Origin of the sequence: Streptomyces uncialis (assembly GCF_036250755.1) — a bacterium.
Lineage (GTDB): Bacteria > Actinomycetota > Actinomycetes > Streptomycetales > Streptomycetaceae > Streptomyces > Streptomyces uncialis.
Window position 1 is genome coordinate 7771374 of the sequence record NZ_CP109583.1, and the last position, 57671, is coordinate 7829044.

The following is a 57671-nucleotide window of genomic DNA, read 5'->3' on the forward strand; positions in this document are numbered from 1 at the left end:
TCAACTGAGGAGAGGCGGTGCGCGATGGAGCGTCCCACACCGGGCGGCCTCGTGATCGACACAGCACGCGAACGCATGGGCCAGGTCATGGACACCGTGGATGGCCGAATCCACCTCCGCCCTTTGGGCGGAGGCCGGGAGTGGACCGTCGACCCGGGTCACGTACGGCCCGCGACGGAGGCGGAAGTGCTGGCGGCGAAGGTCGCACTCGTCAACGCGCGGTCCACGGGGGCGGTCCGATGGCCCGCTCCGTGTTCCGGTACGTCCGGTGGCGGCTCGTCACGGTTCCGCCGTCGCCCGAGGTGCGGGCTGTCTGTTCGCCGTGCGGCGCGCGCTCCGCAGCCGTCGACCGGGAGGACCGGACCGAGGCGGAGGAATGGGCCATGGACCATACGGGCCACCATCCGTCGCACACCGCGTACAACGGGGTCGCCACGTCGGTGTGGCGGATGATCCCCGTGGACGGGACGGGACGGGACGGGACGGGACGGGACGGGACGGGACGGTCGAGGACGCGGAGCCGCCGGAGGAGTCGGAGGAGTCGGACGGCGTCCTTGACGACGTGTGCGGGGCGCTGACGTATCTGCCGGACGAGATGCTGGTGTCGCACCGGCACATCACCGGACGGGAACTGTCGAACCTCGTCGTGCTGTGCGCCCGTGAGCCGGGGCACGACCCCCGGGACGGGCACCTCGGGACCGTTCTCGACCACGGGACCCACTACTGGTCCTGAGTCCCCCAGGTCACACGGCCGTTGACCCGCCGTGGACGTACCGGAGGCGGGAACTCGTCCGAGCGTGTCGTGGGGGCGGCGTCGCGGCTCTAGGCTGGCGCCGGTGCCGCGGGGCCGGGGGCTGTCCCCAGCACGGGGGAACGGTCCGGTGCGGCGCCGGGGGAGGGGAGGCGTCGTGCCCGGCACGCACGCGAGGAAGCACGGGAAGCCGAGGGGCCGGACATACCGGCGGCCGGGGGGCGGGGTACCCGGACGGGGCCGGAACGTGATGGTGGTGGCCGCCTCGGTGGTCGCCCTGCTCGGCACGGTCGCCGGGACGCTGGAGGCGCTGGACGACGACGGCCGGCGCCCCCGGGAGGAGGCGAGGCCGGTGGTCACCGACGTACCCGCCCCGCTGCCGCCGCCCGTCCGGACGTCCGGGCCGCCGACCCCCACGCCCACCCCCTCACCCTCCGCGTCGCCCTCCCCGTCCGCGAGCACCGGCTCACCGACCCCGGCGCCCGCGCCGACCCGCACCACGGCCCCGGCCCCGCCGCCGACCCGCCCTGCCCCGTCCCGTACGACGGCCGCGCCCACGACCCGGGCCCAGCCCTCGTCCGCCGGGCTCTACCGGCACCCCGGGTCCCAGGTGCTCGACTGGGTGCGGGCCAACCCCGGTGACCCCCGCGCCGCCGTGATCCGGGACCGGATCGCGGACCGGCCCGCCGCCGTGTGGTTCGCGGACTACACCCCGGAGAACATCACCGCCCGGGTCCGTGACGTCACCTCCGGCGGGGCCGCGAACGGCCAGGTCCCGGTGCTCGTCCCGTACACCGTCCCGGACCGGGACTGCGGCGGCGCCTCCCAGGGCGGGGCGCCGGACCTGGCCGCGTACGACGGGTGGATCGATCTGTTCGCCGCCGGACTCGGTGACGACGAGGTCGTCGTCGTGCTGGAGCCCGACTCGATCGCCCTGGCCGAATGCCTGTCCGGCAACGACAGGGACCGCCGCTACCGGTCGCTGGCCCGCGCCGGACGGGTGCTCAAGGCCGCCAACCCGAACGCCCGGGTCTACTTCGACGCCGGGCACTCCGCCTGGCACGCGCCCGCGACGATCGCGGAACGGCTGCGCGCGGTGGGCGCGGGTGCCGCGGACGCGTCGGACGGCGTCTTCACCAATGTGTCCAACTTCCACCGCACCGCCGACGAGGTGGCGTTCGCCCGCCAGGTCCTGGACGCCCTCGGCGGGGCCCCCGGACTCGGCGCCGTCGTCGACACCAGCCGCAACGGCAACGGCGCGCCGCCGGACGGGGCGTGGTGCGACCCGGGGGGCCGCGAACTGGGCGCTCCGCCCACCCTGACCACCGGTCAGGCCCGGATCGACGCGTTCCTGTGGGTCAAGCTCCCCGGCGAGTCCGACGGCTGCCGGGGCCGCCCGGGGACGTTCGTCCCCGGCTACGCCTACGACCTGGCCACGGGCGGCTCCTGACGCCGGGGGACCACGGGGGCGTGACGGCTACTTCCCGGTGCCGCTCTCCCCGTCCTTCGGACCGCCGCCGGGCGGGGTGTCGTACGCGGACGTGCCCGAGTCCAGCAACGGCTCCTGGGTCTTGAGATGGGCGGGGGCCAGCGCGCGCAGCACGTGGTAGCCGGTGATCACGACGATGGTGCCCAGCGCGATACCGCTCAGGGAGAAGGTGTCGGTGAACTCCAGGGTGACGTTGCCGACGCCGATGATGATGCCGGCCGCGGCGGGCACCAGATTCAGCGGATTGCGCAGATCGACCCCCGCGTTGATCCAGATCTGCGCGCCGAGCAGCCCGATCATCCCGTAGAGGATCACGGTGATCCCGCCGAGCACCCCGCCGGGGATCGCGGCCACCACCGCGCCGAACTTGGGGCAGAGCCCGAACAGCAGCGCGAAGGCGGCCGCCGCCCAGTACGCGGCCGTCGAGTAGACCCGGGTCGCGGCCATCACCCCGATGTTCTCGGAGTACGTGGTGTTGGGCGGCCCGCCGACCGCGGTGGACAGCATCGACGCGGCGCCGTCGGCCGAGATCGCGGTACCCAGCTTGTCGTCCAGCGGGTCACCGGTCATCTCGCCGACCGCCTTCACATGGCCCGCGTTCTCCGCGACCAGCGCGATGACGACAGGAAGCGCGACCAGGATCGCGGACCACTCGAACGACGGGCCGTGGAAGGACGGCAGCCCGACCCAGTCCGCCGGGCCCACCGCCGACAGGTCCAGCCGCCAGTGGTCGACCACCTTGCCTGAGCCGTCGTTGGAGTGGATACGCCCGAAGACCAGGTCGAACAGCCAGGAGACGGCGTACCCGAAGATCAGCCCGAGGAAGATCGCGATCCGTGACCAGAAGCCCCGCAGACACACCACGGCCAGGCCCGTGAACAGCATCGTCAGCAGGGCCGTCCACTGGTCCTGCGGCCAGTACGTGGCGGCCGTGACCGGTGCGAGGTTGAAGCCGATCAGCATGACGACCGCGCCCGTCACGATCGGCGGCATCGCCGCGTGGATGATCCGCGCCCCGAACCGCTGCACCGCGACGCCGACCAGGAACAGCGCCACGCCGACCACGAACACCGCGCCGGTCACCGTCGCGCTGGTACCGCCCTGCGCCCGGATCACCGCGGCGACGCCCACGAAGGACAGCGAACAGCCCAGATAGCTGGGCACCCGGCCCTTGGTGGCGAGCAGGAAGATGGCCGTCGCGACCCCGGACATCATGATCGCGAGGTTGGGGTCCAGACCCATCAGCACGGGTGCGACGAACGACGCCCCGAACATCGCCACCACATGCTGCGCGCCCAGACCGAACGTCCGCGGCCACGAAAGCCGCTCGTCCGGCCGGACGACGGCGCCCGGGGCGGGGGTCCGTCCGTCACCGTGCAGCTTCCAGCGCACACCGAGATCCATGGAAGAGGTCACTTTCTGTACGCCGGGGATGATCGTGGACATGTTAAGCGTCCGCCGATCGCTCCCCGTCGGACGGCACCGGCCAGGTCAGAACCGGTGCGGCCGGGTAGCGGGCCGGGTGCGGACGGGTACGGTCCGGCTCGGATGTCCGGCGAGCCCGGCACCCTCCGCCGCGCACCCTCCGCCGCCCGCGCACCCTGGGCCGCCCGCGACGGACGCCCTCGCCCGTACCCTCGCCCGAGGCCCCGCCCGTGGCCTCGCTCTCACCCGGGGACCCGCCCGCGCCCCGCTCTCACCCGCGCCCCGTCGCCGTCCCCGTCCCCGTCCGCCGGAACGAGCGCTTCAGGCCCGCGGGTCGGGAACCGCCGTCTCCGCGGGGGTGATCCCCGCGGGGGCCGTGGTCCGTTCCGCCGACCGCAGCACCCCCGCGAAGGCGATCAGCCCGAACGCCAGCACCGTCACCACCCCGAACGACACCACCAGGCTCGTCAGATCCGCGAGCGTCCCGATCGCCGACGGCGCGATGAGCCCCGAGGTGTAGGTGACGGTCGCGACCCCCGCGATGGCCTGACTCGCGTTCGGGCCGCTGCGCCCGGCCGCCGCGAACGCCAGCGGCACGACGACCGCGACCCCGAGGCCCAGCAGCGCGAACCCGCTCATGACCACCGCCGCGTTGTTCCCCGTCACGACCAGCAGCCCGCCGAGGGTGGCGAGCGCGCCGCTCACCCGTACCGTGCGTACCGCGCCGAACCGGTCCACGATCCGGTCGCCCGCGATCCGCGCCACCGCCATCGTCAGGGTGAAGCCCGTGGTCGACGCCGCCGCGAGACCGGCCGAGGAGCCGAGCACGTCCCGCAGGTACACCGCCGACCAGTCGAGGCTCGCGCCCTCCGCGAACACCGCGCAGAAGCCGACCATGCCGATCAGCAGCGCCGAACGCGGCGGCAGCGAGAACCGCGGCGGCGGCTCCTCGTCCGCCCGCGCCCGCAGATCCAGTACGTGGCGGCAGGCGAGCAGCCCGAGCGCGGTCAGCACCAGGGCGGCCAGGGCGTGATGGATACGTGCGTCGGTGCCCAGATGGGCGGCGAGGGTGCCGCCCGCCGAGCCGACCAGGGCGCCCACGCTCCACCAGCCGTGCAGCCCGGACATGATCGACTTGCCGAGCCGGTTCTCGATGTCGATGCCCAGCGCGTTCATCGCCACGTCCGACATCCCCGCGCTGGCCCCGTAGACCAGGAGCGCGGCGCACAGCGTCAGCAGGTTCGGCGCGAGCGCGGGCAGTACCAGCGCCAGGGTCCACAGGGCCAGCAGCCCGCGCAGCGCGGCCCGCGCGCCGAACCGGTGGCTGATCCGGCCCGCGAGCGGCATCGCCAGTGCCGCGCCGATCGCCGGGAAGGCGAGCGCCACCCCCAACTGGCCCGCGCTCACGGACGCGTGGTCCGCGATCCACGGCACCCGGGTGGCGAACGAACCCGTCACCGCGCCGTGCACACAGAACACCGCCGCCACGGCGAACCTCGCCCGGCGCACCTCCGTGATGTCGTGCGTCTTCCCGCTCCCCGTGCTGCCCATCAGGTACCGCCCTCCCGCTCTCCCCGGCCTGCCGGCCCTGGTTTCCCGTACCCGGACCGGTCCAGGAGGAACGGCCGCCGCGTAAACTATCAGGAACCCTGCCTGATAAATAGACCCCGGGTCGCAGGCCGGGGATCGCACGGATCTGGAAGGATCGCCGCATGCCCGCATCCCCGAGTACGGCCCGCGCCATCAACGACCGGCTCGCGCTGCGGCTGCTCCAGAGCGAGGGCCCGCTGACCGCGGCCCAGCTCAAACAGCTCACCGGACTGTCCCGGCCGAGCGTCTCCGACCTCGTCGAACGACTCCAGGACAGCGGTCTGATCACCGTCGTCGGGGAGGCCGGCGCCGAGCGGCGCGGCCCCAACGCCCGGCTCTACGGGATCGTCGCCGAGTACGCGTACCTGGGCGCGCTCGACGTGCGCACCCACAGCGTCGCCGTCGTCGTCGCCGATCTGCTCGGGCGGGTCCGCGCCGAGGCGGCGGCACCCGTCCCCGCCGGGACGGCCACCGAGGAGGCCGTGGACCGGGCCGTCGCCCTGGTCGAGCGGGCCGTCCGCAGGGCCGGGGCCCCGGCCCTGCACAGCGTCGGCATCGGCGCGCCCGGTCTGATCGATCCGGTGACCGGGGTGCTGCGCGGTGCCTCGGGACTGCCCGCCTGGCACCGGGGACTGATGGCCGCCCTCCAGGAACGCGTGCCCGCCTCGGTCCTCGTGGAGAACGAGACCAATCTCGCGGCCCTCGCCGAACAGCGCGCCGGAGCGGCCCGGGACCGCGACACCTTCGTCCTGCTCTGGCTGGACCACGGCGTGGGCGCGGCCGTCGTCCTGGACGGCGTCCTGCGCCGGGGAGCCTCCGGTGGCACCGGCGAGATCGGTTTCCTGCCGGTGCCGGGCACCGGCGGTCTGCCCTCCGCCACCTCCTGCGACGGCGGGTTCCACACCCTCGCCGGGTCGGCGGCCGTCGTCGCGCTCGCCGCCCGCCACGGGCTGACGGCCGAGCCGCAGCCGCACGAGCCGCCCGCCGCCGCCGTGGTCCGCGCGGCGGTGGCCGCGGCGGCCACGGACGCGGGTGCCCCGGACGCGGACGCGTTCCTGGACGAACTCGCCGGACGGATCGCGCTCGCCGCCGCGTCCGTCACCGCCGTCCTCGACCCCGGCTGCGTGGTGCTCGGCGGCGAGGTCGGCCATGCCGGGGGAGCCGGACTCGCCGCCCGGGTCGGCGCCCGCCTCGCCGCGATGTCACCCCTGCCCACCGAGGTGAGAGCGGGGGAGCTGGGCGGCTCGGGTGTGCTGCGGGGCGCCCTGTTCACCGCCCGGGACGCCGCTCAGGACGAGCTGTTCTCCCCGCCCGCCCCCTTCGACGGCCCGCGGACGCTGGTCAGGAAATCCGCGAACGTCACCCGCCCGACCGCGCGTTCCGGGGCCAGATGAGCACCTGAGCGCAGCGCCCCCACCAGCTTCCCCGGCAGCCGTACCGGCACGATCCGCCGCCGTCGCCCACCGGCCGCCTGATACGCCGCCGCCAGCTCCCGGAACTCCAGCACCTGCGGCCCGCCCAGGTCGGGCACCCGCCCGGCGGGCTCCCCGGCCGCCAGCTGAGCCAGCCGGTCCGCGACCTCCCGCACCTCGACCGGCTGGTCCGCGACACCCGCCGGCACGAACATCACCGGCGGCCTGGCGAGCGCCGTCAGCAGGGTCAGCACCAGATCGTGGAACTGGGTCGCGCGCAGCACGGTCCAGCCGAGCCCCGACGACGCGATCCGCCCCTCCACCGCGTGCTTCGCGCGGTAGTACCCGAACGGCACCCGGTCGACGCCGACGATCGAGATGTACACCAGATGCCGCACCCCGGCCCGGCGGGCCGCCTCGATCAGGTTCCACGCCGCCGCCTCGTCCCCGCGCCGCCCGCTCGCGCAGTGCACGACCACCTCCACCCCGGTGACCGCGTCGTCCAGCGGCCCGGTGCCCTTGACCAGGTCGACCGCGTACGGCTGCGAGGACCGGCTCAGCACCCGGACCTCGTGCCCCGCGCCCCGCAGCCGCTCCACCACCAGCCTGCCGAGCGTGCCCGTCCCCCCGGTCACCAGCATCGTCGTCATCGTCCGTCCGCCCTTCGCCACCCGGTGCCGGTGCCCCGGCCGGGACACCGCTCACCACGGAGAACCGGCGGGCCCCCGCTTTTGTGACAACCCCCCGCCACGGCGCACCCGATCGGCCCCGCACGGCCGCTTGCCGGTCCCCGGTTCGGTGCCCGGCGCCGGACGGATGAGCCTGCCGGGGTTCGGCACCGTGTACGGGCTCGTGACCCGGCCCTGGGGGCATCCGCCGCCGTCCGGCAACCGGGCACTGCTGTACCCGCCTCCCGGGCGGCGCGCGCTGGTCACCGGCCGGGCGTGCCCAGAGGTCGCGACGTGGATCGGCAGGGGCTCAGGGGCCGTCTTCAGCAGGCCCTGGACCCGGCGGCGGGCAAGGGCCGAGAGTCCGCCGCCGGGCGTTCCGCCGGACGCGGGACGCGCCCTCGGGCAGGACTCCCCTCGGGGGTCACGCAGACAGTAGGGAGCCCGCCGCGACCCCGTCAATAGGTATGTACCTGCTCCAAGCCAGTTGTCCGGAAGCGGAGTTGATGCCCGGGACGGGTGCCGTACGCCCCTCTGCGCCGCCCTGTGAGCCAGCACACAACAGCTCGCCCGCATGGCCGCGCGGCGACCGTGGCAAACTGGTTGGGTACCAGTAGCAGCGCACTCCGGGGTCGGTGAAAGTCCGAACCGGCGGTTACAGTCCGCGACCCGGCCACGTCCAGTGGCCGGTTGACCAGGTGAAATTCCTGGACCGACGGTTAAAGTCCGGATGGGAGGCAGTGCGCGGCGGGCAGGCATGCACCAGTGTGCGCCGCCGTCGGTTCCGTTCCCTGTGGGGACGGTCCGCGAGCAGGCGTTCCCGGTGTGTTCCCGTCCGTGTCCACTGTCCTCGTGACAGGCCCCGGAGTCCGTGCCCCAAGAGGCAGGAGCATCCGGTGGCCACCCCAGCCGAAACAGCCGCCATGCGGCACGCGATCGCGCTCGCCGCGCGCGCACTCGGCGCCACGAGCCCCAATCCCGTCGTCGGCTGTGTACTCCTCGACGCCCGGGGCGAGGTCGTCGGCGAGGGCCACCACCAGCGCGCGGGCGGACCGCACGCCGAGATCCACGCCCTGCGCGCCGCCGGGGAACGCGCCCGGGGCGCCACCGCCGTCGTCACCCTCGAACCCTGCGACCACACCGGCCGCACCGGCCCCTGCTCACAGGCCCTCGTCGCCGCCGGGGTCACCCGCGTGGTCTACGCCGTCGGCGACCCAGACCCGGCCGCCACCGGCGGCGGCGCGACCCTCCGCGCGGCCGGTGTCGACGTCGAGACGGGCGTCCTCGCCGCCGAGGCCGCCGCCGGGAACGCCGCCTGGCTCACCTCCGTACGCCGTGGCCGCCCCCATGTGACCTGGAAGTACGCCGCCACCCTCGACGGCCGCACCGCCGCCGCCGACGGCACCAGCCGCTGGATCAGCTCCGCCGAGTCCCGCGCCGACGTCCACCGGCTGCGCGCCGAGTCCGACGCCGTGGTCGTCGGCTCCGGCACCGCCCGCGCCGACGACCCGCATCTCGCGGTCCGCGGCGTCGAGGGCGCCGTCCAGCCGCTGCGGGTCGTCGTCGACACCTCCGCCACCGCCGTACGGCCGGGCGCCCGGGTCCTGGACGACGCCGCGCCCACCCTCGTCGCCATCGCCGAGGACGCCCCCGCCCCCGCCTACCCCCACCGCCCGGCCGACCCCGGCGCACGGCCCGGGACCGTACGGCTGCCGCGCGCCCCCGGCGGCGGGCTCGCCGTCCCCGCGCTGCTCGCCGAGCTGCACGCCCGGGGCGTGCGGTCCGTGCTGCTGGAGGGCGGGGCGGCCCTCGCCGGGGCCTTCGTCGCCGCCGGGGCGGTGGACCGTGTCATCGGCTATCTGGCGCCCGTCCTGCTCGGCGCCGGACCGGCCGCCCTGGACGGCGCAGGAATCACCACCCTCCCCGAAGCGTTGCGGCTCGACATGACGGAGGCAGTCCGTATCGGAGCCGACCTCCGGATCACCGCGGTCCCCCGGACCGGGTCCGGGTCCGGGACCGCGGGCCGTCCCACCTCCACGAAGGAGATCTGAGTGTTCACCGGAATCGTCGAAGAGCTGGGACACGTCACCGCGATCGAGGAGCTCGGTGACGCCTCCCGCTTCCGGCTGCGTGGCGCCGTCGTCACCCAGGACGCCGGGCACGGCGACTCCATCGCGGTGAACGGGGTCTGTCTGACCGTCGTGGAGCTCACCGGTGACGAGTTCACCGCCGACGTGATGGCGGAGACCCTGAGCCGCTCCAGCCTCGGCGACCTGACCGTCGGCTCCCGGGTCAACCTGGAACGGCCCACCGCCGTCGGCGACCGGCTCGGCGGCCACATCGTGCAGGGCCATGTCGACGGCACCGGCCGGATCATCGCCCGCGAGCCCTCGGAGCACTGGGAGATCGTCACCGTCTCCCTCCCGGACACCCTCTCCCGCTACGTCGTGGAGAAGGGCTCCATCACCGTCGACGGAGTGAGCCTCACCGTCGTCGACGCGGGCACCGACCGCTTCACCATCAGCCTCATCCCCACCACCCTCGCCCTGACCACGCTCGGCCTCAAGCAGCCCGGCGACCCGGTCAACCTGGAGGTCGACGTGATCGCCAAGTACGTCGAGCGGCTGCTCGGCGCCCGAGGGGGTGCCGGATGAGCGCGCTCGACTGGCTCCAGAGCGAGGCGTTCGCCGTCCTCGGCCAGCGCGTCATCTGGTCCGACATGATCGGCAACACCATCGGGCTGATCGCCCTCGCGCTCGGCTGGCGCCGCTCCATCTGGACCTGGCCCGCCCAGCTGGTGTCCGGGGTGATCCTGGTCGCCGCCTACGCCTCCGCCGAACTCGCGGGCGGTGTCGGCAAGCAGCTCCTTGTCATCGGGGTCGCCGTCTGGGGCTGGCGCCAGTGGACCAACGGACGGCAGCAGGCCCAGGACGGCTCCATCGCCGTGCGCTTCGCCACCTGGCGCGAACGCGGACTGCTGCTCGGCGGCACCGTTCTCGGCACCGCCGCCGTAGGACTGCTCTTCACCGCCGTGCCCAGCCTGTCGTGGAACCCGTGGCCCGACGCGTACATCTTCGTCGGCACCCTCGCCGCGATGGTCGCCCAGGCCCGCGGTCTGATCGAGTTCTGGTTCGCCTGGCTCCTCGTCGACCTCGTCGGCGTCCCCCTGGCGTTCAGCAGCGGCCTCGCCTTCTCGGGCCTCGTCTACGTCATCTATCTCGCCCTCGTCCTGTGGGGCATGCGCGACTGGTGGCTGCGCTCCCGCGCGGCGACGCCGCCCACCCTGAATGGAGCCCCCGCATGACGACCCGCCCGGCCCCCGGTGTCACCCCGGACCAGGACCCGACCGGCCTTCCGCCGTCCCCCTGGCCCACGGACCCCGGGGCCGACGACGCCCCGCGTCCCCTCCTCGACCCCGTCGAGCGGGCCATCCGTGACATCGCGGCCGGCCGTCCGGTCGTCGTCGTGGACGACGAGGACCGCGAGAACGAGGGCGACCTCGTCATGGCCGCCGAGAAGGCGACCCCCGAGATCGTCGCCTTCATGATGAGCGAGTGCCGCGGTCTGATCTGCGCGCCCATGGAAGGCCCCGAGCTCGACCGCCTCCAGCTCCCGCAGATGGTCGACCACAACACCGAGTCCCTGCGGACCGCGTTCACCGTCTCCGTCGACGCGAGCGCCGCCCACGGCGTCACCACCGGCATCTCCGCCGCCGACCGCGCCACCACCCTGCGGCTGCTCGCCGAGGGCACCACCACGGCCGGCGACCTCGTCCGCCCCGGTCATGTCTTCCCGCTGCGCGCCCGCCCCGGCGGAGTGCTCACCCGTAACGGCCACACCGAGGCCGCCGTCGACCTCGCCCGGCTCGCCGGACTGCGGCCCGCCGGAGCCATCGTCGAGATCGCGGGCGAGGACGGCCGGATGCTGCGGCTGCCCGAACTCGTCCCCTTCGCCCGCAAGCACGGCCTCACGATCATCTCCATCGAGGACCTGATCGCCTACCGCCGTGCCGCCCAGGAACCCGCCGTCCGCCGCGAGGCCCGGGTACGGCTGCCCACCGAGTACGGCGAGTTCACCGCGTACGGCTACCGCTCCACCACCGACGGCGTCGAACATGTCGCCCTCGTCCACGGCGACCTCGGCGACGGCGAGGACATCCTGGTCCGCGTCCACTCCGAGTGCCTCACCGGTGACGTCTTCCACTCGCTGCGCTGCGACTGCGGCCCCCAGCTCCAGGCGTCCCTGGCCCGGGTCGCCGCCGAGGGCCGCGGCGTCGTCGTCTATCTGCGCGGCCACGAGGGCCGCGGCATCGGTCTGATGTCCAAACTGCGCGCCTACGAACTCCAGGAGCGCGGCCACGACACCCTCGACGCCAACCTCGAACTCGGACTGCCCGCCGACGCCCGCGACTACGGCGCGGGCGCCCGCATCCTGAAGGACCTCGGCGTCCGCGGTCTGCGGCTGCTCACCAACAACCCCGAGAAGACCGACGCCCTGGTCCGCCACGGCCTCACCGTCCACGGCCGGGAACCGATGCCCGTCACCGCCGGGGAGCACAACCTGCGCTATCTGCGCACCAAGCGCGACCGCATGGGCCACGACCTGCCAGGGCTGGACACCCCCGTCACCACCGCCTGCGGCAACCAGTGACCCCGGCGGTCACCCGCACCACCGCACCACCGGCCCCCGGACCCACCCGGCCGGCCGTCCGCAACCCAGCACCAGGAGCAGCACGTGAGCGGCAAGGGCGCACCCGAACTGACCGTGAAGAACTGCGGGGACCTGCGGGTCGCCGTGATCGCGGCCCAGTGGCACGACAAGGTCATGGACGGGCTGGTCGACGGCGCCCTGCGCGCCCTGCGTGAACTCGGCATCGACGAGCCGACCCTGCTGCGGGTGCCCGGCAGCTTCGAACTGCCCGTCGTCGCCAAGGTCCTCGCGGGCCGCGGCTACGACGCGATCGTCGCCCTCGGCGTCGTCATCCGCGGCGGCACCCCCCACTTCGAGTACGTGTGCCAGGGCGTCACCCAGGGCCTCACCCAGGTCGCCGTCGACTCCGGGGTCCCCATCGGCTTCGGCGTCCTGACCTGCGACACCGAGGAGCAGGCACTCGACCGCGCGGGGATCGAGGGCTCCCGCGAGGACAAGGGACACGAGGCGGTCACCGCCGCCGTCGCGACGGCCACCACCCTGCGTACCGTCGCCGAACCCTGGCGGTGACCCTGCCGGGCCGGGGGCACCCCCCGGTCCCGTAGAATGTTCCGCACCATGTCCAAGAAGACGTTCGAGGAGCTCTTCACGGAGCTCCAGCAGAAGGCCGCCCACGGCGACCCCGCCACCTCACGCACCGCCGAACTGGTCGACAAGGGCGTCCACGCCATCGGCAAGAAGGTCGTCGAGGAGGCCGCCGAGGTGTGGATGGCAGCCGAGTACGAGGGCAAGGAAGCCGCCGCCGAGGAGATCTCGCAGCTGCTGTACCACGTCCAGGTGATGATGGTCGCGCGCGGGATCTCCCTCGACGACGTGTACGCCCATCTGTAGAGCGCACGCCGCGACCGCGCCTGCGCTCCACCACCCCGCGCACCACCGCCCGCGACCCCGCGGCCGGTGGTGACCGGCCCTTTCGCCGGGCCCCGTACCCGCACGTCCGCGCCTTTCGGATTCACCCGCACGCGATCATCCGCGTGCCTCACGCGAAGGAACTGGCCTCATGCTGCGCATCGCCGTCCCCAACAAGGGTTCACTGTCCGGACCTGCGTCGGCGATGCTCCATGAGGCCGGCTACCAGCAGCGGCGCGAGTCCAAGGAACTCGTCATCGTCGACCCGGACAACGAGGTCGAGTTCTTCTATCTGCGCCCCCGGGACATCGCGATCTACGTCTCCTCCGGGCGGCTCGACATCGGGATCACCGGCCGCGATCTGCTGATCGACTCCGGCGCCGACGCCGAGGAGATCCTGCCGCTCGGCTTCGCCCGCTCCACCTTCCGCTTCGCCGGCAAGCCCGGCACCGCGAGCGCCATCGAGGACCTCTCCGGACTCACCGTCGCCACCTCCTACGAGGGCATCGTCGCCAAGCACCTCGCGGACCACGGGGTCGACGCGTCCGTCGTCCACCTCGACGGCGCCGTCGAGACCGCGATCGAACTCGGGGTCGCCCAGGTCATCGCCGATGTCGTGGAGACCGGCACCTCGCTGCGCAACGCGGGCCTGGAGGTCTTCGGCGAGCCGATCATGACCTCCGAGGCCATCGTGATCCGCCGCACCGGGGCCGCCGCCGACGAGGCCAAGGCGGGCCAGTTCCTCCGCCGCCTCCAGGGCGTCCTGGTGGCCCGCACCTACGTGATGATGGACTACGACTGCCGCGCCGAACACCTGGAGCAGGCCGTCGCCCTCACCCCCGGTCTGGAGTCCCCGACCGTGTCGCCGCTGCACAACGAGGGCTGGGTCGCCGTCCGCGCGATGGTCCCCGCCAAGGAAGCCCAGCGGATCATGGACGACCTCTACGACATCGGGGCGCGGGCCATCCTCACCACGGCCATCCACGCCTGCCGTCTCTGAGAGGCCCCACACCATGTCCGACACCCCGGCGCCCGGCACCCCCTCCCCGGCCGCACAGGGCACGCCCCCGCCGCCCGCGCTCCCGGTGACCTTCCGGCCCTCCCTCGTCCGGATCATCCTGATCACCGCGGGCGTGGCGATCCTCGTCCTGCTCACGGTGATCTCGTTCGTTCTGCCGCAGCTGAGCCCGGGGGAGCGCAGCAGCTTCATCTTCACCGGAGCGCTCTGCCTCGCCGGACTGGTCCTGCTCGGCCGGCCGAAGATCGTCGCCGACGACACCGGCCTCACCGTCGTCAACGTCGCCTCCTCCCGGCGGCTGGAGTGGGCACAGATCCTCCAGGTCAATCTGCGCCCCGGTGACCCCTGGGTCTTCCTCGACCTCAGTGACGGCACCAGCCTCGCCGCGATGGGCATCCAGCCCGGCGTCTCCCGGGAACGCGCCATCACGGACGCCCGCGCCCTGCGCGCCCTCGTCCAGACGCACGGCACCGCCGCGCGAGGCTGACAAGGTCTACGCAGGGTGACCGGACCGTGACTACGCTGTGGGCGGGGTGCCCCTTCCGGGACCCCGCCCCCGCGCCGGCCCGCCCGGACCGCGCCGGGGCTCCCCCCACCCGAGGAGTGACCCCCTCCGGCGATGGACGGACCGTCCTGTAGTACCTGCGCCACCCCCTCCCCGGACCCGGACCCGCTCCGTGTCCCCGCGGAGGCGGTGGCATGAACGTCCCGCTGCTGCTCCTCGGAGCCGCGTTCCTGCTGATCCTCGCCAACGGCTTCTTCGTCGCCGCCGAGTTCGGCCTTGTCACCGTCGACCGCCCCGACGCCGAACGGGCCGCCGCCGCCGGTGACCGCCGCGCCCGTACCGTCGTGCGGTCCCTGGGGGAGCTGTCCTTCCAGCTCTCCGGCACCCAGCTCGGCATCACCCTCACCTCGCTGGTCGTCGGCATGCTCGCCGAACCCGCGCTCGCCCGGCTGCTCACCGCACCGCTCACCGCGCTCGGGCTGTCCGGCCCCGCCGTCTCCGGGATCTCCGTCGTCGTCGGGATGCTTCTCGCCACCGTCACCCAGATGGTGATCGGGGAACTCGTCCCCAAGAACTGGGCGGTCTCCCGGCCCCTCCAGGTCGCCCGGTTCGCCGCCGGCCCCCAGCACGCGTTCGCCCGGCTCTTCCGCCCGGTGATCGCCGCGCTGAACGCCGTCGCCAACCGGCTCGTCCGGCTCGTCGGTGTCGAGCCCGCCGAAGTGCTCGCCTCCGCCCGCACCCCCGGTGAGCTGGTCTTCCTCGCCCGGCACTCCGCCCGCGCCGGCGCCCTCGAACAGGACACGGCCGAGCTCTTCGTCCGCTCGGTCGCGCTCGGCTCCCTCACCGCGCAGCACATCATGACGCCCCGGGTCCATGTCAGCGCGCTGCATGTGACCGCGACCGCCGAGGACGTCGTCAATCTGACCCGGGCCACCGGACTCTCCCGGTTCCCCGTCTACCGCGACCGTATCGACGAGATCGCCGGTGTGGTCCAGCTGAAGGACGCCCTCGCGCTGTCCGCCGCCGACCGGCTGCGCACCCCCGTCGGCCGGATCGCCGGACCGCCCCTGCTGGTCCCTGGCACCGCCGGGGTCCAGTCGCTGCTGGAGATCCTGCGCGACGGCCGGTCGCTGGCGGTCGTCGTGGACGAGTACGGGGGCACCGCCGGGGTCGTCACCCTGGAGGACATCGTCGAGGAACTCGTCGGAGAGGTCCGCGACGAGCACGACGGCCCCCCGCCGCCCCGGCTCACCGCCGCCGCCCCCGACGAGGGCCGCCCCGCGTGGGACGCCGACGGCCGCTGCCGGGTGGGCGCCCTGCGCCCGATCGGGCTCGACGCCCCCGACGGCCCCTACGAGACGGTCGCCGGACTGGTCGCCGGGCTGCTCGGCCGGGTCCCCGTACCGGGCGACCACGCCGAACTCCCCGGCTGGCGGCTGTCGGTGCGCCAGGTCACCCGCAACCGGGCGGACCGGGTACGCCTCATCCGTATACCGGCAGTTCCGGACCACCCGGCGGCCCAGGACCTCCCGACCGCCCGGGACCGCCGCGCGCGCGTGGCCGCCGGACGCCCGGCGACCGCGACCGGCACCGCCGCGTGGACCCCGGAGGCGGCCCGATGAGCCTGCTGCATCTGCTCTTCGCCGCACTGCTGGTCCTCGCCAACGGCTTCTTCGTGGGCGCCGAGTTCGCACTGGTGTCGGTCCGCCGCAGCCAGATCGAGCCGCTGCGTACCGCGCGGGCCCGCCAGGTCCTGTACGGGCTCGCGCATCTGCCGGAGATACTGGCCGCCGCCCAACTCGGCATCACCGTCTGCTCGCTGACCCTCGGCGCGATCGCCGAACCCACCGTCGCCCGGCTGCTGGAACCCGTCTTCGCCGGGGCCCGGGTCCCCGAGGGCCTGGTCCATCCGCTCGGCTACGCCATCGCGCTGGCCCTCGTGGTCGTCCTCCATCTCGTCATCGGGGAGATGGTGCCGAAGAACCTGGCGCTCGCGGACCCCGAACGGACCGCGCTGCGGCTCGGTCCCGCCCTGGTCGCCTTCGCCCGGCTGTGCGGACCGGTGACCGGTGCGCTCGGGGTGTGCGCCCGGCTGGTCCTCGCCGTCTTCCGGGTCGAGCCCCGGGACGAGATCGAGGCGGTCTTCACCAGCGAGCAACTGGGACGGCTGGTCGGTGACGCGGGCCGCGCCGGACTGCTCGGCCCCCGGGAACGCCAACGCCTCGGGGACGCGCTGTCGCTGGGCTCCCGCCCGGTGACCGACGTCCTGCTGCGCCGGTCCTCGCTGGTCACGGTCGGTCCGCGGGTCACCCCCGCGCGGATCGTGGAGCTGACCGGGCGGACCGGCTACTCCCGCTTCCCGGTCTGCGCCGGGGACGGTCCCCTCCTGGGCTACGTCCATGTGAAGGACGTCCTGGACCTGATGGGACCGGCGGAGAGGGAACGGCCCCTGCCCCGGCGGCTGTGGCGTCCGATGACGACCCTGCCGGCCGGACTGCCGCTGGACGAGGCACTCGCCGCGCTGAGACGCGCGTCCGCGCATCTCGCGGAGGTGGCGGACGCGTCGGGCCGGGCGCTGGGGGTGATCGCCCTGGAGGACGTCCTCGCCCTCCTGGTCGGCGAGTCCCGGGACCCGGCACACCTCCGCGGCGGTTGACACCCTCCCCGGTGGCCGGTGGCCGGTGGCCGGTGGCCGGTGGCCCGGATGCCGGGGCCCGGGACCTCGGGGCCCCGGATGCCGACACGGGACCGGTGCCGTCGCTTCCGGTTCTGGCCCGGCTGTCGGCCCGGTCCCCGGTCCCCGCTCCGCCGCCCCCGGCCTAGGTGGCGCGGGGGTCGGTGGGGCTGCGGCCCGACAGCACCTCGCCGTACGCCTGCATCAGATCCGGCAGCCGCAGGGTCGCCAGATCGTCCCGGCCCGGCGTACTCGTGTAGCCGGACAACCGCAGATCCCGGTACGCACAGCTCTTCTCGTACAGCGTCCGCAGGAACCGGCCGTTGCCCAGTTCGTCGATCCACCCCTGGTCCACCACATGGCCGCTGATCGAGCGCAGCTCGTCCACGGCCTCCTCGTCCCACGCGTCCCCGTTCTCCGCGGCGAGCACCTCACCGATCGCGGTGAGTTCGAGCGGCCGGTACGACGGGAAGTCCACCCGCGTGGTGAAACGTGACGACAGTCCGGGGTTGGCGGCGAGCAGCCGGTCCATGCCCTCGGGATAGCCCGCGAGGATCACCACCAGATGGTCGCGATTGTCCTCGGCGCGCTTCAGCAGCACCTGGAGGGCCTCGTCCCCGTACGCGTCCCCCTTGCCGTACCCCGAGTTGGACAGCGCGTACGCCTCGTCCAGGAACAGCACCCCGCCGATGGCGGAGTCGATCAGCTCGTTCGCCTTCACCGCCGTCTGGCCCAGATACTCGCCGACCAGGTCCGCGCGCTGCGCCTCGACCAGATGGTCACCGCCGAGCAGCCCGAGGGCGTAGAAGACCCGGCCCAGTATTCGGGCGACCGTCGTCTTGCCGGTGCCGGAGGGGCCGGAGAAGACGAAGTGCCGCTTCGGGGGCTGCACGGGCAGGCCCTGACCCGCCCGCAGCCGCGCCATGTTGAGCTGTGCGGACAGCGCCTTGACCTGGCGTTTCACCGGCTCCAGCCCGACCATCCGCTCCAGCTCCGCGAGCGCGTCGGCGAGCAGCGCCGGATCGGCGGTCACCGGGGGGCCGGCCGGTCCGGCCGGCTGCCGGTGCTGCGTGGGACCGGCTGCCTTCTCACGGACGATGTCCCCCGGACCGGGCGCCCCGCCACCCGGCGGCGCCGGTTCGCTGACCTTGAGGTCACGTCCCTCGGCGTCGAACAGCGGGTCCACCCCGTCCGTGGCGTCCGGCCCGAAACCGGGCAGCGCCACCGCGCCGAGGTCCATCGCCTCGTCGTACCCGTCGCCCTCGGAGATCGCGGCCAGCCGGGCGGAGGTGTCCATGAACGCGGGATCGACCCGGTGCACCGCCCGGTACAGGGGGAGCGCCGCCGCGCTGCGCCCGGTGCCCTCGTGCGCGCGGGCCAGCCAGTACCGCAGTTCCTTGCGCTGCGGCTGTTCGCTGCGACATCGCATCAAGGCCGCCGCCAGCAGGGGTTCCGCGTGGCCGAACATCTCCAGCCGGACGCGGGCCATACCGCCGAAGAGCCCCGCCTCGATCCCCAGCAGCTGGTCCTCCAGCAGCGAGTCCGTGTGGCGGACCAGCTGCTCCCAGTCCTTGACGAGATAGGAACGGCAGGCGTGCAGGAAGCGGACCTGGGGGTCGGTGTCCACGGGCGGCAGCCCCGCCAACGCCCGGTCCAGTTCGGGGACATGGCGTCCGTCGAGCCAGTGCGACGCGTGCGCGAGCAGCAGATCGCGGGGCCGTTCCAGGACCGGCTGGACCCACCAGCCGAGCCAGTACCAGGAGTTGAGGGTCCGCCGGTGGCGGGAGCGCTGTTCACCGAAGCGGTCGCGGTGCTGGTACATACGCAGCAGCGCGGTCGTGGTGTCCACCCGCAGCGCGTGCAGCCCCAGCCAGCCGTCGGACATGCCGGGGTCCATCCGCACGGAGGCCCGGAACTCCTCCTCCGCCTGCGGATACGCGCCCATGGTGTAGGCGTCCACCCCGCGCAGCCAGGCGAGATCCGCCGGGGCCGGTGTGCCCTGGGTGCCGAAGTCCATCACGTCCCCCACAAGCCCTGCCCCCGATGGTGTGCCCTGCCGCTGCTCGTCGGTTCAGTCCGTGTTCTCCCCCCGTCCCGCCCCTCGGAACCGCATAGCCGGGCACGGGAGTTGACGCGGTGCGGTGAGCAGTGTCCGTTGGCCGCACCGCACGCATCGTACCCGCGCGATCAGGCTGGGCCTACGGGTGCCCGCAATGCCGGTTCCGCGAAGTCCGGTATCCGGCACGGGGACCGAACGGATACCCGACGGTGACCGAGGGTGAGCGGGCGACGCCGTACCGGGACGGACCGAAGGGGCGAAGCGGGGCGTGACGGGCAGAACGAGGCCCCCGGTCACGGGGGAACAACCGGGGGCCTCGCGACTGCGGGCGGCCCGAAAGGCCGCACATTGAGAACGTAGGACGTGTACGGCCCACTGGTCAAGCGGAGTTGAAGCACTGACGAAAACCACTTTCCGGGCGCTTCTCAGCCTCCCTGCCGGACTTCACCCTCGGTCACGGAACGGGCGATTCCCGGCGTCCCACGCGGCGCGGCGGGCCCAGGGGACACCACGTACCCCTTCTGTCCCTGCTGGATCAGCTGGGTGGCGTAGGGGCGCGAAGGGTCCTGTGCGAAGTGCCGTCGCTCGGCCGCTACCCACCCGCGCCAGAACGCGCGCTGGGCGGGACCGTCCCGCAGCCGTCCCCGTTCCCAGGCCGCGTCCGGCTCGAACTCCATCCACAGCACCCGGGCCAGATACGGGCGCAGCGCCAGCCGTCCCGCGCCGACCCCCTCGACCAGCACCACCGGGGCCGGGGGCAGCAGCCGCGGCGGACCGAACTCGCGGGCGGTCCAGTCGTACGGTGTGTAGCGCGCGGGCCGCCCGTCCCGCAGCGGTGCCACGACCTGGCTCAGCAGCCGGTCCGTCCAGCCGAAGAGTTCCTCGTGGGTGGCGATGTCGTCCAGGTGCAGCACGGGAGCACCGCCCAGCGCGGCGGCGAGGGCGGCGGCGAAGGTCGTCTTGCCCGAGCCCGCGTGGCCGTCGACCGCGATCAGCCGGACCGGCCCGCAGGACGGCGGCAGCAGGGCGAGTTCCCCGGCAAGCCCCGGCGGCGGGGCGGCTGGGGCGGCTGGGGCGTGCGGTGCGGGCGGGGTGGTTCCGGTCACCCTTCCCAGGGTAGGGGGCCGCCCCCGGGCCTCACGTGCGGCTGGTCGGGGGCGAAGTCGCGCGCGGCTCGTGCGGCGGTCCGGGCGGGGTCTCCCGTGCGGCTCGTACGGCTGGTCCGGGCGGGGGCCGGTGGGCGTGGCGGGGGCGGAGGTGCTGGCCGGGGCCGGTCCGGCGGACATAGTGTCCCCACGGCGGACCGGCGGATGCCGGTCGCCATCGCCCCGCCCGCCGCTCCACCGCGGGCCCGCCGACCGGGAGCAGCCGTCCATGACCGGATCAGCGGGGACCTCCCGCCGCGCACTGCTGACGGCCGTCTGCTCGGCGGCCGTCGCCGTCACCGCGGGCGGCTCGGCGGGTCCCGCCAGCGGCTCCGCCCTCCCGTCGGGCCGGGCCGGCGGCCGGGGGGTCGCCAATCACGCCTGGGCCTCGTACGCCGACTGGGAACAGGGCGCCGCCGAGGGCACCCGTACCGTCGCCGGGGCCCGCCCGTATCTGGCGATCGCCGCCGCGGCGGGCCGCGTCCAGCGTGCCGACCCGGTCTCCGGGCGGTCGGTGACCTGGGAACACGCGGTGTGGACCGGCCCCGAGCAGCCGCTCGCCGTGCCCTCGACGGAGGCCGTCGTCTCCTGGAACGCGCACACCCCGGCCGGGACCTGGCTGCGGACCGAGGTACGCGGCACCTACTCCGACGGCACCCGGACCCCCTGGTACTCGCTCGGCGACTGGGCCTCGGGCGACCAGGACATCCGGCGGGCCTCGGCCGACGGCCAGGGCGACGGCCGCAGCGCGGTCCTGACCGACACCCTCGCGATCGGTGATCCCGCCTCGGGACTGCGGCTGACCGCCTGCCGCGCGCGGCTCACCCTGCACCGGCGGGCCGGTACGGCGCTCACCCCGAGGGTGCACCGGCTGCATCTGATGGGCTCCGACATCCCGGACCGTTTCACCGTGCCCGCCTCCGTCCCGGTGACCGCGCGGGAACTCGCGGTGCCCCGCTACTCGCAGAACACCCACATCGGTCAGTACCCGGAGTACGACAACGGGGGCGAGGCCTGGTGCAGCCCCACGTCCTCGCAGATGGTGGTCGAGTACTGGGGGCACCGCCCGGCGCCGGAGGACCTGGCCTGGGTGGATCCCGCGTACGCCGATCCGCAGGTGTGCCACGCGGCGCGCGCCACGTACGACCACACGTACCGGGGCTGCGGGAACTGGCCGTTCAACGCGGCCTACGCGGCGAGTCACCCCGGTCTCCAGGCGGTCGTCACCCGGCTGGCCACGCTCACCGAGCTGGAGGGCCTGGTCGCGGCCGGGCTCCCGGTGATCACCTCGCAGTCCTTCCGGGCCGAGGAGCTGACCGGCGCCGGGTACGGCACCGCCGGGCATCTGATGACGGTCGTCGGCTTCACCGCGGACGGCGATGTGATCGCCAACGACCCGTCCTCCCCGTCGAACGCCGAGGTCCGCCGGGTCTACCGCCGACGCGAATGGGAGAACGTCTGGCTGCGGACCCGGCGGTACAACGCGGCGGGCAAGGCCGTCGGCGGTTCCGGCGGGGTGTGCTACCTGTACTTCCCGGCCGAACCGGACGAGCGGCAGCGCCGGGCCCTGGCCGCCGCCGGGATCGGCTGAGCCGACGCCCGCGCGGTCACCGGATGGCCGGCCGGACCACCCAGTCCGGGTGCCCCGGCATCGGCGGAGTCTTCGGCCCGTACGCCCACGGCCGCAGGAACGCGTCCATGTCCCGCCCGGTCACCTCGGAGGCCAGCGCGAAGTACTCGCGGCTCCCGGTCACCTTGCCCTGGTAGCGCTTGGCCCACTCCTTCTCGATCTTCCGGAACATCCGGTCACCGACCTCCTGGCGCAGCGCGTAGAAGACCAGCGCGGAGCCGTCGTAGCGCATCCGCTTGAAGAGGTTCGGTTCGGTCGGCTCGGTGGGCGCGCCGAAGTCGCGCCGCCACTGGTCGTGCTGCTCGTACGCCGTCCTCATCGACGCCTCCAGCGAGGTCCCGCCGTGCTCCTCGGAGTACAGCCGCTCGTAGAAGCGGGCGTGCCCCTCGCTCAGCCACAGATCGGACCACTCGCGGATGCCGTTGCTGTTTCCCAGCCACTGATGCGCCAGTTCGTGCACCAGATTGCGCTCGGCGTCGACCTGGTTCCCGAGCAGATCGGCCTTGGGCACCAGGGACAGGGTCTGGGTCTCCAGGGCGACCCCGAGACCGGTGTCACCGACGAGGATTCCGTACCGGTCGAACGGATAGGGGCCGAGGCGCTCCTCCAGCCAGGCCAGATGCGTGGGCGTCAGGGCCCGGTAGCGCTCGGTGGGCGCGACCAGCGCGTCGGGGACCACGTCCCGGATCGGCAGCCCGCGCGGCCCCTCGCTCTCCACGAAGGTGAACCGGCCGATCGCGAGCTGGACGAGCTGCGCGGCGACCGGCTGCCCGGAGTCGTAGGTCCACCGGACCCGGCCGTCGGGCCGCTCGGCGCGTTCGGTGAGCCGGCCGCCCGCGACGGCGTGGATCCCCGGCGGGGTGGTGATCCGGAAGGTGACGGGCGCGCGGCGGCTCGGGTGGTCGTCGGCGGGGAAGAGCATGCGGGCGCCGTTGGGCTGCGGGTACACCACCGTGCCGTCCGGGGTGGGGATCCAGCCGTAGTCCTCGATGGCGTCGGTCCGGTGGCGTATCTGGGTCGGGTCGGCGGTCCAGTGGACCACCACCGTGAAGCGGCTGCCCTTGTCGAGGGGGCGGGCCGGGGTGATGACCAGCTCGTCGCCGTCGCGGGTGGTCCGGGCCTCGGCGCCGTCCACCGTGACCGAGCGCAGCGTGTTCCCGGCGAAGTCGAGGTTGAAGCGGGACAGGGCCTGGGTGGTGCGGGCGGTGATCGTGGCGCTCGCCGGGAACGCGGTCCGCGGGGCCTGCCAGTCGAAGTCCAGGGAGTAGCGGCTGATCCGGTAGCCGCCGTTCCCGTCGAGCGGGAACAGCGGATCGCCCGCTCCCGGGGCGCCCGGCGTGGGAGCCGTCGCCGGGGGCGCTGCCTGGGGCGAGGTCGGACGGCCCGCGGGGTCGGCCTGGGCGGCGGGCCCGGCCAGGGCCGCCAGCGCGGTGATCGCGGTGGCCAGGGCGAGCCGGGGTCGGCGGCGGGACGTGTGGTGCGAGCTCATCGGGATCCCCTCCGTGCACGCTGTCGTCGGTGGTCGCGGGAACGGCGGCGCCCGGTGGTCGGCCGGGCCGGTCCATCCCCCTGGGAGGAGGACGACCGGCGCGTGGAGATCGTTGGCCCGGGAACCGGCCAGGTACCACCCGTGGGAGTGAACCGGCGCCCACGCGCGCCGGTCGCACGCCCCCGGGCGCCCGACGCGCCCCGCGCGCCCTCCGGCACCGGGGCCCGGCGGGGACGTGACCGGCGTCCTATCGCGATCCCCGGTGCGGGTGGCACAGTGGCGCGACCATTCGGGGACATTTCCCTCCGCTCGACGAAGCGAGACCCCATGAACGCGACCGCATTCCAGACCCGCCGCGCCGCCGCCCGCACGGGTGGCCCGCGCACCGACGGCCCCCGCGTCCTCGAACACGTCCTCGGCTGGACCCTGGTCGTGGTGATCGCGATGCTCGTCACCCGCCTCGGCCTGATGTGAGCCGGGCCCGGTCCCTCCGGGCCGGGCGCCGTGACCGATGCGGCCGGGCCGGGTGGGACGGATGCCGTCGCGTGGGACCGATGTGGCCGGTGCTGTCCGGTGTGGCGGGGGGAGGTCTCCCGGACGCCCGTTGCGGAGCGTTCCGTTCTGCCATACTGCCGGTGTTTCGTCGCCAGCCAGCAGACAAAGGCCCCATTTGGATACCAGCCAGCAGCAGGGCGTCAGCGGTTCCCGGTCTCCCGACCCCGAGCGGCCCCGCCCGCGCGGCACGGCCCGTTCCCACGCCCGCCGGGCCGAACTCATCGAGATCGGGCGGAAGTTGTTCGCCGACACGTCCTACGACGCCCTGTCGATGGACGACATCGCACGTCAGGCCCATGTCGCCAAGGGGCTGATCTACTACTACTTCACGTCCAAGCGCGGCTATTACCTGGCCATCGTGGAGGACGCCGTCGCCGAGCTGGTCTCCCGGGCGGCGAGCGGCACCGAACTGCCGGGCCGGGCCCGTGTCGAGCGGACCATCGACGGCTATCTGCGCTACGCGGAGCAGAACCAGGCCGCGTACCGCACCATCGTCAGCGGCGGGGTCGGCTTCGACGCCGAGGTGCAGGCGATCCGGGACGGGGTGCGCGAGGCGATCGTCGACACCATCGCGGAGGGCGCCTACGGCCGCCGGGACATCCCGCGGCTCGCCCGGCTCGCGATCCTGGGCTGGCAGTGGAGCGTGGAGGGCGTCACCCTCGACTGGATCGGCCGGGACGGACCGCCCCGCGACACCGTCCGTGAACTGCTGGTCAGACTGCTCGGCAGCACCCTGCGCACCATCGAGGAGCTGGAACCGTCCTGCCCGGCGCCCCCGCGCGTGCGGCCCGCGTAGGTTCCACGTACCGGAGCGGTCCACGTACCGGAGAAGTCCACGCACACGGTGGAGGGGCGGGACCCGCGACCGGGTCCCGCCCCTCCACCGTTGTGATGCTGGTTCGTGCGCCGGGGCCGCCGCCCCGGGTTCCGCGAAGGCTAGTTGATCGCCTTGATCAGCTCACCGTTCGCGGTGTCACCGCTCAGGTCCCAGATGAACGTGCCGGCGAGAGCCTGCTCGTTCTTGTAGGCCATCTTGGTGGCGAGGGTGGCGGGGGTGTCGTAACTCCACCACTCGTTGCCGCACTTGGCGTACGCGGTGCCGCCGACCGTACCGGTGGCCGGGCACTTCGTCTTGAGCACCTTGTAGTCGTCGATGCCCTGCTCGTACGTGCCCGGGGCCGGGCCGGTGGCGGTGCCGCCGGGCGCGGACTGGGTGACGCCGGTCCAGCCGCGGCCGTAGAAGCCGACGCCCAGGAGCAGCTTGTTCGACGGGATGCCGAGGTTCTTCAGCTTCTTGATCGTCGCGTCCGAGTGGAACTCGGCCTTCGGGATGCCCGGGTAGCTCTTCAGCGGCGAGTGCGGGGCGGTCGGGCCCTTGGCGGACCAGGTGCCGAAGTAGTCGTACGTCATCGGGTTGTACCAGTCGACGTACTGCGCGGCGCCCGCGTAGTCGGCGGCGTCGATCTTGCCGCCCGCCGACGCGTCGGCCGGGATCGCGGAGGAGATCAGCTTGGTGGAGCCGAACTTGGCGCGCAGCGCCTGCATCAGGTTCCGGTACGCGGCGTGTCCGCTGGTGTCACAGCCGGCACCGCAGGCGTTGGGGTACTCCCAGTCGATGTCGATCCCGTCGAAGACCCCTGTCCAGCGCGGGTCGTTGAGCAGGTCGTAGCAGGACTGGGCGAACGCGGCCGGGTTCTGCGCGGCCTGGGTGAACCCGGCGGACCAGGTCCAGCCGCCGAAGGACCACAGCACCTTGAGGTTCGGGTTCTTCGCCTTCAGCTTCTTGAGCTGGTTGAAGTTGCCGCGCAGCGGCTGGTCCCAGGTGTCGGCGACGCCGTCCACGGAACCGGCGGCGGGGTACGCCTTGTCCGTCGCGGCGTACGCGTCACCCATGGTGCAGCGGCCGCCCTGGACATTGCCGAATCCGTAGTTGATGTGGGTCAGCTTCGCGGCGGAGCCGGACGTCTGGATGTTCTTGACGTGGTAGTTCCGGCCGTACACGCCCCATTCGGGGAAGTAGCCGATGACCTTCGAGCCCGCCGCGGCCTGGGTCGTGGCGGTGGTGTCCTCGGCGCTCGCGCTGGCGCCGGTCGTGGCCCCGGCGAGCAGTCCGGCGCCGAGCACGGCGCAGCAGACGGTGGAGACGAGCGCCCGGAAGCGGCCTCGGGGACGGTGTGGTGCGGACATGCGGTGGTCACCTCGTGGGGGAGGAGAACGGTGGGGGGCAAGCCGTGGAGGCCGCGCGGAGCACCACAATGGCCTTGTGGGACAACGCGGTTGTTCCTCTTGGCATGAACGCGTGGGGCGTTCGCAGGGAACAGTAGGAGGACTAGACCAGTGGGGTCAATGGTGCGGACCAATTTCCGTGGTGGTGCCAGGTGATCGCGCACCCGTGACGAACTGCCTCCGATCGGGCATACTCGACGCGCCACAGTCGCTGGTCAGCGCCCCTCCGTGATCCGGAAGGGCACCATCGGCCGGGCAGTGCCGTATCTCCGGGGACGGACCGTGCGCCTGGCGCCGGAACGATGCCGCGGACCCACCGGAGGCGCCGCCACACCCTAGTGCGGTCGTCCCCGATCAGCCCGACAGGGAGGACCGCAGATGCCCGACCACGCCCCGCAGCCCGTGGACCGGATCGCCCCCACGGACGAGGCCCGGGAGCTGTTCGCGCTCGTCCGCGAACTCGCCCGGCGTGAGATCGCCCCGACGGCGGCCGACGAGGAGGAGGCGGGCCGCTTCCCCCGTGAGGTCTTCACCCTGCTCTCCCGGTCAGGACTGCTCGCACTGCCCTACGACTCCGCGTACGGCGGCGGTGACCAGCCCTACGAGGTCTATCTCCAGGTCCTGGAGGAACTCGCCGCCGTCCGGCTGACCGTCGGTCTCGGGGCCAGCGTCCACACCCTCGCCTGTCACGCCCTCGCGGGCTTCGGGACCAAGGAGCAGCGCGCCGAACTGCTGCCCGCGATGCTGGGCGGGGGCCTGCTGGGCGCCTACTGCCTCTCGGAGCCCGCCGCGGGCTCGGACGCGGCCTCCCTGCGGACCAAGGCCGTGCGGGACGGTGACGACTGGGTGCTCACCGGCACCAAGGCGTGGATCACCCATGGCGGGATCGCCGACTTCTACACCGTGCTCGCCCGCTCCGGCGGTCCGGGCGCCCGGGGCATCACCGCGTATCTGGTGCCCGGGGACGCGCCGGGCCTGAGCGCCGCGGTGCCCGAGCGGAAGATGGGGATGAAGGGCTCCCCGACCGCGCAGGTCCACTTCGACGGGGTCCGGGTCCCCGACTCCCGCCGTCTCGGCGAGGAGGGCCAGGGCTTCACGATCGCCCTCGCCGCCCTGGACTCCGGCCGGCTCGGCATCGCCGCCTGCGCGATCGGGGTGGCCCAGGCGGCGCTGGACGGGGCGGTGGAGTACGCCACCGGACGGCGCCAGTTCGGCCGTCCCGTCGCCGACTTCCAGGGACTGCGCTTCCTGCTCGCGGACATGGCGACCCAGATCGCGGCGGGCCGGGCGCTCTACCTCGCGGCGGCCCGGCTGCGTGACGCGGGGCTGCCGTTCGCCAAGGAGGCCGCGATGGCCAAACTGATGTGCACCGACACCGCGATGAAGGTCACCACCGACGCGGTCCAGGTGCTCGGCGGCTACGGCTACACCGCCGACTTCCCCGTGGAGCGGTACATGCGGGAGGCGAAGGTCCTCCAGATCGTCGAGGGCACCAACCAGATCCAGCGGATGGTCATCGCCCGGCACCTGGCGGGCCCGGAGAGCCGCTGAGCGCCGCTGCTCCACCACCGGCGGCCGGATACGGCCCCCGGAACACCCCGGCGTGCCGCGGAACGCCCCTACCGGCCACCGACACGCTCCGAGGAACACCCGCACCGGCCGCCGACGCGGCGCCCGGAACCCCGCACCCACCACCGAAGCCGTCCGCGGAGCCCTTCACCGGCCGCCGCCGCGCGGTGCCCCCGCGGCCCCCGTCCCGCCGAACTCACCGGGCCGCACCAGCGGGGCCGTCAGCCGGTCCCACTCCGGGTCCGGGTGGCCGGGCAGCGCCCGTCCCCGCTCCGTCCACTGGGCCAGCAGCTCGCGGTAGAGGGGCGGATCGGGCCGGGGCGACGGCTCCGGCTCCGGGGCCGGTCCCGGCGGCGCGGGCGTGGCGCGCACCGGATACGGGTGCCGTGGCGGGGGGCCGGACTGCTCGGGTCCCCGCTGCCGGGGCGCCGACAGCGGAACCGATTCTTCGGGCGCGGAGAACAGGACGCGGCGCAGCCTGCCCGGACCGGGAAGGGTCGAGGTCATACCCGGCGAACGCGGCGACCCCCGCGCGGGTCACCCTCGGGCCCGGGTGCGCGTGAGTTCGATCCCCGTGAACGGACACACGCCCTCCTGCCGGAACGGGACGACTTTCCCCCGGTCTGTCGATCCGGGCACTCTCCGTTCGACGTAGAGGCAGAGGCGGGAGATTCCCGCCCTTTCGTGGAGGAGCCTTTCCATGCCCCGATTCCTGACCCTGATCCAGCTCGACGAGACCGCCGCCGCCGCACCCCGCTCACCCGCCTTCGCGGAGCGGATGGGCACGCTGTTCGAAGAGATCTCCAAGGCGGGCGTGATGCTCGACACCGCCGGTCTCGCCCCGACCGCCGAGGGCGTGCGGGTCGTCTGGTCCGGCGGTGGACTCACCGACACCGAAGGCCCCTTCGGCGGCGGCGACGCCATCCTCGGCTACTCGATGATTCAGGCCAGGGACCGGGCCGAGGCCGTCGAGTGGGTCCGGCGGTTCCTCGCGGCCCATGACGACCACCTCACGATCACCGCGGAGGTCCGTGAGGTCCGGGAGTTCGACGGCGCCTGAGCGCGGCCTTCACCCCGGGTTCCGCCGCGGCCGACCGGTGGCCGGCCGGTCGGCCACCGGCCCTGACGGACCTGACGCGCTGTCACCACCGGGCGGGCGAGGGCCGTGCCGTGCCGCGCTGCGGCACGGTCAGGACACCGCCGACGCGGCGGCGGCTCGGTGAAGGGGGGTCGCGCGCGGGACGGCTGACCGGGCGTCCGGGACACGGACGCCGGGTGACGACCGGCGCGCGGGAGATACGGGGTGGGGGTGGTGCGGGGGTACGGGGTGCGGGGCGCTCAGGCCGCGTCGCGCCGCATCTGGGGGACCCGCATCGGCCGCGACCCGGGGCCGCCGACGTGCGAGAAGGGCTGGGTGCGCCAGTCGAGGCCCTGGGGGAGTGTCAGCAGCAGGGCGGTGTCCTGCTCCTGGACCTCACGGGTCTCGTCGGCGGGCCGGGTACCGGTGGCGAGCCGGCCCGTACCGGCGCAGACCTGGAGGCCGAACGGGTTCCACGGGGTGGGGCACCGCGCGTGCTCCGGGAGGGTGTCCTCGTCGGCCAGCAGCGCGATGGGCTGGGCGCAGTCCGGGCAGATCACCCGGTACATCTCGAACGTGTCGTACTCGTCGAACTCGTCGTCACCGGGTTCGACGCCCTCCGGCGCGGACTCGACGACGGGCTGCTGCTTGGCACGCGCGGGGCGGCCTGGACGCTTCACACTCTGCATATTGGGAACTCTCCCCCTCGATGGGTGGGCCGGGCGCTGTGTCCTCGGCCACAGCAAGCATTTCCCGTCCGGTCAGGGCGATAATCACCCCAAGGTCCTGGACCCCCCCATAGGGCTGTGGCGTTCGTCACATAGATGGTGTCCGGCGGGGCGTGCGAAGGGTCGTGTGCGCCCCGCGCGTCACCGAATGGTCTCGGAACGGAGCCGAATGCCGTTCCGGTCCCCCGGGCGATCATCGGAGCTGTAGGTTTCCGCCATGGAGGAGCTGGATCGTCAGATCGTCGAGCTGCTCGTCAAGGACGGGCGCATGAGCTACACCGACCTGGGCAAGGCCACGGGCCTGTCCACCTCGGCCGTGCATCAGCGGGTACGCCGACTGGAGCAGCGCGGAGTGATCCGCGGCTACGCGGCGGTCGTCGACCCGGAGGCCGTCGGTCTGCCGCTCACCGCGTTCATCTCGGTGAAACCCTTCGATCCCAGCGCGCCGGACGACATCGCGGAGCGCCTCGCGGGCGTTCCGGAGATCGAGGCGTGCCACAGCGTCGCGGGCGACGAGAACTACATCCTCAAGGTCCGGGTGGCCACCCCGAGGGAACTCGAACACCTCCTCAGCAGGCTCCGCGGCCTCGCCGGGGTCTCCACCCGCACCACCGTCGTCTTGTCGACCCCCTACGAGTCCCGCCCGCCCCGCGTCATCTGATCCCGGGCCGCCGGCCGGTACCGCCCGCCGCGCGAACCCCGGGACGAGGACGGACCCGGGGGGCGAGGACACTGGGGGCATGAGCCAGCGCACAGCCCCCGGGACGGACCAGGGCCAGGACCAGGGAACCGTCCTTCTGCGCGGGGGAGAGATCCACTCACCCGCCGACCCCTTCGCCACCGCCATGGTGGTCTCCCACGGCCGGATCGCCTGGGTCGGCTCCGAGGGCGCGGCCGACGCCTTCGCCGCGACCGCCGACGAGACCGTCGATCTGGCGGGCGCCCTCGTCACCCCGGCCTTCACCGACGCGCATGTCCACACCACGTCCACCGGGCTGACCCGCACCGGACTCGACCTGAGCGGCGCCGCCACCAGGGAGGCCGCCCTGGAACAGGTCCGCGCGCACGCCGCGGCCCGCCCCCGCGACCCGGTCCTGCTCGGACACGGCTGGGACGCCTCCCGCTGGCCCGACACCCGGCCCCCGTCCCGCACCGAACTGGACACCGCCACCGGTGGCCGCCCCCTCTACCTCTCCCGGATCGACGTCCACTCCGCCGCGGCCACCACCGCCCTGCTCGACCTCGTCCCCGGTGTCACCGCCCGCGACGGCTACGACGCCGACGCCCCGCTGACCCGCGACGCCCACCACGCGGTGCGCGCCGCCGCCTACGGCGCCGTGACCCCCGCCCAGCGCGCCGAGGCCCAGCGCGCCGCCCTGCGCCACGCGGCCTCCCTCGGGATCGGCTCCGTCCACGAGTGCGCGGGCCCGGACATCTCCGGCGAGGACGACCTGACGGACCTGCTGCGCCTCGCGGAAACGGAACCCGGCCCCCGGGTCGTCGGCTACTGGGGCGAACGCCTCACCGGCCCCAAGGACGCCGAACGGGTGCGCGCGCTCGGCGCCGTCGGCGCCGCGGGCGACCTCTTCGTGGACGGCTCCCTCGGCTCCCACACGGCGTGTCTGCGTGAGCCGTACGCCGACGCCCCGCACACCGGCGCCGCGTACCTCGACGCCGCCGACATCACCACCCATGTCGTCGTCTGCACCGAGGCGGGCCTCCAGGCCGGATTCCACGCCATCGGCGACGCCGCCGTCACCGCCGTCGTCGAGGGGGTACGCGCCGCCTCCGAGAAGCTCGGGCTCGCCCGGATCCGCGCCGCCCGCCACCGGGTCGAGCACGCGGAGATGCTCACCCCCGAGACGATCGCCGCCTTCGCCGAACTCGGCCTCACCGCCTCCGTCCAGCCGCTCTTCGACACCCTGTGGGGCGGCGACGAGGGCATGTACGCGCGCCGCCTCGGCACCGAACGGGCCCGCACCCTCAATCCGTTCGCCGCGCTGCTGCGCACCGGTGTCCCGCTGGCCTTCGGCTCCGACAGCCCGGTCACCCCGCTCGGCCCCTGGGCGGCCGTCCGCGCGGCGGCCTTCCACCGCACCCCCGGGCACGGGGTCTCCGTACGGGCCGCGTTCGCCGCCCACACCCGGGGCGGCTGGCGGGCCGTCGGGCGGGATGACGCCGGGATCCTCGTCCCCGGCGCCCCCGCCGATTACGCTCTGTGGCGTACCGGGGCCCTGCTCGTCCAGGCGCCCGACGACCGGGTGGCCCGCTGGTCCACCGACCCGCGCTCCGGCACCCCGGGACTGCCCGACCTCTCCCCGGGCGCCGAACTCCCCGTCTGTCTGCGCACCGTGGTCGGCGGCCGCACGGTCTTCGTGCGGCCTAACGAGTGATGTGCCGGGGTGGCGCGCACCCGGCCGGGGGTGCCGTACCGCCGCACCCGACCTGCGGGTCTCCTCGCTGACCTGCTGGTTCCTGGAAACGACCCAGGTGGGAGGGCTGTTGACACGGAGCCGCCGATGCCGGGTAGGTTCGGCCGGGTCCACCACAGGACGTCCGACCGGCGAACGTCCACGCAGTCGTCGAACGCCGCTGGGTCAGGGGTACGGCGCCACGACCGGTGCCGCACCGCTGGGAGCCAGGCCCAGTTCCCGCGCCTCGGGGGCGAGGGAACGTTCCGGCCGGTCGGGGGTCCCCCCTTGCTCCACTGGAGCCCGGGGCCGGTTGTGACCCGGGTGGGCCCGGCAGCTCAGTAGACAACGGCCCCGGTCGATCCGCAGCCAGCGGGTCCCGGGCCGGACCGAAGGGCGCCGGGCCCGATCCGCAGCCCCACGGCACCGTCACCAAGCGTGTGCCCGTACGGGCCCGTCGCGGCGCTGCCACGCAGGCCGCGCCCACTATGGTGGTCATCTGCGTACGACCTGCACGAAGGGGCTCCTGTGAACGACGGCGACGAGATCTCCTCGGCCGGTGCCGAAGAGCGGCGGTTCGGCCCGCTCGGTACGGCCTTGGTGATCATCCCGACCTACAACGAGGCCGAGAACATCAAGTCGATCGTCGGCCGGGTCCGGGAGTCGGTGCCCGAGGCGCACGTCCTCGTCGCCGACGACAACAGCCCTGACGGCACCGGCAAGCTCGCCGACGAGCTGGCCGCCCAGGACGACCACGTCCAGGTCCTGCACCGCAAGGGCAAGGAAGGGCTCGGCGCCGCCTATCTCGCGGGCTTCCGCTGGGGCATCGAGAACGGCTACGGGGTCCTCGTCGAGATGGACGCCGACGGCTCCCACCAGCCCGAGGAACTGCCCCGGCTGCTTACCGCGCTGAAGGGCGCCGACCTCGTCCTCGGCTCCCGCTGGGTGCCGGGCGGGCGCGTCGTGAACTGGCCCAAGTCCCGTGAGTTCATCTCCCGGGGCGGCAGCACGTACTCCCGGCTGCTGCTGGACGTCCCGATCCGCGATGTGACCGGCGGTTACCGCGCGTTCCGGCGCGAGACCCTCGAAGGGCTCGGACTGGCCGAGGTCGCCTCGCAGGGCTACTGCTTCCAGGTCGACCTGGCCCGGCGTGCCGTCAAGGCGGGCTTCCATGTGGTCGAGGTCCCGATCACCTTCGTGGAGCGGGTGCACGGCGACTCCAAGATGAGCAAGGACATCCTGGTCGAGGCCCTGTGGCGGGTCACCTCCTGGGGGGTCGCGGAGCGCTTCGGCAAGCTGAGGTCCCACGGCCCCGCCGGAGCGTCCGACGGATCCGCCCCGGCAGGCCCCTCCGGTGCCCCGTCCGCCGCGAAGAGCTCCGAGGACGCCTCTTCCTCGTCCGCCGCCTCCGCCCCGGCCGAGCGGCACTCCTCGGGCGCCCAGGACCGCTGAGGCGGGCCGCCCCGCCGTCCGTACGGCGGTGCGTCGGACCCTGAGTCCGCCCCGCGCAGGATTGTTGACCGCATCGCTTTATCCCGCACCGATGTGCGGCCAGGCACACTGGACGCATGACGACCGGTGCACCGAACCCGCCGTACCCGACCCGCCCCCGGCCCTCCAAGGTCCGGAGGTTTCTTCCGCTGGCCCTGGTGGCCTGGCTCGTGCTGGAGATCTGGCTGCTGACCCTGGTCGCGGACGCGGCGGGCGGGTTCACCGTCTTCCTGCTGCTCGTCGGCGCGATCGTGCTCGGCGGCGTGGTGATCAAGGCCGCCGGCCGCCGGGCCTTCAAGAATCTGAGCGAGGCGGTCCAGCAGGCCCAGAGCGGTGTGATGCCGCCGGAAGGCGGCCGTTCCGGCGAGGGCAACGGACTGGTGATGCTCGCCGGTCTGCTGCTGATCATCCCCGGGCTCGTCACGGACGCGCTGGGGCTGCTGCTGCTCGTGCCCCCGGTCCGCAAGGCGGTGAGCCGCCGCGGTGAGCGGGCGCTGGAGCGCAGGATGCGGGCCGCTTCCCCGGGCACCCTGGGGGACGCCTTCCAGCAGGCCCGGATGCGCCGTCCGGACGGCAAGGTCGTCCCGGGCGAGGTCATCCACGACAAGGCCGACCCCCGCAGGGACCCGAACCCGGGTCAGAACCCTCCGCTGACGCCGTGACCGCGGGCCCCTGACACCGGCTTCACGCCTCTGTGCAGATACGGGTACTGCCCCGTGCCGCTGAACGGCACGGGGCAGTACCCGTATCTGCACAGATGGGCCGCCGAAGGGGTGCCCGGAGACAGCTCAAGAGCCGCGGGCGGGTGCCACACCTGATATGGCACCCGCCCGCGGCTCTTGAAGCTCTCTGCCGACCTTCCCCGTAAGGGTCAGGCGGACTTGCGGCTGTCCCGCGGATGTACGGCGATGTTCATCGCCCCGGAGCGAAGGACGGCGAGCCGCTCCTCAAGGACCTCTTCGAGTTCCTCTCGGGTGCGCCTCTCCATCAGCATGTCCCAATGCGTGCGCGCGGGCTTCGCCTTCTTCTCCTCAGGGCCGTCGCCGTCCACGAGGAGTGCCTGGGCCCCGCAGACCTTGCACTCCCACTCCGGCGGGATCTCCGCCTCTACCGAGAAGGGCATCTCGAATCGATGGCCCTTCTCGCATGCGTACTCCACGGCCTGGCGCGGAGCCAAGTCGATGCCGCGGTCCGTCTCGTAGCTGGTCACCACGAGGCGCGTGCCGCGAAGAGCTCGCTCACTCATGAATCGTGCCTCCCGGGCTTGTCGCCCACAGGACAGGTGTCGCTGTCGTCGTCATCCGGTCAACGTCCGGTCGGCGGTAAAGATTCCCGTTCCGGGTCCTGCGTCGCCGTCGTAGCCGCAGCCTTGTTGACCAATGCAATACCCACCGACGCCCGGTTTGTCACACCTGGCGTGAGATGTCACCCAGCGTTGAGGCTGGTTTCGCGCGCAGTAACGGTACGCCTGGCAGGCCAAAGGCGTACACTACCGCCCTTTGCCCGCAGGCGCTAAATCCGTTCCGGTACGGGATTGCCCGCGTCCTGGATCGCGCGCCGTACGGGCACCCGGGCGAGCAGGACGAAACCGAGCGCGAAGAACGCCACGAGCGACAGGATCGCGTCCCGGTAGCTCCCGGTCAGCTGATACGTCAGACCGAACAGCAGCGGCCCCAGCCAGGACATCCCCCGGTCGCTCAGCTCGTACGCCGAGAAGTACTCGGCCTCCTTGCCCGGCGGCACCAGATGCGAGAACAGTGACCGGGACAGGGCCTGGGTGCCGCCCAGGACCAGGCCGATCCCGGCGGCCAGGGCGAAGAACCACACGGCCCGCCCGGCGGGCAGGAAGTACCCCGCCGCCAGCAGCAGCGTCCAGACGACCAGGGACCCGAGGATCGTGCGGCGCGCCCCGTGCGTACGGGCCAGCCGGCCCATCCCGAGCGCGCCCGCCACCGCGAGCACCTGGACCAGCAGGACCGCGACGATCAGCGTCGACTGTTCGAGTCCGAGTTCCTCGGAGCCGTACACCGACGCCTGGGTGATCACGGTCTGCACCCCGTCGTTGTAGACGAGGTACGCCAGCAGGAACGCCAGGGTGAGCGGATAGCGGCGCATGTCCCGGATCGTCGCCGCCAGCTGCCGCCAGCCCTTGAGGGCGGTTCCCGCGCCGGCGGCGGGCCGCCGCCGGTCACGCAGACGGCGCAGCGGGACGAGGGTGAAGGCGCCCCACCACAGACCCGCCGTCGCCAGACAGATCCGCACCGCCGTGCTCTCCGTCACCCCGAACCGGTCGTGCTGGGTGAACAGGATCAGATCGGCCACCAGGACCAGCGCGCCGGAGGCGTAGCCGAAGGCCCAGCCGCGTGAGGAGACCGTGTCGCGCTCCTCGGGCCCGGCGATCACCGGGAGGTACGAGTTGTACAGGACCATCGACACGGCGAGCGCGGCGTTGGCCACGATCAGCAGGAGTCCGCCGAGGAGATAGCGGTCGCCTTCGAGGAAGAACATGCAGGTCGTGGCAGCTGCCCCCACATAGGCGGACACCGCGAGCAGGGGCTTGCGGCGTCCCGAGCGGTCGGCGGCGGCTCCCGCGAGCGGCATCACGAGGATCGCGGCGACCACGGACAGGGACACGGAGTAGGCGAAGAACGATCCCGCGCGCACCGGGATGCCCAGCGGATGCACATAGCCGTCGCTGTCGGCGGCGGCCTTGGCGATCTCTGTCAGATAGGGGCCCAGGAACACCGTGAGGACCGTCGTCGAGTAGACCGAGCACGCCCAGTCGTAGACGTACCACCCGTGTTGTTCGCGCCGCCGGTCCCCGGGTCCGTCGTCCGGTTCCGCCCGCACGGTCTTCGCACCCACCGGCCCCTCGCCTCCCCCTGGTGGGCCCGGCGCGGTGCCCGGCCGGGCACGCGCTCAGACCCAGACGCCCCGGTCCTGAAGGACCGACCGCAGTGTGTCGATGTGATCGGTCATGATGCCATCCACGCCGAGATCGAGGAGGGCGTGCATCCGCGCGGGGTCGTTCACCGTCCACACATGCACGGGCAGCCCGCGCGCGTGGGCCGTCCGGACGAAGCGCCGGTCCACCACCCGCACCCCCGCCCAGCTCTCCGGCACCTGCGCGCACACCGCAGAGCCGCGCGGGGCCATGGGCACGCCGTACCCGCGCAGCCTCAGCCCGAGCACCCCGCGCATCCCGTGGGAGGTGGCGAGGCGGGGGCCCGCCAGCCGCTGGGCGCGGGCGGCCCTGGCCTCGGAGAACGAGCCCACACATACCCGGTCCCACGCGCCGGTGCGGCCGATCAGCGCCAGCAGGGGGGTGAGGGCCGCGTCCGCCTTGACGTCGATGTTCCAGCGGACCTCGGGGAACTCCTCCAGCAGCTCCTCGAAGAGCGGCACGGGTTCGGTGCCGCCCACGCGCGCGCGCCGCACCCGCGACCAGGGCAGGTCCGCGATACGCCCGGCACCGTCCGTCACCCGGTCCAGCGTCGCGTCATGGAACGCGACCGGTCTGCCGTCCGCGGTGACGCGCGCGTCCGTCTCGATGTAGCGGTAGCCCGCGGCCACCGACCGCCGGAACGCGGCCACGGTGTTCTCCAGGCCGTCCGCCGCGCCGCCGCGATGGGCGAACGCGAGCGGCGCGGGATGGTCCAGATAGGGGTGCCGGGTACGGGAGGTCACGGCCGGATTATCGCGTGTCCGGGCGACACCCCGGTGACGGGAGTCCGGTCCGCGGGGGGATCGGCGAGGCCGGAGGCCGGTGCGACGGCGAACATCCGCAGGAAGAGCTGGGCGAGCGGTCCGATCGCCAGGGCGTACAGGACCGTTCCCGCGCCGACGGTGCCGCCGAGCGCGAAGCCGGTGGCCACGATCGCGACCTCCAGGGCGGTGCGCACCAGTCTGATGGACCGCCCGGTGCGGCGGTGCAGTCCGGTCATCAGCCCGTCACGCGGGCCCGGACCGAAGTTCGCCGCGATGTAGAGGCCGGTCGCGGCGCCGTTCAGCAGGACGGCCAGCACCATCAGCGGAACCCGGACGGCCAGCGTTCGCGTGTCCGGGAACAGGAGGAGCGTCGCGTCCATGGCGACGCCGACCACGATCACGTTCGAGACGGTGCCGAGACCGGGGCGCTGGCGCAGGGGTATCCACAGCAGCAGCACCAGTGCGCCCACGACGATCGTGACCACGCCGATCGTCAGGCCCGTCAGCTCGGCGAGGCCCTGGTGCAGCACACCCCACGGTTCGAGACCGAGCCCCGCCTCCACCATCAGCGCACAGCTCACCCCGTACAGCGTGAGGCCGCCGTAGAGCTGGGTGAGGCGGCGGGGGAGACGGGCGGGGGCGGCCTGCGGGTCGCGGGGACTCCGGGTGAAGCGTGTGATCGGCAAAGCAGTGCCCCTCTGTGGTGATGGTGGCCTGGCTCATGTCACTCTGTGGCTTGCAGGAACCATCGATCCATGGCCAATCCGATAAAGGTGGACTGAAAAGCATGGTGCAGTGGACCTCCACGGTCGGAGCGGCACAGCTCGCCCGGCTGCTCAGCTCCCAGCAGGACCGCCCCGCCGGCCCCGGCAGCCGCAAGCCCCCCGCCTACCGGGCGCTCGCCGACGGCGTCCGGCTGCTCGTGCTGGAGGGCCGGGTCCCGGTGGGCGCCCGCCTCCCCGCCGAACGCGAACTCGCCCTCTCCCTCGCCGTCAGCCGCACCACCGTCGCCGCCGCCTACGAGGAACTGCGCTCCGAGGGCTTCCTGGAGTCCCGGCGCGGCGCCGGCAGCTGGACCTCCGTCCCCGCCGGGAACCCCCTCCCCGCGCGCGGCCTCGAACCGCTGCCCCCCGAGGCCCTGGGGTCGATGATCGACCTCGGCTGCGCGGCGCTCCCCGCCCCCGAGCCCTGGCTGACCCGCGCCGTGCACGGCGCGCTGGAGGAACTGCCGCCGTACGCCCACACCCACGGCGACTACCCGGCCGGGCTGCCCGCCCTGCGGGAGATGATCGCCGCCCGCTACACCGCGCGCGGCATCCCCACCATGCCCGAGCAGATCATGGTCACCACCGGGGCGATGGGCGCGACCGACGCGATCTGCCATCTCTTCGCCGGGCGCGGCGAACGCATCGCGGTCGAGTCGCCCAGCTACGCCAACATCCTCCAGCTGATGCGGGAGGCCGGCGCCCGGCTGGTCCCCGTCGCCATGGCCGAACGGCTCGGCGGCTGGGACCTGGACCGCTGGCGCCAGGTCCTGCGGGACGCGGCGCCCCGCCTCGCGTACGTCGTCGCGGACTTCCACAACCCCACCGGGGCGCTGATCCCCGAGGACCAGCGGCGCGCCCTGGTCGAGGCGGCCCGCGCGGCGGGGACCGTCCTGATCGTGGACGAGACGATGAGCGAGGTCCGGCTGGACCCGGATCTGCCGATGCCGCGGCCCGTGTGCGGCTTCGACCCCGCGGGCTCCACGGTGATCACCGTCGGCTCGGCGAGCAAGGCGTTCTGGGCGGGTATGCGTATCGGCTGGGTCCGCGCGGCCCCCGATGTGATCCGCAGTCTGGTCGCGGCCCGCGCCTTCGCCGACCTCGGCACCCCCGTACTGGAACAGCTCGCCGTCAACTGGCTGCTGCGCGGCGACGGCTGGGAGCAGGCGGTCGCCCTGCGCCGTACCCAGGCCCGGGAGAACCGGGACGCCCTGGTGGCGGCCGTGCGCCGGGAGCTGCCGGACTGGGAGTTCGAGGTGCCGCACGGCGGTCTGACCCTGTGGGTGCGCACCGGCGGTCTGTCCGGATCGCGGCTGGCCGAGGTGGGGGAGCGGGTCGGGGTACGGGTTCCCTCCGGGCCGCGGTTCGGGGTGGACGGCGCCTTCGAGGGCTATGTACGACTGCCGTTCACGGTCGGCGGCCCGGTCGCGGAGGAGGCGGCGTCCCGACTCGCGGCGGCGGCGCGGCTGGTGCGCGGCGGTGCGGGCGGGGCGCACGGCGCCGAGCCCCCGCGCACGTTCGTGGCCTGAGCGCGGGTTCGCGGCCTGGGCGTACGTTCGTGGCCTGGGCGTACGTCGCTGTGGCCTTTGGTTGCCGTTCGTGGTCCGAGCCGCCACCGCGCACCGCGCACCGCGCACCGTCCACCGCCCACCAGGAACGCGCGGTGTCGGGAACGCGCGGGGCCGGTGGGGGTGGGCGACGGCTGCGGGACGGTCGCCGGGGCGGTCAGCCCTCCGCGGCCGCCGTCTCGATCGGGACCCTGTCCGCGCGGGCCGTCCGTACCTCCTGGGTCGGCGGGCCCTCGACGTCCGCGGCGCCCTCGCCGCCCGGCGCGGCGGCCCGGGGCGGCAGCAGCGCCAGCACGGCCTGCCGGTGCGCGTCGCTCGTGGCGTCGTCGCACGGGTCGGGGGTGGCGGGCACCTGCAAGCGCAGCACGGGTCCGTCGCCGAGCCGGGCGTGCCCCCGGCCCGGTGGCATCCGCGGGGCGGGCGTGGTGGACGGCGCCGCGCCCAGCACCCCGGCGAGCCGGTCGGCCACGGGGCCGAGCACGACCCGCGCGCGCGTGCAGGGGAGCACGCTGTCCGGGACGGTGATCGTGCCGTCGTAGCTGTCGTACTGATCGGCGACGACGACCGTGACACCCGCCGCCCGGCCGTGCCGCAGCGGGACCTGGAGGAGGGACAGCGGATCGCGCTCCCCCTCGCCCTGCCCGTCCGCCGCGAGCCGCCCGAGCGCGGAGGGCCGGTCGGCCAGCACGTACAGCGGGCGGGTGACGTCCTCGGGCGGGGGATGCCCCGCCTGGCGGGCCTGGTTGGCGGCGACCAGCCGCCGCTCCGTCTCGTCCGCCGCCCACTGGAACGCGGTGAGCGCGCCCGCCGGCCCGCAGGCGACGGCCAGTACCCCGGCCCGTCCGGCCAGACACGCGAACTCGCCGGTGCCCGTGCCCTCGACGATCAGGACGTCACCGTGCCGGAGCGCCTGGAGGGCGATCGAGCGCAGCAGGGTCGACGTACCGCTGCCCGGCGCGCCGACCACCAGCAGATGCGGTTCGGTGGACCGGTACCCGGTGCGCCAGACGACGGGCGGTTCGTCCCGGTGTCCGTCGCCGTGCCGGACGGGGAGGGTGCGCCGCACACCGGTGGGGTCGGTGAAGCCGAGCACGATCTCGCCGGGGGCCGTGACGAACGGCTGGGCCGTGATGTCGGTGGGCAGCGGCGGCAGTACGGCGACCGTCAGTTCGTTGCCCTCCTCGTCCCAGTCGAACCGGTACTCGCGCCCGCGCCCGGACTTCGCGTGCAGCAGATGCTCGATCCGGGCGCGCGCGGCGGGCTCGCCGTCCGTGAAGTACGCCGGGTAGCGCACCAGGAGACGGCTGATCCGCCCGTCGCCGTCGAACTCGAAGGCGTCGAAGGCCTTCTCCCAGTCACCGCCGTGCGCGTACAGCGGGCTGGGGTCCTCGGCGACGGAGAAGTACGGGACCAGCGCCTCGTACAGCGAGGTGAGCCGCTGGACCTGGGACTCGTCGGGGCCCGCCGGGGTCGCGGGTGCCCGGTCCCGGCCGTACCAGGCCGCCGCCGCCATCAGGGTGATGACGGCCAGCAGCGGTCCGTACGGCAGCAGTGCCACGACCAGGACGACGGAGGCCGCCAGGAACAGCAGTCCGCCCCGGCGGTCGGCCGGGGTGTCGGTCCATCTGCGCCGCCCGGCCCCGGCCAGGCGGTGCAGTCCGCGAGTGATCGTGATCAGCGGATGGAGGACATCGGTGGCGCTGTCGGCCGCCGACCGGGCCAGCTCCCGGCTTCGGGCGATCTGTGCGCTGCCGTTACGCAGGACGCGGGCAAGGGGGCGCCGGGCCACATCGGTCTCCTGAAGGTGCGTGCGGAGGGGGTGCGGGGGACTGGGTCAGAACTTGATCCCGCCGAGCAGGCTGGCGAGGCTCGCCCCGCCCGCCTTGATGCTCGGCGCGATGGCGGTACTCGCCAGATAGAAGCCGAAGAGCGCGCACACCACGGCGTGCGAGCCCTTGAGGCCGTCCTTCCGGAAGAACAGGAACACGATGATTCCGAGCAGCACGACGCCCGAGATGGAGAGGATCATGAGGTTTCTCCTGGTCGGTGGGGACAGACACCATGAGTTGTTCCAGGCTCACAGGAGGTATCCATACGATAAAAGGTGCAACTGGGTGAATTGCTGGACGTTTCGCCTGAACAGCGGACATCCGCTCACCCGGACGGCGGGGAGCCGACCCCCGTCCGGACCCTCCCGGTCACCCCGTCCGGACATCCCCACGGCCACGCCCCGGGCCGCCCGGCACCGAACCGAGAACTCGGCCCGTCATATGCCCCGACGGGCAGTACCCTGACGTTTCACCCGCACGGCCCCCCGCCCCTGCCCGCTGCCCGAAAGAAGGTCCGACCGATGAGCGAAGCCTCCGAGCCCGAGGCCGCCCCCACCCCCGACGCCGAGGTCGTGGAGCTGGCGACGAAGCTCTTCGGCCTGGCCCGGCAGGGCGACACCGAGCGGCTCGCCGCGTACGTGGACGCCGGGGTCCCGGCGAACCTCACCAACGACCAGGGCCACACCCTGGTGATGCTCGCCGCCTACCACGGCCACGTCGCCACGGTCCGCGCCCTGCTGGAGCGCGGCGCCGACCCCGACCGGGTCAACGACCGGGGCCAGACCCCGCTCGCGGGCGCCGTCTTCAAGAGCGAGGACGCCGTCGTCCAGGCCCTCGTCGAGGGCGGCGCGGACCCCACCGCGGGTACGCCCTCCGCCGTCGACACGGCCCGCATGTTCGGCCGGACACACCTGCTGGCACTCTTCGGTACAGGCTGAGCACCGCCCCCTGACCAGGCGGAACGCCGGTCCGGGAAATCGGTCGCGGCATTGTGAACGCCTGGGTCATCATGACGAGGTGATTCACGGACGCGACGGCGGGGCAGGTGTTGCCGCACCGCGCGGGCCCTGAACGGCCCGGCACGGGCCACCGACGAGAGGCAGAGGAAGAGATGGTCTACCACAAGCATGAGACGACGGGCGCCCCGACGTGTTGCCGCGAGACCTGGTAGTCGCGAGTCCCTGGTCACGTCGACGCTTGATGTGAGGCTGTTTCCCATGTTCGATTCGGTCATAGCGCCCAGTGGCACGCTGCTAGGTCTCCTTCAGAGAGGCCGCGGCGACGGCACACTGCACGCGCTCACCGCCCCGCGGGCCGACGCGCTCGCGGCACTCAACAACTGCGTCCTCCACGATCCCCGCCACGACTGGCAGGCGGAGAACCGCTCCCTCTACTACGCCCGCCTCTACCTCGACCTGGACGGCGAGCTCGACGCGGTCGAGGCCCACCTCTTCCACCCGGATGACGTCCTCGACCCGGACGAGTCCCGCACCGGACTCGCCCTCGCGGTCCTCGGCCACCTCGCCGCCTACGGCCGGCGCGACGCCCTGGAGCTGCTCCGCCGGTACGCCACCGTCGGCAGCAACTGGGCCTGGGCCCTCGACGAACTGGCGCTGCGCGACGACGACGCCGGGCTGCGCTCGCTGGCCGCCCCCGTCCTCGCCCGCTTCGCCCGTGACACCGAGGGCGAGGCCGCGCTCGCCGCGACCGTCCGGGACGCCTTCGAGCCACGGCCCTGGCGGCTGTGGGCCGACGACCCGCGCGAATCCGTCGCGGCCCGGGTGCGGGCCGCCCGCGAACAGGGCTCCTTCGACCGCTGGCAGCGCCAGCTCGACTCCACGGGGCCACGCCCCGACTGGAGCGTGCGGGCCGTCCTCGACTGGGCCGAACGCGGCGCCGAACGCGGCACCCCCCTGCATGTGCCCGCCGCCCGCTGCCTGACGGCGGTCGCCGGACCCGACGACCACGCCGAGATCGTGCGGGCCGCCCGCGACGGCGCCGACGGCGCCCGCTGCACCGCCCTGCGCTATCTCGCCGACACCCACGACCCCTTCGCCCTCGACCTGATCGAAATCGCGGTCGCCTCCCCCTCGGCGACCGTGGCGGAAGCGGCCGTCGAGTCCTTCGAGCGGATGCGCGGGCCCGCCGCCGTCGACCGGGCCCGCGCCTGGGTCCAGCGGCCCGACACGCTCGGCGCCGCCGCGGGACGCGTGCTCGCCTGCCGGGGCGGCACCCAGGACACCATGCTCGTGCTCGACGCCCTCCGCGAGGCGGTGCGCGCCGAGGGCCCCGACGCACCCACCCTGTGGACCCTGGTCGACGGGGCCGGCCGCCTCGGCATCGTCTGCGCGGCACCCGTACTGCGCCATGTGTACCGGGAGACCGCCTCCTCCCAGCTGCGGGGACGCGCCGCCCGCGCGCTCGCCGCCACCGACGGCTCGTTCCCGGCCGGGTTCGCCGTCGAATGCCTCTGGGACTGCGAGGAGACCACCCGCGAGATCGCCGCACGGCACGCGGAGACCGGCGACGCGCGCGTGGTGGAGCAGCTGCGCAGGCTCGCGGCCGACCCCGCCGAGGAGGACGAGGTCCAGACCGCCGTGCGCAGCCGGATCGGACCGGAGGCCGCCTGACCCCGCCGCGCCCCCGAAGCGCCGCCGGGCCCGGCCGTACCTCCACCACGGGTACCGCCACCACGGGTACACCCACCCACGTGCGAGTCCGCCGACGGGTACATCCACCCGCGGACGCACCTGCGGACGCACCCGCAGACGCAGACGCTCGCGGCCGCCGCGCACGGCGGCCCGCCGCGTCGCCGGGCGATCGGCTGACATACCCCCGCGAACCGCCCGTCGCACCCTCGCGGGCAGGCCCGCCGCGGCGACCTCGCGGCTGCCGTCCGCCGGGACCGGACGGATCAGGGGCGCCGGATCAGGGGCGCCGGATCAGGACGGCTCGGGTCAGGATGCCCGGTCAGGACGGCCCGGTCAGGGGCGGCGCGCGGCCGGAACGGAACCGACCGGGCGGGAGCCGATCGCGCCCGGGCCGACCGGGACGAAGCGCACCGGTGTGCCCGGAGGTGCCTGGGCCGCCGCCGCGAGACCGTCCTCGTGGACCACGGCGACCACCGGATAGCCGCCGGTCGTCGGATGGTCGGCGAGGAACACCACCGGGCGCCCGTCCGGCGGAACCTGCACCGCGCCCAGCACCATGCCCTCACTGGGCAGCTCCCCGCTCACCGCCCGCTCCAGCGGCGGCCCCTCGGTACGCAGCCCGACCCGGTTGCTCGCCGAGGAGACCCGGTACACGCGGGTGCCGAACGTCCGCAGCGCGTCGGCCGTGAACCAGTCGGCGCGCGGCCCGAGCCGCACCCGCAGCACCAGCTCGGCGGGCGGTCCCGGCTGCGGGGCGACGTCCACGCGCGCGTGGGGCGCGTTCTCCGGCCCCAGCGGCAGTACGCACCCGTCGGTGAGCGGCGCGGGCCCGAGCCCTGACAGCAGATCCGCCGACCGGCTCCCCAGCACCGGCTCGACGGCGACCCCGCCGGACAGCGCCAGACAGGTCCGCACCCCGGCCACCGCCGACCCCACGTCCAGCACCGCCCCGGCGGGCACCCACAAGGGCGCGCCGAAGGGGGCGGGGCGACCGTCCACGGTCACCCGGCAGGGCGCCCCCGTGACGGCCGCCGTGACGCCTTGGCGGGTACGCACCGCGCAGCCGTTCACGGTCGTCTCCAGAACGGCGGCCGGCGGCGCGTTGCCGACCAGCCGGTTGCCCAGGGCGGCGGCCGGCGCGTCGAGCGCCCCGGACCGCGGCACCCCGAGATGCGCGTACCCCGGGCGCCCCAGGTCCTGCACGGTGGTCAGCGCGCCCGCCCGTACGACGACCACCGCGCGGCCGGTCGTCAACACCCCACCCCGCCCGGGTGGCCGCTCACGGCCGCTCCTGGGGCACGAACCGTACGGAGGTGCCCGGGGCGAGCAGCGCCGCGGGCACGCGCGCGTGGTCCCACAGCACCGCGTCGGTCGTGCCGATGAGCTGCCAGCCGCCCGGCGACGCCCGCGGATACACCCCCGTGTACGGCCCCGCGAGGGCCACCGCCCCCGCGGGCACCGCCGTACGGGGGGTGGCGCGGCGCGGCACCCCGTAGCGGTCCGGCAGGCCCGTCAGATAGCCGAAGCCCGGCGCGAACCCGCAGAAGGCGACCCGGAACTCCGTCCCGGAGTGGATCGCGGCCACCTCACCGGGGCTGACACCCCATAGTGCCGCGACCTCCGCGAGGTCCGGTCCGTCGTAGCGCACCGCCAACTCCACGACGTCCCGCGCGCGGGACCGGGGCGGCGGGACCGACCAGGCCGGGAGCCGGGCCGCCAGCCCCCTCGGATCGTCCAGACCGTCCAGCAGCACCGTTCGGGCCGCGGGGACGATCTCCCGGACCCGCAGCTCCCCGGCGGCGCGGCGGCGCAGCAGTTCGGCGTGCAGGGCCCGCGCCTCCTCACCGCTGTCCAGCTCCACCAGCAGCGCGTGCGCCCCGACCTCCAGCGGCCTCATACGAACGCCTCGACCCGCACCCCGGACCGCTCCAGCTCCGCGCGCACCCGGCGGGCCAGGAGCACCGCCCCGGGGGTGTCGCCGTGCAGGCACAGCGACCGTGCCCGTACCTCGATCTCGCGTCCGCTGTGCGCGACGACCGCGCCCTCGCGCGCGAGCCCCACCGACCGGGTCACGACGGCGTCCGGGTCCGTGACGACGGCACCGTCGAGGCCGCGCGGGACGAGGGTGCCCTCGTCGGTGTAGGCACGGTCCCCGAACGCCTCGGCGACGACCGGCAGTCCGGCCCCCGCGGCGGCCTCCAGCAACCGTGAACCGGGCAGCCCCAGGACCGGCAGCGGCTCCCCGGTGAGGAGCACCCCGTCGACCACGGCACGGGCCTGTTCCCCGTCCCCGACGACCCGGTTGTACAGCGCCCCGTGCGGCTTCACGTACGCCACGCGCGTGCCCGCCGCGCGCGCGAACACCCCGAGCGCGCCTATCTGGTAGGCGACCTCGGCCGTCAGCTCGTCGGACGGCACGTCCATCGCGCGGCGCCCGAACCCCGCCAGGTCGCGGTACGACACCTGGGCGCCGATCCGCACCCCCCGGGCCGCCGCCAGCTCGCACACCCGCCGCATCGTCACGGCGTCCCCGGCGTGGAAGCCGCAGGCCACGTTGGCGCTGGTGACGACGGACAGCAGCTGTTCGTCGTCGGTCAGCGTCCAGCGGCCGAAGCCCTCACCGAGATCGGCGTTGAGGTCGATGACCCCCGTGTGTGCCTCGCTGTGCCGTCCCGCGCGCGTGCGGTCGTCGACGGTGCTCATGGGACCTCTCTCGACCTGGGTGCGGCGGGGTGGGGCGTGGTGGCGGGGTTGGGGCGCGGGGCGCTGGGTTGCGGGCTGGGGTGAGGCGGCGGGGTGCTGGGTGCTGGGTGACGGGAGTGGGGATGAGGGGAGCCGAGTGCCGGTCGCCGCGTGCCGGGGACGGGGCGCGGGTGAGTGGGGGAGCGGGCGGTGTCCTGTCGAGCACGGTAGAGGATCGTTCGACGATCCCTCAATCCCCGACGGAGGCGGGCCGCGGACCCGGTGGCGGCCGGCGTTCCCCCGCGCTCGTCGGCACCCGCGGCCCGCCCCGCCTCGCGCCGCGCTCCCGTGGCGTCGCCCGTGGCTTCTGCGTCGTTTGGGTCGATGTCAGACCGAGGACCTAGGCTGTGCCACGTGACTTCGCCTGCCTCGACGGAATCCGTTCCGCCCCAGCTCAGCGCGGCGGCGCGGCCCGCCCTGGGCCCGGCCGCCGACGAGGGCCTGGCGCGGCGGCTGCGCGCGCTCGCGTGCACGGCCCCGCTGCACGACCTGGACGCCCGCAAGGCCAACCTCGCGGGCGAGTACTCCGGGTACGGCATGGCGGAGGTGGCGCTCGCCGCCATCGACCTGGTCACCCTGAACATGGACTTCGACACCGGCGCCGACCACGAACAGATCGTCGCCCGGCTCGTCCCCCGGATCGCGGCCCAGGCCCCGGCCCGCCCCGGCGAGGAGCACGAGCGGGTCGCCCGCTGGGTCCTGGAGAACCTGATCAACGTCGGCAGTGTCGACCGCGGCTTCCGCGCCGTGTACGGCACCTTCGCGCCGGACGGCACCTATGTGCGCCGGGACTACGACTTCAAGCTCGTCGAGGAGGTCCCCGGCTACGGCGGCGGGGTCTTCCTGCGCACCACCGACGAGGCGGTGAACGTCCTCGTCGGCGCCCTCGACACCGACGTCACCAGCGCGCAGATCGCCGCCGAGGTCAAGCTGGAGGTCCTGATCCGCAGGGGCCGCCTCGCCGACGCCCAACTCGCCGCCGAGCAGGCCCGGTACCGCACGGTGCAGTACTCCGAGACGCTCCGCAGGGCCCTCGACGCCACCCGGCGCAACGTCCGCGCGGTCGACTGGCTCCACGGCGTCCCCGACATGATCGACGAAGCCCTCGACCATGTCGCCGACCGCTACCGCCACGAGAACGCCATCCTCACCAACATCCGCAAGGCGCGGGACGAGTCCGAGGAGCCGGAGCAAAAGCGCCGCGCCGCCGAGCTCGTCGACATCGTCAAGGACTGCATCCGCAGGCACACCCAGCTCCAGTCCCGTCTCCTCGAAGCGGGCCCCCTGTTCCGCGCCGAGCAGGACCGCCAGGCGTTCGCCGCGCCCACCGCGCGCGCGGGACTCGATCTGTACGGCCAGCTCGTGGCCCCCACCCTGCCGCTGCCCGTCGAGCAGGCGAAGCGGGTCACCGACGCGTTCTTCGCCCGGGGCACCGGCCTGCGCACCCCCGTGTCCGTACGGGTGACCGATCTGGTCGACATCCTGCTCACCCCGCCCCAGGAGCGGGAGCATCTCGGCGCCGAGATGCCCGAGCCCGATCTGATCGCGACCCCCGACGACAGCCGGTTCAGCGAGGAACAGTTCGCGAGCGCGCGCCGGCTGCTCGACCTGCCCGCCGACGCCCCCAGGCGGCTGTCCGGGCTGCTCGCCGAGGCCCGGCGCGGCGACCCCGAGCTGCCCTACCTCGTGGCCCTCCTCGCGGTGCACGCGGCGAGCCCCCCGGTCGGTACGGCCTACCGGCAGGGCGAGGAGAAGCTGGTGTTCGCCGTCGACGACGGCACCGAGCTGGACGACATCGAGTTCGGCGGCGCCGACCTCATCGTCGGCACCGCGCTGCTGGACGCGGCGGGCATGGCCGCCGACCGCAAGGAGGCGGCATGAGGAAGCCCCTCCACCCGGCACCCGCACCAGGTCCGACGGCCGTCCCTGGTCGGGCACCCGCCCTTGGTCGGGCCGCCGGTCGGGCACCCGCCGCCGGTCGGGCACCTGCCGCCGGTCCGGCCGCCGGCCGCCGCCCTGCCGTCGCCCTACCCCGCACTCCGTCACACCACCGCACCGAGGAGCACCAGCCGTGAGCGACCACCACGCAGACACCGCCGCGTGGAGCGAGCCGGAGGAGCGGCAGCAGCCCACGGCCGCCGCGCCCGTCACCCCCGCCGACACCGCGGACGCGGCCCGGCTCGTCGCCTTCGGCCTTCAGCCCAAGCTCCAGCCCGCCCGCGACCAGGAGTACGCCGAACTGCTGCGCCGCTACCGGGAGGACCCGCCGTTCGCGCGCCTCGCGGACGCCGTCGCCACCGGGCTCGGACTGATCGTCCTGGAGGTCTCCCCGCGCGCGGGGATGGCCGTCACCGCCGCCGAGGACTCGGTGTTCGCCGTCCGGATGGGCGACTACGCCCGGCGCACCGCCGCCGACTCCGCCGACCGCTTCCTGCACGGCCTCGCCCATCTCGCCGTCGCCGCGCTCGCCTTCCCCCGCCCCGAGGACCTCGCCGACGACGCGTACATCGGCCGTGTCACCGTCAACGGCGTCGACGCGTTCGTCCGGCAGGCGTGCCACCGGCTGGAGGAGCGCGCCGAGGCACAGGGGGAGAACACCGACCCCGCGACCGACGCCCCCGGACTGGAGGCCGCCTGGCGGATCTGGGCCCGCCGCAGCTCGACCGGTGCCACCAAGGACGCCCGCAGACTCGCCGGTTCGACCACCGGGATCGTCGCCAAGGCCGTCGCGTTCCTCACCGAGTCGGGATTCCTCCAGCGCACCGGCGACGACTCCGGGGGCACGTACCGCACCACCGCGCGCTATCAGCTCCAGGTCCGTGACCTGGCGGGCAGTGCCGCGCTGGGCGAGCTGCTGGAGCTGGGGGTGGTCCCCGTGTCGGACGGCACGGCGACGCTGCTGCCCGCCGACGAGGCCGACGACCTGGAGCTGGTCGCCGGGGCGGGCCTCCCGTTCCACTCCTGACGCCCCGCCCCGCCTGTCCGGTACCCCGCCCCCGACGCCAACGTCAACGCCCCGTCCCCGGTACCCGCCCGATCCCACCGCCCTGACCGACCGCCTCCGCCGCCCCGACCGCCCCCGCCCCATCCGCCGGACGCCCCCCTGTGTCCGGGTCCTCGACGAGAGTCCGCCGCCATGTACGAGCTGTCCCGGGTCCGCCTCTACTCCATCGGGCCGGCCGGTGCGCGCTACGCCGACACCGTGCTGGACCTGCGCGGTGTCGGCGCCCCCGTGCCCGACCCCGCCCCCACCCAGGCGGAGTTCTTCGCGGCGGAGCCCGTCGGTCCGCCCCGCCGCCCCGCGCCCGCGGGCGTGCTGTTCCTGGAGAACGGCGGCGGCAAGTCCGTCCTGCTCAAGCTGATCTTCTCGGTGATGCTCCCCGGCCACCGCAACACCCTCGGCGGTGCCAGCTCCGGGGTGCTCCGCAAGTTCCTGCTCGCGGACGACTGCGGCCATGTCGCCCTGGAGTGGCAGCACACCCTGACCGGGGAGTGCGTGGTCGTCGGCAAGGTCAGCGAATGGCGGGGCCGCCAGGTCTCGGGCGACCCCCGCAAGTTCGCCGAGGCGTGGTACTCCCTGCGCCCCGGTCCCGGCCTCGGTCTGGACAATCTGCCGGTCGCCGAGTCCACCGCCGTCCGCCCGCCGGTGGAGGGCGCCTCCGGCGCACAGGGCCGCCGCCGCACCATGAAGGGCTTCCGCGACGCCCTGACCGAGGCGGGCAAGGCATACCCGCACCTCGATGTGCACTGGGAGGAGATCCACGAGCGCTGGACCGAGCACCTCGGTGAACTCGGCCTCGACCCGGAACTCTTCCGCTACCAGCGGGAGATGAACGCCGACGAGGGCGAGGCCGCGGGGCTCTTCGCCGTCAAGAAGGACTCCGACTTCACCGATCTGCTGCTGCGGGCCGTCACCGACACCCGCGACACCGACGGCCTCGCCGACCTCGTCAGCGGCTTCGGGAACAAGCTCGGCCGCCGCGACGAGCTCATCGCCGAACGCGACTTCACCGCGGGGTCCGTCGACCTCCTCGGCCGGATCGTGGACGCCGCGGCCACCCGCGCCCGCGCGCGGGACGTCCACAGCGCCGCCGAACGCCGCACCCGGACCCTCGCCCGCGCGCTGTCCGCCCGGGGCGCGGGCGAACGCCACCGCACCGCCGAACTGGCCCAGCGGGTCACCGCCGCCGCGCACACCGTCACCGAGGCCGACCGGGAGCGCGGCCGTACGGAGCTGATCGCCGCCGAACTCGCCTACCGGCACGCCTCGCTCGCCCTGGCCGCCACCGAGAGGACCGCCGCCGCGCAGAAGCGCGAGCTGGCGGACGCCCGTACGCTGCACGCCGCGTGGCAGGCCGCCGAGAACGTGCTCAGGCACCGTGCCGCGGCCGACCGCTCCGGCCGGGTCGCCGCCGCCATCCTGGAGGCCGAGCGGGACGCGGCCCCCGCGCTCGCCGCCCGCGCGAGGGCCGCCGCCGACCTCGTCCGCGCCCTGCACTCCGCCGCCGAGGGCGCCGAGAACCTGGCCAACGAGGGCGAGGAACGCTCCGCCGTCCTCCAGGAGACCGGGGAGGCCGCCCACCGCGACGCGACCGCCGCCGCCACCGAGGCCCAGCGCGCCCGCAGCGAGGCCGGACATCTGCGCCAGCGGCTCGACGAGGTCGAGCAGGAGACCACCGAGGCCGTCCGCGCAGGCTGGCTCGACGACGCCGCCCCCGACGCCGACCCCGCGCGGGCCGCGCTCGCCGCCAGCGACGCCGAGAAGACCGCCGTCGCCGCCTGGGACGCCGCCCGTGAGACCGCCCACCGCGCCACCGAGGAGGCCCGCGGCACGGCGTCCGCCGAAGCCCGCGCCGAACTCACCGCCGCCCGCGCGGCCGACGCCGCGAGCGCCTCCCAACGCGCCTACGACGCCGAGCGGCTGACCGCCGAGGCCCTCGCCGCGGAGGAACGCCTCGCCGAACTCCTCAGCCTCCCCGGGGCCCCCGTCCGCACCCCGGACGGCGCCGCCGTCCCGCAGCCCCGCAAGGCGGGCGAGCCCCGCACGGGCACACCGGCGGGCGCCCGCCCGGACACCGCCACAGGTCCCGCCACCCAGGGAGGCCGTCCGGGCCACGACGACGGCTCCGCCCCGGACCTGCCCCTGTCACCCGAGGAACTCGACCGGGTCGCCGACGAGCTGCGGCGCCTCCTCGACGACGGCGTGGCCGGCGCCGAACGCCAGCTGTTCGACCTGCGCACCGCCGCCGCCGACGACTCCCGCATCCTCGGCGCCCTCGGTGACGGCGGGCTCCTGCCCCCCGGCCCCGACGTCCTCGCGACCGTCGAGTACCTCGGCGAGCACGGCATCCCCGCCCTGCCCGGCTGGCGCTACCTCGCCCAGGCCGTCGACCCCGCCGACCACGCGCGGGTGCTCGCCGCGCGCCCCGAACTCGTCGACGGCGTCGTCATCACCGACCCCGACACCCACACCCGGGCCCGCGAGACCCTCGCCAGCGCCGCCCTGCTCCCGCGCTCCGCCGTCGCCGTGGGCACCGCCGCCGCCCTCCTCGCGCCCACCCCGGCCAGCGGGACCGGCGACGACTCCGGGGTGTTCCTCGTCCCGCCGAACCCGGCCATGCACGACGAGCACGCCGCCGACGAGGAACGCCAGGCCCTGCGCACCCGCGCCACCGCCCGCGACGAGGAGATCCGCGCACTCGCCGCCCGGCTCGCAGGCGACCGCGAGCTGGCCTCCCGGCTCACCTCCTGGCGCGCGGGATGCCCCGCCGGGCGCCTCACCGAACTCGCCACGGCGGCCCGCCAGGCGCACACCTTCGCCGAGGAGGCCGAGGGCGAACTGGCCGAGGCCCGCACCGCGCGCGCCGAGGCCGAGGAGACCGCCACCGAGGCCGCCCGGCTCCGCGAGGCCCGCCAGGAGACCGCCCAGCGCGCCCGCCGCGCCGCCGACGCCCTCGCGGGCCTCGCCTTCCGGCTGCGGGAACGCGCGGGCTGGCAGGTCAGACTGCGGGAACTCGCCGACGACGCCGTCGAGTCGGAGGCCCGCGCCCAGACCTGTCTGGACCGCGCCCGCGCCGCCGACGAGGACCGCCGCGCCGCGCAGCGCGGCGCCGACGACGCCCGGCGCACCGCCCGCGCCCTGCGCGCCGAACGCGCCGAGATCGCGGGCGCCCCCGACGACCTGTCGGCGCGGACCGCCCCGGACGACGAGGCCCCGAAGGCGTCGCTCCCGGCGCTGCGCGAGGCGTACCGCGCCGCCTCACAGCTCTACGAGAAGGTCGGCGTCGGCGCCGACCTGCGGGCCGAACAGGCCCGTGCCGAGAGCGACGAGAGCGCCGCGCTCGCCGAACTGGACCGTCTCAGCAACAAGGTCCGCACCCGTGCCGCACAGCTCCTCCAGTCACCCGACGGGTCCGACGGCCCGTCCCGGCAGGCCGCCGCCGCCCGCGCGGACGAGCTCGTCCAACTCCTGGAGAACCGCACCTCGCTCGCCAGCGAGCAGCTCGGACGGCTGCGCGGCGAAGCCGAGCGCCACGCCCCCGACGACGGCGGCTCCCACACCGAGCTGCCCGACGAGCTCACACCCAAGGACGCCGAGCACGCCCAGGCCCTGCTGCGGACCGCGACCGGCGAACTCGCCACCCGTACCGGGGCGGTCGCCTCCGCCCGGGAAGCACACACCACCCTGCTGGAGGCGCACCGCGCCGCCGAGGACGCCGCCGGGGGCTTCGACGAGACCGCCGCCCTGCTGCGGGACCTGCTGCGCGACCACCAGGACGACGAGAGCGCCGCGGACACCGCCGAGCCCTACCCGGGCACCCTCGACGAGGCCCGCCGGGCCGCCGCCGAGACCCGGCGGGCACTGCGCGGCTGCGCGACCGACCTGTCCACCGCCGACGGCACGGTGCGCGAGGCGAGCGACACCCTCGTACGGCACGCCAACTCCACCCGCTACGAGCAGGTCCGCACCCCGGCCCGGCAGCAGATCCGTGAACTGCCCGCCGCCGCGCTGCCCGACCACGCGCAGAAGTGGGCCGACGCCTTCGCACCCCGGCTGCGCGTCCTCACCGACGAACTGGCCCAGCTGGAACGCAACCGCGACTCGATCGTGGACCGGCTGCGCGGTCTCGTGGAGTCCGCGCTGGCCACCCTGCGGTCCGCGCAGCGGCTCTCCCGGCTCCCGGAAGGGCTGGGCGAGTGGTCGGGCCAGGAGTTCCTGCGTATCCGCTTCGAGGAGCCCGACCAGACCACCCTCGTGGAACGGCTCGGCGAGGTCATCGACGAGGCCACCCGCGCGGCCCTCCGCAAGAACTCCGATCTGCGGCGGGACGGGATGTCCCTGCTGCTGCGCGGGGTGCAGGCCGCGCTCCAGCCACGCGGGATCTCCGTCGAGATCCTCAAGCCCGACGCCGTGCTGCGCGCGGAGCGGGTGCCCGTCGGACAGATGGGCGACGTCTTCTCCGGCGGTCAGCTGCTGACCGCCGCCATCGCGCTGTACTGCACGATGGCCGCGCTCCGCTCCAACGACCGGGGCCGCGACAAGCACCGGCACGCGGGCACCCTGTTCCTGGACAACCCCATCGGCCGCGCCAACGCCACCTATCTGCTGGAGCTCCAGCGCGCGGTGTCGGACGCGCTCGGTGTGCAGCTGCTCTACACGACCGGTCTCTTCGACACGACCGCGCTGGCGGAGTTCCCCCTGGTGATCCGGCTGCGCAATGACGCCGACCTGCGGGCCGGTCTGAAGTACATCAGCGTCGAGGAACATCTGCGCCCCGGTCTGCCGAACCGGACGGCCTCCGACGAGGGCGTCCATGGCGAGATCACCGCGACCCGGATGTACAAGCGGCCCACCGGAGCGATCTGAGTTCAAAGCCCCCGCCTCGGTGGGCGGCATCCCAGGGCGGCGCCGCGCTCCCACCCCATCCGGCGGGCGGCCCTCAGCCCTTCCGGGGCGGCTCCGGCCGCCCCGGGGCAGTCCCCGGCGCTCCCGGGCCTTCCTGAGGCGGCTCACCCGCGTACGGCGAAACCCCACCCGCGCGACGGACGACCATGCCCCGTCCGCCCGTCCGCCCGTCCGCCCGTCCGCCCGTCCGGATGCCGGTCCGCCCGCCGAACGACCACGGCCGACCGTCTCGCCGCACGGCCACGGCCGACCCGCTCCCGGTGCACCGGCCCGCAGCCCACAACCCATAGTCCGGACGCACGGCCACGGCCGCACCGTCCGGGCGTCACCTACGAGTGGGACAACTGCTGTCCACCGCGCCGCTCGCCGCGTATTCGCGCGCGCTCCGCCGACCTGGCGCGCCGCCGTGCCCGACGCCGCTCACGCCGCAGCGCCCGCGCGGTGCTGCTGGGTATGGACACCACGCCGTGCCGCTGCTTCCACACCTGCCGCGTCACCCAGACGTCGAGCACGCCCCAGGTCGCGACCACCGTGCTGGCCACGCTGCTCAGCACCATCGGGAACGCGAGCCACGACCCCGCGAGGGTGCAGAAGAAGGCGACCATCGCCTGAATCAGCGTCAGCGACACGATGATCACCGCCCGCACCGCCGCCGTACGCACCGGGTCCGCCATCCGGAACCTGTTCGCGGGCTCCTCGACCCACAGCGCCCTCGCGGAGGGCGCCGCACGGCCGTCCCCCGCGCCGCCCGCACGGCGAGCCCCCCGGGCTCCCTCGGCCCCGCCCCCCGCGCCGGGACGGACGGCCGCGGCCCCCCGGACGGCCGACGGCTGCCGCTCTGCCGTGTTCATGACCTCGTCACTCCCCACCGTTCACCGGCCAACCCCCTGGTGCCACAGGCATCGACACCCAAGTGGCTGCCCGTCTTGCTCTGTTTTACGCCACCTGGGAGCGGCATGGGGCGGATGTGATCCATTGGAGACCTGCGGACCTCCACGCCTTGTTCCCCCCGGCGTCCGCCCCACTCGTCCCTCGGTGATCCCGCCCCGTGACCCAACTCCTGTGAGGTAGACGAACGAACGGCCGCGAAGATTCCCTGGGGGCGAACGTTTTCAGCCAAGTGATCGTGAATAATGTGTGCGTCGGCCCCGCTTCCTGGCCGTCCGAACCGGGCAGAAATCTGCCCTCATACCCGGACAACTCATGATCAGGACCGCTGGTCGCGACGCAAAAGCATCCGGACACGTCTTCGAGTTGTTCCCACGTGAGTAGTAGGCTCACGCCGTTTCTTGACGCACCTGTGTATCCCCCCTGAGCGGGGGCTCGATGTGGGGGAGGCCATGCGCTTTCGCGGGAAGTCGATCCGTCGGAAGATCGTGGCATTGTTGCTCGTGCCGCTTGTCTCCCTGACCGCCCTGTGGAGCTTCTCCACGATCATCACCAGCCGTGAGGCGGTCCGTCTGCTCACGGTCGCCGAGGTGGTCGACAAGATCGGCTACCCCATCGAGGACATGGTCCAGGCGGTGCAGGAGGAACGGCGCCAGTCCCTGACCTACCTCGCCGACCCCCGGGCCTCCGAAGCCCTGTCCGACCTGCGGCTGTTGCGCGGACGTACCGACAAGCTCGTGGCGAAGATCCGCGGCAACGCGACCGACTCCGGTGTCGCCGAGGACCTGGACACCGAGTCCCGCGGCCGGCTCAGCGCACTCCTCGACGCGCTCGACGGCCTCGAATCGCTGCGCCACGCGGTCGAGGAGGGAACCGTCAGCCGCAGCACCGCGCTCGACCTCTACAACCGGCTGATCGACCCGAGCTACGCCCTGCTGATGACCGTCCACGGTCTCGACGACCCCGAGATGGACAAGCAGGGCCGCGCCCTCGTCGGTCTCGCCCGCGCCCGTGAACTGCTCTCCCGTGAGGACGCCCTGCTCGGCTCGGCCCTCGCCGCCCGACGCCTGACCCGGCACGAGATCCGTGACATCTCCGACCTCGTGGCGCAGCGGACCCTCCTCTACGAGGTGAACCTGACCCTGCTGCCCGAGGCGGAACGCGTCCGCTACGAGCGCTTCTGGCGCAGCGCCGACGCCACCCCGCTGCGGGTCGCCGAGGAGTCCGTCTCCGCCGCGTCCCCGGGCGCGGCGAGCATGTTCACCGCGGCGAGCTGGAACCGCGCCACCGATGCCGTCCTCGACGAGCTGGCCACCCGCAACGCCGCCGCCAACGACCGCTACCAGGACCGCGTCCACCCCATCGCCGTCGGGGTCATCGCCCGCGCGGTCATCGCCGGCATCCTCGGCCTCATCGCCCTGCTGTTCTCCGTCTTCCTCTCCGTACGGGTGGGCCGCGGTCTCATCCGCGACCTGCGCACCCTGCGCCTGGACGCCCATGAGGCGTCCGGCGTGCGGCTGCCCGGCGTCATGCGGCGCCTCGCGGCCGGCGAACAGGTCGACGTCGAGACGGAAGCACCCCGGCTGGAGTTCGGCAAGGACGAGATAGGCCAGGTCGGACTCGCCCTGAACACCCTTCAGCGCGCCGCCGTCGAAGCCACCGTCAAACAGGCCGAATTGCGGCACGGTGTCTCCGACGTCTTCGTGAACCTCGCCCGCCGCAGCCAGGTCCTGCTGCACAAGCAGCTCACTCTCCTCGACACGATGGAACGCCGCACCGAGGACACCGACGAACTGGCGGACCTCTTCCGCCTCGACCACCTCACCACCCGGATGCGCCGCCACGCCGAGGGCCTCGTCATCCTCTCCGGCGCCGCCCCGTCCCGGCAGTGGCGCAAGCCCGTCCAGCTCATGGACGTCGTCCGCGCGTCCGTCGGCGAGGTCGAGGACTACGAGCGCATCGAGGTCCGCCGGCTGCCGAGGATCGCCGTGACCGGTCCCGCCGTCGCCGACCTCACCCATCTCGTCGCGGAACTCCTGGAGAACGCGACCCTCTACTCACCGCCGCACACCGCGGTCCAGGTCCACGGCGACTACGTCGCCAACGGCTTCACCCTGGAGATCCACGACCGGGGCCTCGGCAT

48 protein-coding genes, 1 pseudogene and 1 riboswitch (1 of these 50 only partly in view) are annotated in these 57671 nt (G+C 74.0%); of the genes and pseudogenes, 30 read left to right on the forward strand and 19 right to left on the reverse strand.

Annotated elements, in window-relative coordinates; all coding sequences use genetic code 11:
* Positions 1-239: 239 nt before the first annotated feature.
* The 3 genes and pseudogenes from OG711_RS39255 to OG711_RS32535 form a co-directional block, all read left to right on the forward strand.
* Positions 240-401 (forward strand): annotated as a pseudogene (locus tag OG711_RS39255) (DUF7848 domain-containing protein); the annotation flags it as partial.
* Positions 402-442: 41 nt separating this feature from the next.
* A complete protein-coding gene (locus tag OG711_RS32530; RefSeq protein ID WP_329562106.1) occupies positions 443-733 on the forward strand; it encodes a hypothetical protein in 291 nt (96 codons plus the stop codon).
* A 268-nt stretch (positions 734-1001) separates the two neighbouring features.
* Complete coding sequence (locus tag OG711_RS32535; protein WP_329562108.1) at positions 1002-2201, forward strand: glycoside hydrolase family 6 protein; 1200 nt, start codon at positions 1002-1004, stop codon at positions 2199-2201.
* A 27-nt stretch (positions 2202-2228) separates the two neighbouring features.
* Here the strand turns inward: OG711_RS32535 and OG711_RS32540 are convergent, their stop codons facing one another.
* Positions 2229-3644: a uracil-xanthine permease family protein gene (locus OG711_RS32540; protein ID WP_266517960.1), complete on the reverse strand. Its 1416-nt coding sequence runs from the start codon at positions 3642-3644 to the stop codon at positions 2229-2231.
* A 342-nt stretch (positions 3645-3986) separates the two neighbouring features.
* Positions 3987-5216 (reverse strand): MFS transporter, encoded by a 1230-nt coding sequence (locus OG711_RS32545; protein WP_073791850.1) that lies wholly within the window; start codon positions 5214-5216, stop codon positions 3987-3989.
* A gap of 161 nt (positions 5217-5377) precedes the next feature.
* Between OG711_RS32545 and OG711_RS32550 the strand changes: the two genes are divergently transcribed.
* Positions 5378-6649, forward strand: a complete 1272-nt coding sequence (locus OG711_RS32550) for an ROK family transcriptional regulator (RefSeq protein ID WP_079184864.1) — start codon at positions 5378-5380, stop codon at positions 6647-6649.
* Here OG711_RS32550 and OG711_RS32555 read toward each other — a convergent pair.
* Entirely contained in the window at positions 6544-7317 is a 774-nt protein-coding gene (locus OG711_RS32555) for an SDR family oxidoreductase (RefSeq protein ID WP_073792377.1), read from the reverse strand. The genes OG711_RS32550 and OG711_RS32555 overlap by 106 nt on opposite strands.
* Positions 7318-7952: 635 nt before the next feature.
* Positions 7953-8083: riboswitch (FMN riboswitch) on the forward strand.
* A 148-nt stretch (positions 8084-8231) separates the two neighbouring features.
* Here OG711_RS32555 and ribD point away from each other — a divergent pair.
* From ribD to OG711_RS32605, 10 genes are all read left to right on the forward strand, one after another.
* Complete coding sequence (gene ribD / locus OG711_RS32560) at positions 8232-9386, forward strand: bifunctional diaminohydroxyphosphoribosylaminopyrimidine deaminase/5-amino-6-(5-phosphoribosylamino)uracil reductase RibD (RefSeq protein WP_329562110.1); 1155 nt, start codon at positions 8232-8234, stop codon at positions 9384-9386.
* Positions 9387-9989: a riboflavin synthase gene (locus OG711_RS32565; RefSeq protein ID WP_073791844.1), complete on the forward strand. Its 603-nt coding sequence runs from the start codon at positions 9387-9389 to the stop codon at positions 9987-9989.
* Positions 9986-10639, forward strand: a complete 654-nt coding sequence (locus OG711_RS32570; RefSeq protein ID WP_266513121.1) for a nicotinamide mononucleotide transporter family protein — start codon at positions 9986-9988, stop codon at positions 10637-10639. The genes OG711_RS32565 and OG711_RS32570 overlap by 4 nt, the downstream gene beginning before the upstream one ends.
* A complete protein-coding gene (locus OG711_RS32575) occupies positions 10636-11985 on the forward strand; it encodes a bifunctional 3,4-dihydroxy-2-butanone-4-phosphate synthase/GTP cyclohydrolase II (RefSeq protein ID WP_329562114.1) in 1350 nt (449 codons plus the stop codon). The genes OG711_RS32570 and OG711_RS32575 overlap by 4 nt, the downstream gene beginning before the upstream one ends.
* An 84-nt stretch (positions 11986-12069) precedes the next feature.
* Positions 12070-12555, forward strand: a complete 486-nt coding sequence (gene ribH, locus OG711_RS32580) for a 6,7-dimethyl-8-ribityllumazine synthase (RefSeq protein WP_073791839.1) — start codon at positions 12070-12072, stop codon at positions 12553-12555.
* Between the two features lie 48 nt (positions 12556-12603).
* On the forward strand, positions 12604-12876 hold the full coding sequence (locus tag OG711_RS32585; RefSeq protein WP_029383007.1) for a phosphoribosyl-ATP diphosphatase: 273 nt from the start codon (positions 12604-12606) through the stop codon (positions 12874-12876).
* A gap of 169 nt (positions 12877-13045) precedes the next feature.
* Positions 13046-13894 carry an ATP phosphoribosyltransferase gene (gene hisG, locus OG711_RS32590; RefSeq protein WP_073791837.1) on the forward strand — a complete coding sequence of 283 codons (849 nt, stop codon included), beginning with the start codon at positions 13046-13048 and terminating at the stop codon, positions 13892-13894.
* A gap of 13 nt (positions 13895-13907) precedes the next feature.
* The gene (locus OG711_RS32595) at positions 13908-14399 is read left to right on the forward strand and encodes a PH domain-containing protein (protein ID WP_329562121.1); all 492 of its coding nucleotides are present in this window, start codon (positions 13908-13910) and stop codon (positions 14397-14399) included.
* Between the two features lie 212 nt (positions 14400-14611).
* A complete protein-coding gene (locus OG711_RS32600; protein WP_329562123.1) occupies positions 14612-16039 on the forward strand; it encodes a hemolysin family protein in 1428 nt (475 codons plus the stop codon).
* On the forward strand, positions 16036-17073 hold the full coding sequence (locus OG711_RS32605) for a CNNM domain-containing protein (RefSeq protein ID WP_329562125.1): 1038 nt from the start codon (positions 16036-16038) through the stop codon (positions 17071-17073). The genes OG711_RS32600 and OG711_RS32605 overlap by 4 nt, the downstream gene beginning before the upstream one ends.
* 163 nt (positions 17074-17236) lie before the next feature.
* Here the strand turns inward: OG711_RS32605 and OG711_RS32610 are convergent, their stop codons facing one another.
* Entirely contained in the window at positions 17237-19108 is a 1872-nt protein-coding gene (locus tag OG711_RS32610; RefSeq protein WP_099283911.1) for an AAA family ATPase, read from the reverse strand.
* Positions 19109-19575: 467 nt separating this feature from the next.
* Entirely contained in the window at positions 19576-20175 is a 600-nt protein-coding gene (locus OG711_RS32615) for a uridine kinase family protein (protein ID WP_329564192.1), read from the reverse strand.
* Positions 20176-20524: 349 nt separating this feature from the next.
* Here OG711_RS32615 and OG711_RS32620 point away from each other — a divergent pair, with 349 nt between their 5' ends.
* Positions 20525-21886 (forward strand): C39 family peptidase, encoded by a 1362-nt coding sequence (locus tag OG711_RS32620; protein ID WP_329562127.1) that lies wholly within the window; start codon positions 20525-20527, stop codon positions 21884-21886.
* 16 nt (positions 21887-21902) lie between these two features.
* On the opposite strand, the gene OG711_RS32625 is transcribed toward OG711_RS32620, so the two are convergent.
* On the reverse strand, positions 21903-23414 hold the full coding sequence (locus OG711_RS32625) for a M1 family metallopeptidase (protein ID WP_329562129.1): 1512 nt from the start codon (positions 23412-23414) through the stop codon (positions 21903-21905).
* A 327-nt stretch (positions 23415-23741) separates the two neighbouring features.
* On the opposite strand from OG711_RS32625, the gene OG711_RS32630 reads away from it, so the two are divergent.
* Complete coding sequence (locus tag OG711_RS32630; RefSeq protein WP_107499325.1) at positions 23742-23888, forward strand: SCO1431 family membrane protein; 147 nt, start codon at positions 23742-23744, stop codon at positions 23886-23888.
* 196 nt (positions 23889-24084) lie between these two features.
* Positions 24085-24765 carry a TetR/AcrR family transcriptional regulator gene (locus tag OG711_RS32635; RefSeq protein ID WP_329562132.1) on the forward strand — a complete coding sequence of 227 codons (681 nt, stop codon included), beginning with the start codon at positions 24085-24087 and terminating at the stop codon, positions 24763-24765.
* Positions 24766-24905: 140 nt separating this feature from the next.
* On the opposite strand, the gene OG711_RS32640 is transcribed toward OG711_RS32635, so the two are convergent.
* Complete coding sequence (locus tag OG711_RS32640; RefSeq protein ID WP_073791824.1) at positions 24906-26156, reverse strand: glycoside hydrolase family 18 protein; 1251 nt, start codon at positions 26154-26156, stop codon at positions 24906-24908.
* Between the two features lie 417 nt (positions 26157-26573).
* Between OG711_RS32640 and OG711_RS32645 the strand changes: the two genes are divergently transcribed.
* Positions 26574-27746: an acyl-CoA dehydrogenase family protein gene (locus OG711_RS32645; RefSeq protein WP_073791822.1), complete on the forward strand. Its 1173-nt coding sequence runs from the start codon at positions 26574-26576 to the stop codon at positions 27744-27746.
* Between the two features lie 165 nt (positions 27747-27911).
* On the opposite strand, the gene OG711_RS32650 is transcribed toward OG711_RS32645, so the two are convergent.
* Positions 27912-28271 (reverse strand): hypothetical protein, encoded by a 360-nt coding sequence (locus OG711_RS32650; protein ID WP_329562135.1) that lies wholly within the window; start codon positions 28269-28271, stop codon positions 27912-27914.
* A 193-nt stretch (positions 28272-28464) separates the two neighbouring features.
* On the opposite strand from OG711_RS32650, the gene OG711_RS32655 reads away from it, so the two are divergent.
* Entirely contained in the window at positions 28465-28824 is a 360-nt protein-coding gene (locus OG711_RS32655; protein WP_329562137.1) for a YciI family protein, read from the forward strand.
* Positions 28825-29102: 278 nt separating this feature from the next.
* Here the strand turns inward: OG711_RS32655 and OG711_RS32660 are convergent, their stop codons facing one another.
* On the reverse strand, positions 29103-29531 hold the full coding sequence (locus OG711_RS32660) for a hypothetical protein (protein ID WP_073791817.1): 429 nt from the start codon (positions 29529-29531) through the stop codon (positions 29103-29105).
* A gap of 256 nt (positions 29532-29787) precedes the next feature.
* Between OG711_RS32660 and OG711_RS32665 the strand changes: the two genes are divergently transcribed.
* The 4 genes from OG711_RS32665 to fxsA all read left to right on the forward strand — a co-directional run bounded on the left by OG711_RS32665 (position 29788) and on the right by fxsA (position 34134).
* A complete protein-coding gene (locus OG711_RS32665; protein WP_073791814.1) occupies positions 29788-30231 on the forward strand; it encodes an Lrp/AsnC family transcriptional regulator in 444 nt (147 codons plus the stop codon).
* A gap of 79 nt (positions 30232-30310) precedes the next feature.
* The gene (locus OG711_RS32670; protein ID WP_329562139.1) at positions 30311-31963 is read left to right on the forward strand and encodes an amidohydrolase; all 1653 of its coding nucleotides are present in this window, start codon (positions 30311-30313) and stop codon (positions 31961-31963) included.
* A gap of 546 nt (positions 31964-32509) precedes the next feature.
* Positions 32510-33433: a polyprenol monophosphomannose synthase gene (locus OG711_RS32675; protein WP_266513077.1), complete on the forward strand. Its 924-nt coding sequence runs from the start codon at positions 32510-32512 to the stop codon at positions 33431-33433.
* Positions 33434-33549: 116 nt separating this feature from the next.
* On the forward strand, positions 33550-34134 hold the full coding sequence (gene fxsA, locus OG711_RS32680; RefSeq protein ID WP_073791806.1) for an FxsA family membrane protein: 585 nt from the start codon (positions 33550-33552) through the stop codon (positions 34132-34134).
* Positions 34135-34343: 209 nt separating this feature from the next.
* On the opposite strand, the gene OG711_RS32685 is transcribed toward fxsA, so the two are convergent.
* The 4 genes from OG711_RS32685 to yczE all read right to left on the reverse strand — a co-directional run bounded on the left by OG711_RS32685 (position 34344) and on the right by yczE (position 37866).
* Positions 34344-34718 carry an RNA polymerase-binding protein RbpA gene (locus OG711_RS32685; RefSeq protein WP_003977404.1) on the reverse strand — a complete coding sequence of 125 codons (375 nt, stop codon included), beginning with the start codon at positions 34716-34718 and terminating at the stop codon, positions 34344-34346.
* Between the two features lie 266 nt (positions 34719-34984).
* Positions 34985-36337: an MFS transporter gene (locus tag OG711_RS32690; protein WP_073791803.1), complete on the reverse strand. Its 1353-nt coding sequence runs from the start codon at positions 36335-36337 to the stop codon at positions 34985-34987.
* A gap of 54 nt (positions 36338-36391) precedes the next feature.
* Positions 36392-37159, reverse strand: a complete 768-nt coding sequence (locus OG711_RS32695; RefSeq protein ID WP_329562141.1) for a glycerophosphodiester phosphodiesterase family protein — start codon at positions 37157-37159, stop codon at positions 36392-36394.
* A complete protein-coding gene (yczE, locus tag OG711_RS32700) occupies positions 37156-37866 on the reverse strand; it encodes a membrane protein YczE (RefSeq protein ID WP_399505611.1) in 711 nt (236 codons plus the stop codon). The genes OG711_RS32695 and yczE overlap by 4 nt, the downstream gene beginning before the upstream one ends.
* Positions 37867-37967: 101 nt before the next feature.
* Here yczE and OG711_RS32705 point away from each other — a divergent pair, with 101 nt between their 5' ends.
* Entirely contained in the window at positions 37968-39473 is a 1506-nt protein-coding gene (locus tag OG711_RS32705) for an SCO1417 family PLP biosynthesis transcription factor (protein WP_073791798.1), read from the forward strand.
* Between the two features lie 196 nt (positions 39474-39669).
* On the opposite strand, the gene OG711_RS32710 is transcribed toward OG711_RS32705, so the two are convergent.
* Complete coding sequence (locus tag OG711_RS32710; protein WP_329562144.1) at positions 39670-41301, reverse strand: FtsK/SpoIIIE domain-containing protein; 1632 nt, start codon at positions 41299-41301, stop codon at positions 39670-39672.
* Between the two features lie 45 nt (positions 41302-41346).
* Positions 41347-41541 carry a hypothetical protein gene (locus tag OG711_RS32715; protein ID WP_073791794.1) on the reverse strand — a complete coding sequence of 65 codons (195 nt, stop codon included), beginning with the start codon at positions 41539-41541 and terminating at the stop codon, positions 41347-41349.
* 321 nt (positions 41542-41862) lie between these two features.
* On the opposite strand from OG711_RS32715, the gene OG711_RS32720 reads away from it, so the two are divergent.
* Both OG711_RS32720 and OG711_RS32725 read left to right on the forward strand, forming a co-directional pair.
* On the forward strand, positions 41863-42279 hold the full coding sequence (locus OG711_RS32720) for an ankyrin repeat domain-containing protein (RefSeq protein WP_329562146.1): 417 nt from the start codon (positions 41863-41865) through the stop codon (positions 42277-42279).
* Between the two features lie 279 nt (positions 42280-42558).
* Positions 42559-43971, forward strand: coding sequence for a HEAT repeat domain-containing protein (locus OG711_RS32725; protein WP_329562148.1), 1413 nt, complete (start codon positions 42559-42561; stop codon positions 43969-43971).
* Positions 43972-44325: 354 nt separating this feature from the next.
* Here the strand turns inward: OG711_RS32725 and OG711_RS32730 are convergent, their stop codons facing one another.
* From OG711_RS32730 to OG711_RS32740, 3 genes are read right to left on the reverse strand one after another with little or no spacing between them, the layout of a single operon-like run.
* Positions 44326-45246 carry a 5-oxoprolinase subunit C family protein gene (locus OG711_RS32730; RefSeq protein ID WP_329562150.1) on the reverse strand — a complete coding sequence of 307 codons (921 nt, stop codon included), beginning with the start codon at positions 45244-45246 and terminating at the stop codon, positions 44326-44328.
* 25 nt (positions 45247-45271) lie between these two features.
* Positions 45272-45889, reverse strand: a complete 618-nt coding sequence (locus tag OG711_RS32735) for a 5-oxoprolinase subunit B family protein (protein WP_329562152.1) — start codon at positions 45887-45889, stop codon at positions 45272-45274.
* Positions 45886-46695 carry a LamB/YcsF family protein gene (locus tag OG711_RS32740; protein ID WP_329562154.1) on the reverse strand — a complete coding sequence of 270 codons (810 nt, stop codon included), beginning with the start codon at positions 46693-46695 and terminating at the stop codon, positions 45886-45888. Before OG711_RS32740 ends, OG711_RS32735 begins: the two co-directional genes overlap by 4 nt.
* A gap of 393 nt (positions 46696-47088) precedes the next feature.
* On the opposite strand from OG711_RS32740, the gene OG711_RS32745 reads away from it, so the two are divergent.
* The 3 genes from OG711_RS32745 to OG711_RS32755 all read left to right on the forward strand — a co-directional run bounded on the left by OG711_RS32745 (position 47089) and on the right by OG711_RS32755 (position 54601).
* Positions 47089-48615 carry a hypothetical protein gene (locus OG711_RS32745; RefSeq protein ID WP_329562156.1) on the forward strand — a complete coding sequence of 509 codons (1527 nt, stop codon included), beginning with the start codon at positions 47089-47091 and terminating at the stop codon, positions 48613-48615.
* A gap of 190 nt (positions 48616-48805) precedes the next feature.
* On the forward strand, positions 48806-49699 hold the full coding sequence (locus tag OG711_RS32750; RefSeq protein WP_073791779.1) for a hypothetical protein: 894 nt from the start codon (positions 48806-48808) through the stop codon (positions 49697-49699).
* A 171-nt stretch (positions 49700-49870) separates the two neighbouring features.
* Complete coding sequence (locus OG711_RS32755) at positions 49871-54601, forward strand: coiled-coil domain-containing protein (RefSeq protein WP_329562159.1); 4731 nt, start codon at positions 49871-49873, stop codon at positions 54599-54601.
* A gap of 368 nt (positions 54602-54969) precedes the next feature.
* Here OG711_RS32755 and OG711_RS32760 read toward each other — a convergent pair whose 3' ends face one another.
* Positions 54970-55491, reverse strand: coding sequence for a hypothetical protein (locus OG711_RS32760; protein WP_073791775.1), 522 nt, complete (start codon positions 55489-55491; stop codon positions 54970-54972).
* A gap of 489 nt (positions 55492-55980) precedes the next feature.
* On the opposite strand from OG711_RS32760, the gene OG711_RS32765 reads away from it, so the two are divergent.
* Positions 55981-57671: the 5' portion of a nitrate- and nitrite sensing domain-containing protein gene (locus tag OG711_RS32765; protein ID WP_329562161.1), read on the forward strand. The gene runs 1090 nt beyond the window's last position; the window shows 1691 of its 2781 coding nt (coding positions 1-1691); its start codon is at positions 55981-55983; its stop codon lies beyond the right edge, outside the window.

Bases quoted from the DNA above. Each gene is read 5' to 3' on its own strand.
- fxsA (WP_073791806.1), top strand. From the start codon at position 33,550: ATGACGACCGGTGCACCGAACCCGCCGTACCCGACCCGCCCCCGGCCC.
- OG711_RS32545 (WP_073791850.1), bottom strand. From the start codon at position 5,216: ATGGGCAGCACGGGGAGCGGGAAGACGCACGACATCACGGAGGTGCGC.
- OG711_RS32645 (WP_073791822.1), top strand. From the start codon at position 26,574: ATGCCCGACCACGCCCCGCAGCCCGTGGACCGGATCGCCCCCACGGAC.
- OG711_RS32735 (WP_329562152.1), bottom strand. From the start codon at position 45,889: ATGAGGCCGCTGGAGGTCGGGGCGCACGCGCTGCTGGTGGAGCTGGAC.
- OG711_RS32755 (WP_329562159.1), top strand. From the start codon at position 49,871: ATGTACGAGCTGTCCCGGGTCCGCCTCTACTCCATCGGGCCGGCCGGT.
- OG711_RS32620 (WP_329562127.1), top strand. From the start codon at position 20,525: ATGACCGGATCAGCGGGGACCTCCCGCCGCGCACTGCTGACGGCCGTC.
- hisG (WP_073791837.1), top strand. From the start codon at position 13,046: ATGCTGCGCATCGCCGTCCCCAACAAGGGTTCACTGTCCGGACCTGCG.
- OG711_RS32760 (WP_073791775.1), bottom strand. From the start codon at position 55,491: ATGAACACGGCAGAGCGGCAGCCGTCGGCCGTCCGGGGGGCCGCGGCC.
- OG711_RS32625 (WP_329562129.1), bottom strand. From the start codon at position 23,414: ATGAGCTCGCACCACACGTCCCGCCGCCGACCCCGGCTCGCCCTGGCC.
- OG711_RS32665 (WP_073791814.1), top strand. From the start codon at position 29,788: ATGGAGGAGCTGGATCGTCAGATCGTCGAGCTGCTCGTCAAGGACGGG.
- OG711_RS32740 (WP_329562154.1), bottom strand. From the start codon at position 46,695: ATGAGCACCGTCGACGACCGCACGCGCGCGGGACGGCACAGCGAGGCA.
- OG711_RS32715 (WP_073791794.1), bottom strand. From the start codon at position 41,541: ATGATCCTCTCCATCTCGGGCGTCGTGCTGCTCGGAATCATCGTGTTC.
- OG711_RS32640 (WP_073791824.1), bottom strand. From the start codon at position 26,156: ATGTCCGCACCACACCGTCCCCGAGGCCGCTTCCGGGCGCTCGTCTCC.
- OG711_RS32535 (WP_329562108.1), top strand. From the start codon at position 1,002: ATGGTGGTGGCCGCCTCGGTGGTCGCCCTGCTCGGCACGGTCGCCGGG.
- OG711_RS32605 (WP_329562125.1), top strand. From the start codon at position 16,036: ATGAGCCTGCTGCATCTGCTCTTCGCCGCACTGCTGGTCCTCGCCAAC.
- OG711_RS32600 (WP_329562123.1), top strand. From the start codon at position 14,612: ATGAACGTCCCGCTGCTGCTCCTCGGAGCCGCGTTCCTGCTGATCCTC.
- OG711_RS32555 (WP_073792377.1), bottom strand. From the start codon at position 7,317: ATGACGACGATGCTGGTGACCGGGGGGACGGGCACGCTCGGCAGGCTG.
- OG711_RS32575 (WP_329562114.1), top strand. From the start codon at position 10,636: ATGACGACCCGCCCGGCCCCCGGTGTCACCCCGGACCAGGACCCGACC.
- OG711_RS32585 (WP_029383007.1), top strand. From the start codon at position 12,604: ATGTCCAAGAAGACGTTCGAGGAGCTCTTCACGGAGCTCCAGCAGAAG.
- OG711_RS32660 (WP_073791817.1), bottom strand. From the start codon at position 29,531: ATGCAGAGTGTGAAGCGTCCAGGCCGCCCCGCGCGTGCCAAGCAGCAG.
- OG711_RS32705 (WP_073791798.1), top strand. From the start codon at position 37,968: ATGGTGCAGTGGACCTCCACGGTCGGAGCGGCACAGCTCGCCCGGCTG.
- OG711_RS32670 (WP_329562139.1), top strand. From the start codon at position 30,311: ATGAGCCAGCGCACAGCCCCCGGGACGGACCAGGGCCAGGACCAGGGA.
- OG711_RS32720 (WP_329562146.1), top strand. From the start codon at position 41,863: ATGAGCGAAGCCTCCGAGCCCGAGGCCGCCCCCACCCCCGACGCCGAG.
- OG711_RS32540 (WP_266517960.1), bottom strand. From the start codon at position 3,644: ATGGATCTCGGTGTGCGCTGGAAGCTGCACGGTGACGGACGGACCCCC.
- OG711_RS32725 (WP_329562148.1), top strand. From the start codon at position 42,559: ATGTTCGATTCGGTCATAGCGCCCAGTGGCACGCTGCTAGGTCTCCTT.
- OG711_RS32655 (WP_329562137.1), top strand. From the start codon at position 28,465: ATGCCCCGATTCCTGACCCTGATCCAGCTCGACGAGACCGCCGCCGCC.
- OG711_RS32570 (WP_266513121.1), top strand. From the start codon at position 9,986: ATGAGCGCGCTCGACTGGCTCCAGAGCGAGGCGTTCGCCGTCCTCGGC.
- OG711_RS32550 (WP_079184864.1), top strand. From the start codon at position 5,378: ATGCCCGCATCCCCGAGTACGGCCCGCGCCATCAACGACCGGCTCGCG.
- OG711_RS32630 (WP_107499325.1), top strand. From the start codon at position 23,742: ATGAACGCGACCGCATTCCAGACCCGCCGCGCCGCCGCCCGCACGGGT.
- OG711_RS32610 (WP_099283911.1), bottom strand. From the start codon at position 19,108: ATGGACTTCGGCACCCAGGGCACACCGGCCCCGGCGGATCTCGCCTGG.
- OG711_RS32685 (WP_003977404.1), bottom strand. From the start codon at position 34,718: ATGAGTGAGCGAGCTCTTCGCGGCACGCGCCTCGTGGTGACCAGCTAC.
- OG711_RS32650 (WP_329562135.1), bottom strand. From the start codon at position 28,271: ATGACCTCGACCCTTCCCGGTCCGGGCAGGCTGCGCCGCGTCCTGTTC.
- OG711_RS32595 (WP_329562121.1), top strand. From the start codon at position 13,908: ATGTCCGACACCCCGGCGCCCGGCACCCCCTCCCCGGCCGCACAGGGC.